57 protein-coding genes and 6 tRNA genes (2 of these 63 only partly in view) are annotated in these 55,301 nt (G+C 59.5%); 26 read left to right on the top strand and 37 right to left on the bottom strand.

The window, feature by feature from the left end:
- The 12 genes from BLX89_RS02525 to pcsA all read right to left on the bottom strand — a co-directional run.
- On the bottom strand, positions 1-1,269 hold the 5' portion of the coding sequence (locus BLX89_RS02525) for a hemolysin family protein (RefSeq protein ID WP_075289047.1). It extends 21 nt beyond the left edge of the window; 1,269 of the gene's 1,290 nt are visible here — the first part of the coding sequence; it begins with the start codon at positions 1,267-1,269; the stop codon falls past the left edge of the window.
- A gap of 169 nt (positions 1,270-1,438) precedes the next feature.
- The gene (locus tag BLX89_RS02520; protein WP_075289046.1) at positions 1,439-2,176 is read right to left on the bottom strand and encodes a FadR/GntR family transcriptional regulator; all 738 of its coding nucleotides are present in this window, start codon (positions 2,174-2,176) and stop codon (positions 1,439-1,441) included.
- Positions 2,177-2,201: 25 nt separating this feature from the next.
- Positions 2,202-3,170, bottom strand: a complete 969-nt coding sequence (gene yjfF, locus BLX89_RS02515) for a galactofuranose ABC transporter, permease protein YjfF (protein WP_075289045.1) — start codon at positions 3,168-3,170, stop codon at positions 2,202-2,204.
- Positions 3,167-4,192: an ABC transporter permease gene (locus BLX89_RS02510; RefSeq protein ID WP_075289044.1), complete on the bottom strand. Its 1,026-nt coding sequence runs from the start codon at positions 4,190-4,192 to the stop codon at positions 3,167-3,169. Before BLX89_RS02510 ends, yjfF begins: the two co-directional genes overlap by 4 nt.
- Positions 4,189-5,712: a galactofuranose ABC transporter, ATP-binding protein YtfR gene (gene ytfR / locus BLX89_RS02505; protein ID WP_075289043.1), complete on the bottom strand. Its 1,524-nt coding sequence runs from the start codon at positions 5,710-5,712 to the stop codon at positions 4,189-4,191. The genes BLX89_RS02510 and ytfR overlap by 4 nt, the downstream gene beginning before the upstream one ends.
- A gap of 223 nt (positions 5,713-5,935) precedes the next feature.
- Positions 5,936-6,898 (bottom strand): galactofuranose ABC transporter, galactofuranose-binding protein YtfQ, encoded by a 963-nt coding sequence (gene ytfQ / locus BLX89_RS02500; protein ID WP_075289042.1) that lies wholly within the window; start codon positions 6,896-6,898, stop codon positions 5,936-5,938.
- 182 nt (positions 6,899-7,080) lie between these two features.
- On the bottom strand, positions 7,081-8,151 hold the full coding sequence (locus BLX89_RS02495) for a BMP family ABC transporter substrate-binding protein (protein WP_075289041.1): 1,071 nt from the start codon (positions 8,149-8,151) through the stop codon (positions 7,081-7,083).
- Between the two features lie 38 nt (positions 8,152-8,189).
- Complete coding sequence (locus BLX89_RS02490; protein ID WP_075289040.1) at positions 8,190-9,110, bottom strand: ABC transporter permease; 921 nt, start codon at positions 9,108-9,110, stop codon at positions 8,190-8,192.
- Entirely contained in the window at positions 9,110-10,201 is a 1,092-nt protein-coding gene (locus tag BLX89_RS02485; RefSeq protein WP_075289039.1) for an ABC transporter permease, read from the bottom strand. Before BLX89_RS02485 ends, BLX89_RS02490 begins: the two co-directional genes overlap by 1 nt.
- On the bottom strand, positions 10,191-11,762 hold the full coding sequence (locus BLX89_RS02480; RefSeq protein WP_075289038.1) for an ABC transporter ATP-binding protein: 1,572 nt from the start codon (positions 11,760-11,762) through the stop codon (positions 10,191-10,193). Before BLX89_RS02480 ends, BLX89_RS02485 begins: the two co-directional genes overlap by 11 nt.
- A 47-nt stretch (positions 11,763-11,809) precedes the next feature.
- Positions 11,810-12,784 (bottom strand): quinone oxidoreductase family protein, encoded by a 975-nt coding sequence (locus BLX89_RS02475; RefSeq protein WP_075289037.1) that lies wholly within the window; start codon positions 12,782-12,784, stop codon positions 11,810-11,812.
- An 11-nt stretch (positions 12,785-12,795) separates the two neighbouring features.
- Positions 12,796-13,521, bottom strand: coding sequence for a phosphatidylcholine synthase (pcsA, locus tag BLX89_RS02470; protein WP_075289036.1), 726 nt, complete (start codon positions 13,519-13,521; stop codon positions 12,796-12,798).
- 257 nt (positions 13,522-13,778) lie between these two features.
- Here pcsA and BLX89_RS02465 point away from each other — a divergent pair, with 257 nt between their 5' ends.
- Complete coding sequence (locus BLX89_RS02465) at positions 13,779-14,990, top strand: UbiH/UbiF family hydroxylase (RefSeq protein ID WP_075289035.1); 1,212 nt, start codon at positions 13,779-13,781, stop codon at positions 14,988-14,990.
- On the opposite strand, the gene BLX89_RS02460 is transcribed toward BLX89_RS02465, so the two are convergent.
- Together BLX89_RS02460 and BLX89_RS02455 are read right to left on the bottom strand one after the other, a co-directional pair.
- Positions 14,958-15,944 (bottom strand): AEC family transporter, encoded by a 987-nt coding sequence (locus BLX89_RS02460; RefSeq protein WP_075289034.1) that lies wholly within the window; start codon positions 15,942-15,944, stop codon positions 14,958-14,960. The two genes, BLX89_RS02465 and BLX89_RS02460, sit on opposite strands and share 33 nt — an antisense overlap.
- Positions 15,945-15,972: 28 nt before the next feature.
- On the bottom strand, positions 15,973-16,722 hold the full coding sequence (locus BLX89_RS02455; protein ID WP_075289033.1) for a cytochrome c biogenesis CcdA family protein: 750 nt from the start codon (positions 16,720-16,722) through the stop codon (positions 15,973-15,975).
- 256 nt (positions 16,723-16,978) lie between these two features.
- Here BLX89_RS02455 and BLX89_RS02450 point away from each other — a divergent pair.
- A tRNA-Lys gene (locus BLX89_RS02450) sits at positions 16,979-17,054 on the top strand.
- Between the two features lie 348 nt (positions 17,055-17,402).
- Here the strand turns inward: BLX89_RS02450 and BLX89_RS02440 are convergent.
- Positions 17,403-17,630 (bottom strand): helix-turn-helix domain-containing protein, encoded by a 228-nt coding sequence (locus BLX89_RS02440; RefSeq protein ID WP_075289031.1) that lies wholly within the window; start codon positions 17,628-17,630, stop codon positions 17,403-17,405.
- Between the two features lie 148 nt (positions 17,631-17,778).
- On the opposite strand from BLX89_RS02440, the gene BLX89_RS24860 reads away from it, so the two are divergent.
- Positions 17,779-18,387 (top strand): hypothetical protein, encoded by a 609-nt coding sequence (locus BLX89_RS24860; RefSeq protein WP_143523429.1) that lies wholly within the window; start codon positions 17,779-17,781, stop codon positions 18,385-18,387.
- A gap of 678 nt (positions 18,388-19,065) precedes the next feature.
- Here BLX89_RS24860 and BLX89_RS02430 read toward each other — a convergent pair.
- Both BLX89_RS02430 and BLX89_RS02425 read right to left on the bottom strand, forming a co-directional pair.
- Positions 19,066-19,467, bottom strand: coding sequence for a hypothetical protein (locus tag BLX89_RS02430; protein ID WP_075289029.1), 402 nt, complete (start codon positions 19,465-19,467; stop codon positions 19,066-19,068).
- A gap of 164 nt (positions 19,468-19,631) precedes the next feature.
- Positions 19,632-20,030: a hypothetical protein gene (locus tag BLX89_RS02425; RefSeq protein ID WP_143523427.1), complete on the bottom strand. Its 399-nt coding sequence runs from the start codon at positions 20,028-20,030 to the stop codon at positions 19,632-19,634.
- Between the two features lie 122 nt (positions 20,031-20,152).
- Here BLX89_RS02425 and BLX89_RS02420 point away from each other — a divergent pair, with 122 nt between their 5' ends.
- Entirely contained in the window at positions 20,153-20,623 is a 471-nt protein-coding gene (locus BLX89_RS02420; protein ID WP_075289027.1) for an NAD(P)/FAD-dependent oxidoreductase, read from the top strand.
- Between the two features lie 333 nt (positions 20,624-20,956).
- Here BLX89_RS02420 and BLX89_RS02415 read toward each other — a convergent pair whose 3' ends face one another.
- Positions 20,957-21,973: a GlxA family transcriptional regulator gene (locus BLX89_RS02415; RefSeq protein WP_075289247.1), complete on the bottom strand. Its 1,017-nt coding sequence runs from the start codon at positions 21,971-21,973 to the stop codon at positions 20,957-20,959.
- Positions 21,974-22,142: 169 nt separating this feature from the next.
- A complete protein-coding gene (locus tag BLX89_RS02410) occupies positions 22,143-22,682 on the bottom strand; it encodes an MgtC/SapB family protein (RefSeq protein WP_075289026.1) in 540 nt (179 codons plus the stop codon).
- A gap of 244 nt (positions 22,683-22,926) precedes the next feature.
- Here BLX89_RS02410 and BLX89_RS24565 point away from each other — a divergent pair, with 244 nt between their 5' ends.
- Complete coding sequence (locus tag BLX89_RS24565; RefSeq protein ID WP_158025929.1) at positions 22,927-23,073, top strand: hypothetical protein; 147 nt, start codon at positions 22,927-22,929, stop codon at positions 23,071-23,073.
- Between the two features lie 129 nt (positions 23,074-23,202).
- Positions 23,203-23,279: transfer RNA gene (locus BLX89_RS02405), tRNA-Pro, on the top strand.
- 85 nt (positions 23,280-23,364) lie between these two features.
- On the opposite strand, the gene BLX89_RS02400 is transcribed toward BLX89_RS02405, so the two are convergent.
- Complete coding sequence (locus BLX89_RS02400; RefSeq protein ID WP_075289246.1) at positions 23,365-23,670, bottom strand: hypothetical protein; 306 nt, start codon at positions 23,668-23,670, stop codon at positions 23,365-23,367.
- A 298-nt stretch (positions 23,671-23,968) separates the two neighbouring features.
- On the opposite strand from BLX89_RS02400, the gene BLX89_RS02395 reads away from it, so the two are divergent.
- Together BLX89_RS02395 and BLX89_RS02390 are read left to right on the top strand one after the other, a co-directional pair.
- On the top strand, positions 23,969-24,274 hold the full coding sequence (locus BLX89_RS02395) for an ETC complex I subunit (protein ID WP_075289025.1): 306 nt from the start codon (positions 23,969-23,971) through the stop codon (positions 24,272-24,274).
- A 36-nt stretch (positions 24,275-24,310) separates the two neighbouring features.
- A tRNA-Arg gene (locus tag BLX89_RS02390) sits at positions 24,311-24,387 on the top strand.
- 38 nt (positions 24,388-24,425) lie between these two features.
- Here the strand turns inward: BLX89_RS02390 and BLX89_RS02385 are convergent.
- Positions 24,426-24,935 (bottom strand): DUF6428 family protein, encoded by a 510-nt coding sequence (locus BLX89_RS02385; protein ID WP_075289024.1) that lies wholly within the window; start codon positions 24,933-24,935, stop codon positions 24,426-24,428.
- Between the two features lie 42 nt (positions 24,936-24,977).
- Between BLX89_RS02385 and BLX89_RS02380 the strand changes: the two genes are divergently transcribed.
- Together BLX89_RS02380 and arsK are read left to right on the top strand one after the other, a co-directional pair.
- Positions 24,978-25,346, top strand: a complete 369-nt coding sequence (locus tag BLX89_RS02380; protein WP_075289023.1) for an ArsR/SmtB family transcription factor — start codon at positions 24,978-24,980, stop codon at positions 25,344-25,346.
- A complete protein-coding gene (arsK, locus tag BLX89_RS02375) occupies positions 25,330-26,541 on the top strand; it encodes an arsenite efflux MFS transporter ArsK (protein WP_143523426.1) in 1,212 nt (403 codons plus the stop codon). Before BLX89_RS02380 ends, arsK begins: the two co-directional genes overlap by 17 nt.
- Before the next feature lie 4 nt (positions 26,542-26,545).
- Here arsK and arsH read toward each other — a convergent pair whose 3' ends face one another.
- The 5 genes from arsH to BLX89_RS02350 form a co-directional block, all read right to left on the bottom strand.
- The gene (arsH, locus tag BLX89_RS02370; RefSeq protein WP_075289022.1) at positions 26,546-27,274 is read right to left on the bottom strand and encodes an arsenical resistance protein ArsH; all 729 of its coding nucleotides are present in this window, start codon (positions 27,272-27,274) and stop codon (positions 26,546-26,548) included.
- On the bottom strand, positions 27,249-27,674 hold the full coding sequence (arsC, locus tag BLX89_RS02365; protein ID WP_198935111.1) for an arsenate reductase (glutaredoxin): 426 nt from the start codon (positions 27,672-27,674) through the stop codon (positions 27,249-27,251). Before arsC ends, arsH begins: the two co-directional genes overlap by 26 nt.
- A gap of 2 nt (positions 27,675-27,676) precedes the next feature.
- Positions 27,677-28,375: an aquaporin gene (locus BLX89_RS02360; RefSeq protein ID WP_075289021.1), complete on the bottom strand. Its 699-nt coding sequence runs from the start codon at positions 28,373-28,375 to the stop codon at positions 27,677-27,679.
- A 1-nt stretch (position 28,376) separates the two neighbouring features.
- A complete protein-coding gene (locus BLX89_RS02355; protein ID WP_075289020.1) occupies positions 28,377-28,886 on the bottom strand; it encodes an arsenate reductase ArsC in 510 nt (169 codons plus the stop codon).
- A 94-nt stretch (positions 28,887-28,980) separates the two neighbouring features.
- Positions 28,981-29,340 (bottom strand): ArsR/SmtB family transcription factor, encoded by a 360-nt coding sequence (locus BLX89_RS02350; RefSeq protein ID WP_075289019.1) that lies wholly within the window; start codon positions 29,338-29,340, stop codon positions 28,981-28,983.
- A gap of 208 nt (positions 29,341-29,548) precedes the next feature.
- Between BLX89_RS02350 and BLX89_RS02345 the strand changes: the two genes are divergently transcribed.
- Positions 29,549-29,887, top strand: a complete 339-nt coding sequence (locus BLX89_RS02345; RefSeq protein ID WP_075289018.1) for a YnfA family protein — start codon at positions 29,549-29,551, stop codon at positions 29,885-29,887.
- A 4-nt stretch (positions 29,888-29,891) separates the two neighbouring features.
- Here BLX89_RS02345 and BLX89_RS02340 read toward each other — a convergent pair whose 3' ends face one another.
- Together BLX89_RS02340 and BLX89_RS02335 are read right to left on the bottom strand one after the other, a co-directional pair.
- The gene (locus BLX89_RS02340; RefSeq protein ID WP_075289017.1) at positions 29,892-30,368 is read right to left on the bottom strand and encodes a DUF192 domain-containing protein; all 477 of its coding nucleotides are present in this window, start codon (positions 30,366-30,368) and stop codon (positions 29,892-29,894) included.
- On the bottom strand, positions 30,368-30,946 hold the full coding sequence (locus tag BLX89_RS02335; RefSeq protein ID WP_075289016.1) for a cold-shock protein: 579 nt from the start codon (positions 30,944-30,946) through the stop codon (positions 30,368-30,370). Before BLX89_RS02335 ends, BLX89_RS02340 begins: the two co-directional genes overlap by 1 nt.
- A gap of 195 nt (positions 30,947-31,141) precedes the next feature.
- On the opposite strand from BLX89_RS02335, the gene BLX89_RS02330 reads away from it, so the two are divergent.
- From BLX89_RS02330 to BLX89_RS02310, 5 genes are all read left to right on the top strand, one after another.
- Entirely contained in the window at positions 31,142-31,582 is a 441-nt protein-coding gene (locus BLX89_RS02330; protein WP_075289015.1) for a VOC family protein, read from the top strand.
- 116 nt (positions 31,583-31,698) lie between these two features.
- A complete protein-coding gene (locus BLX89_RS02325) occupies positions 31,699-32,946 on the top strand; it encodes a D-Ala-D-Ala carboxypeptidase family metallohydrolase (RefSeq protein WP_083637300.1) in 1,248 nt (415 codons plus the stop codon).
- Between the two features lie 133 nt (positions 32,947-33,079).
- Positions 33,080-33,154: transfer RNA gene (locus BLX89_RS02320), tRNA-Glu, on the top strand.
- Positions 33,155-33,332: 178 nt separating this feature from the next.
- Positions 33,333-33,407: transfer RNA gene (locus tag BLX89_RS02315), tRNA-Glu, on the top strand.
- A gap of 183 nt (positions 33,408-33,590) precedes the next feature.
- Positions 33,591-33,665 (top strand) — tRNA-Glu (locus BLX89_RS02310).
- Positions 33,666-33,732: 67 nt separating this feature from the next.
- Here BLX89_RS02310 and recJ read toward each other — a convergent pair.
- The 4 genes from recJ to BLX89_RS02290 form a co-directional block, all read right to left on the bottom strand.
- Positions 33,733-35,535: a single-stranded-DNA-specific exonuclease RecJ gene (gene recJ / locus BLX89_RS02305; RefSeq protein ID WP_075289014.1), complete on the bottom strand. Its 1,803-nt coding sequence runs from the start codon at positions 35,533-35,535 to the stop codon at positions 33,733-33,735.
- Positions 35,536-35,650: 115 nt separating this feature from the next.
- Complete coding sequence (locus BLX89_RS02300; RefSeq protein WP_075289013.1) at positions 35,651-36,973, bottom strand: homoserine dehydrogenase; 1,323 nt, start codon at positions 36,971-36,973, stop codon at positions 35,651-35,653.
- 76 nt (positions 36,974-37,049) lie between these two features.
- On the bottom strand, positions 37,050-38,270 hold the full coding sequence (locus tag BLX89_RS02295; protein ID WP_075289012.1) for an LL-diaminopimelate aminotransferase: 1,221 nt from the start codon (positions 38,268-38,270) through the stop codon (positions 37,050-37,052).
- A 122-nt stretch (positions 38,271-38,392) separates the two neighbouring features.
- On the bottom strand, positions 38,393-38,752 hold the full coding sequence (locus BLX89_RS02290) for a hypothetical protein (protein ID WP_143523424.1): 360 nt from the start codon (positions 38,750-38,752) through the stop codon (positions 38,393-38,395).
- Between the two features lie 134 nt (positions 38,753-38,886).
- Between BLX89_RS02290 and phaC the strand changes: the two genes are divergently transcribed.
- From phaC to radC, 4 genes are read left to right on the top strand one after another with little or no spacing between them, the layout of a single operon-like run.
- Positions 38,887-40,740, top strand: a complete 1,854-nt coding sequence (phaC, locus tag BLX89_RS02285) for a poly(3-hydroxyalkanoate) polymerase subunit PhaC (protein ID WP_075289010.1) — start codon at positions 38,887-38,889, stop codon at positions 40,738-40,740.
- A gap of 20 nt (positions 40,741-40,760) precedes the next feature.
- Positions 40,761-41,483, top strand: coding sequence for a DNA/RNA nuclease SfsA (gene sfsA, locus BLX89_RS02280; RefSeq protein WP_075289009.1), 723 nt, complete (start codon positions 40,761-40,763; stop codon positions 41,481-41,483).
- A 32-nt stretch (positions 41,484-41,515) separates the two neighbouring features.
- Positions 41,516-42,355, top strand: coding sequence for a type I methionyl aminopeptidase (gene map, locus BLX89_RS02275; RefSeq protein ID WP_075289008.1), 840 nt, complete (start codon positions 41,516-41,518; stop codon positions 42,353-42,355).
- Positions 42,352-43,131, top strand: coding sequence for a RadC family protein (gene radC / locus BLX89_RS02270; RefSeq protein WP_075289007.1), 780 nt, complete (start codon positions 42,352-42,354; stop codon positions 43,129-43,131). The genes map and radC overlap by 4 nt, the downstream gene beginning before the upstream one ends.
- Before the next feature lie 2 nt (positions 43,132-43,133).
- On the opposite strand, the gene BLX89_RS02265 is transcribed toward radC, so the two are convergent.
- Positions 43,134-44,198: a magnesium and cobalt transport protein CorA gene (locus BLX89_RS02265; RefSeq protein ID WP_083637299.1), complete on the bottom strand. Its 1,065-nt coding sequence runs from the start codon at positions 44,196-44,198 to the stop codon at positions 43,134-43,136.
- A 189-nt stretch (positions 44,199-44,387) separates the two neighbouring features.
- On the opposite strand from BLX89_RS02265, the gene sthA reads away from it, so the two are divergent.
- Positions 44,388-45,794, top strand: a complete 1,407-nt coding sequence (gene sthA, locus BLX89_RS02260; RefSeq protein WP_075289006.1) for a Si-specific NAD(P)(+) transhydrogenase — start codon at positions 44,388-44,390, stop codon at positions 45,792-45,794.
- 3 nt (positions 45,795-45,797) lie between these two features.
- On the opposite strand, the gene BLX89_RS02255 is transcribed toward sthA, so the two are convergent.
- A complete protein-coding gene (locus tag BLX89_RS02255) occupies positions 45,798-46,346 on the bottom strand; it encodes a TetR/AcrR family transcriptional regulator (protein ID WP_075289005.1) in 549 nt (182 codons plus the stop codon).
- A gap of 147 nt (positions 46,347-46,493) precedes the next feature.
- Between BLX89_RS02255 and BLX89_RS02250 the strand changes: the two genes are divergently transcribed.
- Positions 46,494-47,666, top strand: coding sequence for an MFS transporter (locus BLX89_RS02250; RefSeq protein ID WP_075289004.1), 1,173 nt, complete (start codon positions 46,494-46,496; stop codon positions 47,664-47,666).
- A gap of 76 nt (positions 47,667-47,742) precedes the next feature.
- Here the strand turns inward: BLX89_RS02250 and BLX89_RS02245 are convergent, their stop codons facing one another.
- Positions 47,743-49,620, bottom strand: a complete 1,878-nt coding sequence (locus BLX89_RS02245; RefSeq protein WP_075289003.1) for a L,D-transpeptidase family protein — start codon at positions 49,618-49,620, stop codon at positions 47,743-47,745.
- 487 nt (positions 49,621-50,107) lie between these two features.
- Between BLX89_RS02245 and fumC the strand changes: the two genes are divergently transcribed.
- The 3 genes from fumC to BLX89_RS02230 all read left to right on the top strand — a co-directional run bounded on the left by fumC (position 50,108) and on the right by BLX89_RS02230 (position 53,565).
- The gene (gene fumC / locus BLX89_RS02240; RefSeq protein ID WP_143523422.1) at positions 50,108-51,520 is read left to right on the top strand and encodes a class II fumarate hydratase; all 1,413 of its coding nucleotides are present in this window, start codon (positions 50,108-50,110) and stop codon (positions 51,518-51,520) included.
- 167 nt (positions 51,521-51,687) lie between these two features.
- Positions 51,688-52,752, top strand: a complete 1,065-nt coding sequence (locus BLX89_RS02235; protein ID WP_075289001.1) for a GGDEF domain-containing protein — start codon at positions 51,688-51,690, stop codon at positions 52,750-52,752.
- Positions 52,753-52,923: 171 nt separating this feature from the next.
- On the top strand, positions 52,924-53,565 hold the full coding sequence (locus tag BLX89_RS02230) for a L,D-transpeptidase (RefSeq protein ID WP_075289000.1): 642 nt from the start codon (positions 52,924-52,926) through the stop codon (positions 53,563-53,565).
- A 71-nt stretch (positions 53,566-53,636) separates the two neighbouring features.
- On the opposite strand, the gene BLX89_RS02225 is transcribed toward BLX89_RS02230, so the two are convergent.
- Positions 53,637-54,245 carry a pyridoxamine 5'-phosphate oxidase family protein gene (locus tag BLX89_RS02225; RefSeq protein WP_075289241.1) on the bottom strand — a complete coding sequence of 203 codons (609 nt, stop codon included), beginning with the start codon at positions 54,243-54,245 and terminating at the stop codon, positions 53,637-53,639.
- Between the two features lie 99 nt (positions 54,246-54,344).
- A complete protein-coding gene (locus BLX89_RS02220) occupies positions 54,345-54,719 on the bottom strand; it encodes a gamma-butyrobetaine hydroxylase family protein (protein ID WP_075289240.1) in 375 nt (124 codons plus the stop codon).
- Between the two features lie 370 nt (positions 54,720-55,089).
- Between BLX89_RS02220 and moaA the strand changes: the two genes are divergently transcribed.
- Positions 55,090-55,301, top strand: the beginning of a protein-coding gene (gene moaA, locus BLX89_RS02215; protein WP_245292745.1) for a GTP 3',8-cyclase MoaA. Its footprint extends 778 nt past the window's final position; only the first 212 of its 990 coding nucleotides appear in the window; the start codon lies at positions 55,090-55,092; its stop codon lies off the right edge, out of view.

Here is a 55,301-nt window from a genome sequence, read left to right as displayed (position 1 = left end):
TGAAACGAGGATTTTGTCTATCCTCCGGCCGTCCATGTCGATGACCTCGAAGCGATAGCCGTGCGCCTCGGTGACGTCGCCTTCTTCCGGCGTCTTGCGCAGTTCCTGAACCAGAAAACCAGCGATCGTCTCGAAGCTGCCATCCGCATCGATCTCATCGAGACCGATCGTCAGGTTGATCTCGTCAATCGGCGTGCGGCCGTCCACGAGATAAGAACCGTCGTCACGCTGACGGATCAGAGCATGCTCGATGTCGTCATAATTCGACGGCAGGATACCGACGATCGCCTCAAGAATGTCGGCGATGGTGATGATGCCTTCGATACTGCCGTACTCGTCGACGATCATGGCCATGTTGATGCGGGAACTCTTGAACGCTTCCAGTGCCTTCAGGCAGGAAGCCGTCTCCGGCAGCGTGTGGATGTCCCTTACGAAGTCACGCACATTGAAGGCATTGCCGCGAACCTGCGCGTTCAGCACCTCCTTGATGAGAATTGCCCCCAACACCTCGCCGGTCGCCGTCTCCATGACGGGATAGCGCGAATGGGCAGATTGCGCGACCTTGGCGCGAATGGCGTCCAGGCTGTCGTCGATCTCGATAAAGCTCACTTCGGTCCGGTGCGTCATGATCGATTTTACGTTTCGATCGCCCAGCCGGATGATCCTGCGCAGCATTTCGTGTTCAGACTTCTCGATGGCGCCGCTTTCGACACCTTCGGCCATGATCGCCTGAACTTCCTCCTCCGTCACCCGATCGCTGTCGTCGCTGGCGCCAAAAATCTTCAGGACGATGGCCGCCGAGGATTCGAACAGATAGACGACGGGGGCCGCGAGCTTCGACAGGAAGGACATCGGGCCGGACACGAACATCGCCACGCCCTCGGAATTTTTCAGCGCGAGTTGCTTTGGAATGAGCTCGCCGATCACGACCGAGAGATAGGTGATCAAGGTCACGACCGCGGCAACCGCAACCGTGCTGCCATAAGGATTGATCCAGGCGATCTCGTTCAACACAGGAGCAAGCTTGTCTGCGATGGTCGCACCGCCATAGGCGCCGGCAAGCGTGCCGACGAGGGTGATGCCGACCTGTACCGTGGAAAGAAACTTACCTGGATCCTCGGCGAGCTTCAGCGCCCTCTCCGCGCGGACATTTCCCTGCCGGGCCATTTGCCGGAGAAGCGGCCGGCTTGCCGATACGATTGCCATTTCAGACAGCGCAAAAAATGCATTGATTAACAAAAGAATGAAAATGACAATTAGTTCGGACATAGCCCTCGATCACCGTTGAAACCAAGCGCACCCCTCAAGGTCGCGCCGTGCGATGTCTCACCAGATAGGCGGATCGAGTAAAAACGGCAAGCCGGGCAATGGCAATTTACAGTTTCCAGATGCAGGCAATCGACGCCAAACATCTTTTGGTGGGGACAAGGCACCTGGCTCACGCCTTTCCGTCGTTTTCCCGGAAGGCTTCCCGCACCCGCTCGCGACCGACGCGAATGACCAACTCCATGGCCCCGCGGGCGCCATGTTCGTCACGGCGGCTGATCTGCTCGACGATGCGGATGTGGTTGCGCGAAATTTCGCCTATACCGCTTTTGTCTTCAACAGGTGAGCTGAGCTTGAAGACGCCCACCAGTGCCGCCTCGATAAGGCCGCCAACCGTGCGCATGAAGGGATTGCCGGACGCCTCCAGGACGGCGATGTGGAATTTCAGATCCGCCACTGCAAGCGTTTCGGCGCTGTGGCTTTCGTCGCCCATCGCCACAGCAAGCCGCATCATGTTGCTGATCTCGGTTTCCGAGGCGTTGCGCGCGGCAAGCGCAGCAGCATGAGGTTCGAAGGCGAGCCGTATTTCGCTGAGGTGATATAGAAACTCCTCACCGACGCCGCCGTTGAAATGCCAGGTCAGGATGTCGTTATCGAAGAGGTTCCACTGGCTCTTGTCGGTCACGCGGGTACCGATGCGGGCGCGCGGAACGATCAACCCCTTGGCAGCCAGTGTCTTCATGGCCTCGCGCAGAACCGTGCGGGAAACCTTGAAGCGAAGCGCCAGTTCAGAGTCTCCCGGCAAAATCGATCCAACCGGGAACTGGCCAGAAACAATGGCTTTCCCAAGTTCCTCGACCACCTGGGCGTGACTGGTGCGGGCGTTGGCGCCCGTGATCACCGTCTCCATCAAACCTTTACGCAATTACTCCCCCTCAGGCATAGCTTCTGCCTCGCCGCGACACGAACAGGATTCCCTTCTGCATCAGGATGAAGGCGAACAGCAAAGCGCCGATCAATATCTTCGTCCACCAGCTCGACAGAGAGCCGTCGAAGGTGATGTAGGTTTGAATAAGCCCCTGAATGAGAACGCCGATCAGTGTTCCTCCCACAAATCCGGCTCCCCCCGTCAGCAGCGTGCCTCCAATCACGACCGCAGCAATGGCATCCAGCTCGACCCCGACGGTCGCAAGCGAATATCCCGCTGACGTGTAAAGGGAATAAACGATTCCGGAAAGCCCCGCGAGGAAACCGGACAGCGCGTAGATCAGGATCGTTGTGCGCGCGACCGGAACACCCATCAGCGCCGCCGTCTGCGGCCCGCCACCGAGCGCATAGACATTTGTGCCGAAGCGGGTGCGCTGAGCGATGATGATGCCGACTGCGAAAACCAGCAGCATCAGGCCTCCGATCAGCGTTATCCGCCCACCACCGGGAAGCTTGTAATAGAAGCTCTTGAGCGTGCCGTAGAATTCATGTCGCACCGGGATCGAGTCGATCGACAGGACGAACGCCATGCCGCGCGCGAGAAACATGCCGGCCAGGGTAACGATGAAGGCGGGCATTTCGAGGTAGTGGATGATCGCGCCCATGATGGCGCCGAAGGCTGTCGTGATCAGCAGCGCCAGGACAAAGGCCAGCAAGGGATGAATGCTGGTGGTCTCCAGCATGACGGCAAGGAAAATGCCCGTGAAGGCGATGACCGAACCGATCGACAGGTCAATGCCGCCGGAGAGGATCACGAAGGTCATGCCAACCGCAGCGATACCGAGAAAGGCATTGTCCGTCAAAAGATTGCCGATCACGCGGGTCGACAGCATGTTCGGATACTGTAACGCGCACATCGCATAGGAGACGATGAAGATCAGGATCGTGGCGATGAGAGGAAGATACTTCTGGTTCATTGCGCCGTTTGCTCCACGTCACGCTTGCGCGCGGATTTAACAGTCAGGAAGGTCATGACGCCCTGCACTTTCGGTGACTGGATCACGAGAATGATGACGATGATCGCAGCCTTGATGATGAGGTTGAACTCCGGCGGGAAGCCCGAAAGCAGGATGCCGGTGTTGATCGCCTGAATGATCATGGCGCCGATCAGCGATGCGATGATGCTGAAGCGCCCGCCGAGAAGCGAGGTTCCACCGACCACGACCGCCAGAATGGCATCGAGCTCGAGCCAGAGACCGGCATTGTTGGCATCTGCCCCCTTGATATCGGCCGCCACGATGATACCGGCGATCGCAGCACAGAGGCCCGAAAGCATATAGGCAGCCATCAGCAGAACCGGCGTCCGAATACCTGAGAGCGTGCTTGCACGCCGGTTGATCCCGACCGCTTCGATCAAAAGCCCGAGCGCGGTTAGTCGCAGGAGAACGGCGACGGCTATGCCAAACAGCAGCCACGTCACCACCGGCATCGGCAGAGCGATAAACGAGCCGCTGCCGATGAAGATAAGGCCGGGATCGTTGAAGGTGAGGATCGCCCCTTCGGTGATCAGCTGCGCGATCCCCCGCCCTGCCACCATAAGGACAAGAGTAGCGACAATCGGCTGGATATTGAGAACGGAAACGAGAAACCCGTTCCAGACCCCGCAGATCAGGCCGACACCCAACGTCAGTATCAACGTCAACACAAGCGGATCGCCACGCACGCTGGATGACGCTGCAACGGCTCCGCAGATCGCCATCACGGCCCCGACCGAGAGATCGATACCTTTGGTGGCGATGACAACGGTCATGCCGACGGCAAGCAGCGCGACGGGTGCTCCCCGGTTCAAAACGTCGATCAGGCTTCCATAGAGCCGCCCGTTCTGGAATTCGATCGAGTAGAAACCCGGGAAAACCAGTCGGCAGAGGATGAGAATGATGATCAGGGCGATCAGCTGCGGCGCCAGCCGCCACGCAAGCCGTTGTGCGCTTTCGATCATTGGACTGCCTTTTCGCTGCCGCTGGCGGCAATTGCATTGACGATGTTCTGGGTGGTGATGGCGCCGCCGGTCAGCTCGGCAACATGCTCGCGGTCTCGCAGGACAAGAATGCGCGAACTGTAAGCCACAAGTTCCTCAAGCTCGGAGGAAATGACCAGCAGCGACATGCCCTGGGCGCACAAATCTTCGATCAGCCGGATGATTTCGGCATGGGCACCGACGTCGATGCCGCGTGTCGGTTCGTCGAGGATCAGGAATTGCGGATTGGTTGCCAACCAACGGGCCAGGATGGCCTTTTGCTGATTGCCGCCTGAAAGCAGCTTGATCGGTTTCTCCCGATCGGTCGTGCGAATGTCGAGTGCCTTGATATAGCGGTCGGCAAGCGCAATCTGCTCCGATCTCGAGAGCGGGCGAGCCCAGCCACGTCGCGCCTGAAGCGCAAGTGCGATGTTTTCGCGGATCGAAAGATCGCCGATGATCCCCTCAATCTTGCGATCCTCGGGGCAGAACCCGAAACCTTCATTGATGGCAGCACGCGGCGAATTCAGACTGACGGTCTTACCCGCCACGGTTGCCGTACCGCTATCGGGCTTGTCGACGCCGAAAAGCAGTTGCGCCGTCTCCGTGCGGCCCGACCCGAGCAGACCGGCAATGCCGACCACCTCCCCCTTACGAACCGAAAGATCGAAGGGCTTGATCTTGCCGGCCTTTCCATAGCCGTTAAACTCAAATCGAACATTGCCAGAATCCGGTTGGTGAGCCCGCAATTCCTTTTCCGCGTCCGCAAGCTCATGACCGAGCATCATCGTCACCAAATCCTTGCGCGGCAGAGACGCAGTTTCGCGCGTGCCAATGAATTGACCGTTGCGCAGCACCGTAATCCTGTCCGAAAGGGCGTAAACCTGCTCCAGAAAATGTGTGATGAAAACGACGCCCAAGCCCTTGGCCTTCAGCCCGCGGACGATGCGAAACAGCATCTCCACTTCCTGGGCATCAAGGCTGGCCGTTGGCTCGTCCAGGATGAGAACCTTGCCGGAGAGATCGACCGCGCGGGCAATGGCAACAACCTGCTGAACGGCGACGGAATAGCTGTCGAGCGAGCGTGAGACATTGATGTCCATGCCGTAGTTGGCAAGCAACGCCCTCGCCTGCCGGTTCATCTCGCGGGTGTTCACAAGACCGAAACGGCGCGGCTGGCGACCGAGAAACAGGTTTTCGGCAACGCTGAGGTTACCGAGGAGATTGACCTCCTGATAGACCGTCCCGATCCCGAGCGACTGGGCATCTAGCGGATCGCGCGGATCGATTTCGACACCGTCGAGGCGAAGAGACCCCTCATCGCGTCGGTAGGCACCGGTCATGCATTTGATAAGGGTGGATTTGCCAGCGCCGTTCTCGCCGAGGAGCGCGTGGACCTCGCCGCGGCGGAGCGAGAAATTGACGTGATCCAGTGCGATCGCGCCCGGAAATCGTTTGACTATGGCCGTGGCAGAGAGAATTTCGTCATTGCTTTGCATCATTCCGGCTTCCGCTGGCTGACCGCTCTGATTCAGCGATGGCACAGGTCGCCCCGGCAGCTCGCGGCACGCCGGAGAACAGGCACTAGGTTAATGATTGCTTACCATCTCAGATATCCGGCGGCATTGCCAGAGATCGACCACAGTAAACCATCAGGCCGAACGTGACGTTCGGCCCGACTGCCTGCGGTTGGAGCGCCGGCAAGCCAGCGCTCCATTGCAAACATCAGTAGCCGAGGCCCTTCTTGGCTTCGTAGACCTTCTGCGGATCGTCAGCCTGGGTGTACAGCTTGGACTCCGTCTGGATCCACTTCGGCGGCTCCGTCTTGTCCTTCAGATAAGCTTCGAGCGCATCTAGTGCCGGGCCAGCCATGTCAGGGGTCAGCTCGACTGTCGCATTGGCTTCGCCGGCAGCCATGGCCTGGAAGATATCCGGAACGGCGTCGATCGAGACGACGAGAATATCTGTACCCGGCTTCAGGCCAGCTTCCTTGATCGCCTGGATCGCACCAACGGCCATATCGTCGTTGTGAGCGTAGAGGGCGCAGATGTTCTTGCCGCCGTCTTCAGCCTTGAGGAAGCTTTCCATGACTTCCTTGCCCTTGGTGCGGGTAAAGTCACCGGTCTGGCTGCGGATGATCTTCAGGTTGTCGTGACCTTTCAGAGCTTCTTCAAAACCCTTTTTGCGGTCGATAGCCGGCGAAGAACCGGTGGTGCCCTGCAACTCGACGACGTTGCACGGCTTTCCGGCGACGGTATCGACCAGCCACTTGCCGGCGACGTTGCCTTCATGGACCAGGTCGGAGGTCACGGCCGTCAGGTAGAGGTCTTTCGACGAATCGACGGTACGGTCGAGCAGAATGACCGGGATTTCGGCATCCTTGGCTTCCGTCAGGACTTCATCCCAGCCGGTGGCGACAACCGGAGCAATCAGGATCGCGTCAACGCCCTGGGCGATGAACGAACGGATCGCCTTGATCTGGTTTTCCTGTTTCTGCTGAGCATCGGCGAACTTGAGGTCGATACCGCGCTTTTCGGCCTGCTGCTTGGTCAGAGTGGTTTCAGCGGCGCGCCAGCCGGACTCCGAACCGATCTGCGAAAAACCGATCGTAAGGTCGGCGGCAGAAGCGGAACCGAACATGCAGGCAGCAAGGATCGTGGCACTCGCAAGTGCAGTCTTGAATTTCATGATTTCCTCCCAAAGAAAGCTGCTCCTCAGCAGCACCGGTAAAAAATCATACTATATGATTTATGTAAACGGCTATTTGTGGCCGCCGCGAAATTTTTCTCACGTCACTACCGCAGCAAGCAGGACGAAAAAAGGGGCAGCCGTAAGCCGCCCCTTTCATATTTAGAATCAGTCAGATGCCGTTACTGCGGCAGCTTATCGTCAACGCCTTCGACGTAGAAGTTCATGCCGAGAAGCGTGCCGTCATCCGCAGATGCGCCAGCGGCCAGCCATTCGCTGCCGTCCTGCTTCTTGAGCGGGCCGGTAAACGGCTTCAGCTCGCCGGACTTGATCTTGGCTTCTGTTTCCTCGGCCATCTTCTTCACGTCGTCCGGCATGTTGGTGTAGGGCGCCATCGTCAGGATGCCATCCTTGAGGCCGTCCCAGCTCGATGTGGTTTCCCACTTGCCGTCGAGGAAAGCCTGGGTGCGCTTAATGTAGTAGGAGCCCCAGGTGTCGACGATCGCCGTCAGCTGAGTTTCCGGTCCAGCTTTGATCATGTCGGAGGCCTGACCGAAGGCCTTGATGCCACGCTCTGCAGCAACCTGCATCGGCGCCGTCGTGTCGGTGTGCTGCGTGATCACATCAACGCCCTGGTCGATCAGTGCCTTAGCGGCATCGGCTTCCTTGCCGGGGTCAAACCAGGTGTTGGCCCATACGACCTTGATCTTGAACTCCGGATTGACCGAACGCGCACCAATCAGGAACGAGTTGATGCCCATGACGACTTCCGGAATCGGGAAGGACGCGATGTAGCCGGCTTCGCCCTTCTGCGAGATCTTCGCAGCGATCTGGCCCTGAATGTAGCGGCCTTCGTAGAAGCGGCTGTTGTAGGTTGCGACGTTCGGCGCGCTCTTGTAGCCGGTCGCATGCTCGAACTTCACGTCCGGGAACTTTTCGGCGATCTTGATGGTCGCGTCCATGAAACCAAAGGACGTCGTGAAAATCACACCGCAACCTGAACGGGCGAGACGCTCGATTGCGCGCTCGGCATCCGGACCTTCCGGAACGTTTTCGAGGAACTGGGTTTCGATCTTGTCGCCAAGGGCCTTTTCCAGTTCCTGGCGACCGATGTCGTGAGCCTGCGTCCAGCCGCCGTCGGTCTTGGAGCCGACATAGACGAAGCAGATCTTGGCCTTGTCCTGGGCGCTGGCGGCAGCGGTGAAGCCGAGGACGGCTGCAGACGTTGCAAGAGCGAAAAGAAGCTTTTTCATTTTTACCCCTATGGTTTGGTTTTAAGAATTTTGTTGTTTTACCGATCTGGCACGAAGGATTTGCCAAGCGACGCCGGCGTGTTGATCAGCGTCGTGCGGCGGTTGTGCGAGATGATAATCAGTACCGCAACTGTCGCGAGATAGGGAAGAGCGGAAAGGAACTGTGACGGAATTCCGATGCCGAACGCCTGTGCATGCAGCTGGCTGATGGAGACCGCGCCGAAAAGATAACCGCCGACGACAACGCGCCACGGCCGCCACGAGGCGAACACCACAAGCGCCAGCGCGATCCATCCGCGACCGGCGGACATGTTTTCCACCCATTGCGGCGTATAGACGAGCGACAGCTGGGCGCCGGCAAGACCGGCGCAGGCACCGCCGAACATCACGGCCAGATAGCGCGTGCGGATAACGTTGATGCCGAGCGCGTGGGCCGACGAATGACTGTCCCCCACCGAACGCAGCATCAGGCCCTTGCGGGTCTTGAACAGGAACCAGTTCACTCCGATCACCAGCGCGATCGACAGATAAAAGATCATATCCTGCTTGAAGAGCAACGGCCCGAGCCAGGGAATATCCGACAGAAGCGGAAAGACGATCTGCGGCAGTTTCTCGCCGGATTGGCCGACATAGGCTTCTCCGATCATGCCGGAAACCCCAAGACCGAGGATCGTTAGGGCAAGACCTGTCGCCACCTGGTTTGCAACCAGAGTCAGGGTCAGGAAACCGAACAGCAGCGAAAACAGCGCGCCGGAAAGGATACCGGCGAGAATGCCGATATAAGGAGAGCCTGTGAGCTGCGTCGCCACGAAGGCGCAGGCTGCCCCCATGATCATCATGCCCTCGACACCCAGATTGAGCACGCCGGACCGCTCGGTCACGAGTTCGCCAAGAGCGGCGATCACGAGCGGGGTCGCGGCGGTGATGACAGTGAGAAGAATGGCTTCGACGATACCCATCAGTGCGTATCCTTCACGGTATCATTGAGGTCAGCCCAGACCATTCTGATCTTGAAGTGGAGCAGCGTGTCGCAGGAGAGCACAAAGAACAGCAGCAGCCCCTGGAAAACGCGTGTCACCTTGTCGGAAACCCCGAGCGACAGCTGCGCTGCCTCGCCGCCTAGATAGGTGAGCGCAAGAACAAGACCCGAAGCGACGATACCGAGCGGGTTCAGACGGCCGAGAAAGGCAACGATGATCGCGGTAAAACCGTAACCGGGCGAGATGACAGGACGCAGTTGCTGGATCGCACCGCTCACTTCCGAGATGCCGGCGAGACCCGCGAGCGCGCCGGAAAGCAGCATCGAAAACCAGATCATCTTGCGCGACGAGAAACCGGCAAACCGGCCTGCCCGCTCCGATTGGCCAAGAACGGTGATCTCGAAGCCCTTGAGCGTAAAGCGCATCATCAGCCAGACAAGGATCGCCGCGATGATGGCGAAGGCAAAACCCCAATGGGCGCGACCGGAGGCCAGCATTTCGGGCAGGATGGCTTCGGCGCCGAAGGTGCGCGTCTCGGGAAAATTCATACCGCCCGGATTGCGCCAGGGGCCGCGCACCAGCCAGTCTAGGAAAAGCTGTGCGACATAGACCAGCATCAGGCTGGTCAGGATTTCGTTTGTATTCATGTGGGCCTTGAGAAAGGCCGGAATGCCCGCAAACAGCGCGCCGCCCAGCATGCCCATGACCAGCATCAGTGGCAGCACCAAAGGCGACTGCCACTCGTAAAAGACGACCGGAATGATCGAACCCGCGATCGCGCCCATGATGAACTGGCCTTCGGCGCCGATATTCCAGTTGTTGGAGCGGTAGCAGACCGAAAGGCCGACAGCGATTAGGATCAGCGGTCCCGCCTTGATCGCCAGTTCATGCAGCGACCAGACCTCCATCAGCGGCTCGATGAAAAAGCTGTAAAGCGCATAGCCCGGGTCCTTGCCGAGCATTGCAAACATGATGGCCCCGGCAATCAGCGTCAGGATCAGCGCTATGAACGGAGAGAAGATGGAGAACAGCACCGAGACCTTCGGGCGCTTTTCAAGCTCAATGCGCATCAAGGCTCTCCGCCTGCTTGCCGACATGCATGCCGCCCATCAGCAACCCTATTTTCTCACGAGACAATTCCTTTGCCGGATAGGCATCGGAAAGACGTCCCTCGTTGATGACGGCGATTTCGGTGGCGACCTCGAAGATTTCGTCCAGATCCTGGCTGATCACCAGTACCGCTGAACCGGATTTCGCGAGATCGACGAGTGCCTGACGGATGCGGCTCGCAGCCCCCGCGTCCACGCCCCAGGTCGGCTGGTTGACGACGAGCACGGAAGGCTGCCGATCAAGCTCGCGACCAACGATAAATTTTTGCAGATTGCCGCCCGACAGCGACCCGGCAGCCGGGTCCTCACCGCTCTTACGCACATCCATGACTTCACAAATGCGTTTGGTTGCGCGTTTGACCGCATCCTGCCGGATAATGCCGAGCCTGCCCCCACCGATAAACGCCTTGCGGTCGGATTCGCTGCGGGCCAAAACGAGATTGTCCGAAAGTGGAAGGGCTGATACCGCTGCATGGCCATGGCGCTCTTCCGGCACGAAGCCGCTGCCTATCAACCGCCGGGCGTTGATGCCAAGGGTGCCGACAGGCTTCTGGCGCAATTGAATGGCACTCGCGTCGGCAACCGGATATTCGCCGGAAAGCGCGTCGAAAAGTTCGCTCTGCCCGTTGCCGGCAACACCTGCAATCGCCAGCACCTCGCCGCCGCGAACCTTCAGGCAGACATGCTTGAGCGACACGGCAAAGGGGGTTCTCGCCGCAGCCGAAAGATTGCGCGCTTCCAGCAGCACATCGCCGCGAACCCCGGTTCCTTCAGCAGACACATGCGCAACGTCGCTGCCGACCATCATGCGTGCCAGCGAGGCCGGTGTCTCCTGCCGCGGATCGCAGGCACCCGTCACCTTGCCGTGCCGCAGTACCGTGGCGCGGTCGCAGATGCGCTGCACTTCCTCAAGCCGGTGACTGATATAGAGAACCGAGCGCCCTTCGGATTTCAGCTTGGCGAGCGTCTCGAAAAGACGGTCCGCTTCCTGCGGCGTCAGAACCGATGTCGGTTCGTCGAGAATGATCAATTGCGGGTTCTGCAGCAGAGCGCGCACGATCTCGATGCGTTGGCGTTCTCCGACAGAAAGGTCGGCGACATGCGCTTTCGGATCGAGCGGCAAGCCATAACTACGAGACAGCGACGCCGCCTCATCCGAAATCTTCGCAAGCGAAACGCCCGGATCCATGGACAAAGCAATATTTTCGGCGACGGTCAGGGCTTCAAACAGCGAAAAATGCTGGAAAACCATTCCGATACCGAGTTTTCTTGCGGCATTGGGACTTGCGATACGCACAGGCTGGCCTTGCCAGAGGATACGCCCGCTGGTCGGTGCAAGCACGCCGAACAGCATCTTCACCAGTGTCGATTTACCGGCGCCGTTCTCTCCAAGCAATGCGTGGATTTCACCGGTCCTGATGGCGAGATCGATATGATCGCAGGCTGCGAAGGTGCCGAATACCTTTGTCAGCTTGTCGACGGCCAACAACGATCCGTCGACGGTTTCTTGCTCTCCCGCCACGCGCCCCTCATTTCTTGCTTATGCTGCTCCCGTGCCTTTGCGGCTTATCAGGGTATCAGCAAGGTCGTTCCACTCGTTTTTCTGGCTTCCAGATCCGTATGAGCCTGCGCGGCATCCGCCAGTGCATAGGTCTGGTTGATATTGATACGGACTTTGTTGCTGCGCACAATATCAAAAAGAGAATTTGCACATGCCTCCAGAGCCGGCCGGGTCGCAACGTAGGCAAAGAGCGTCGGTCGCGTTGCAAACAGCGAGCCTTTTTGCGCCAGCACCCCGATGCTAAAACTATCGACGGGGCCGGAGGAGTTTCCGAAGGAGACCCAAAGCCCGCGCGGGCGGATGCAATCCAGCGACGCGGGATAGGTATCCTTGCCGACCGAATCATAAACGACATCGACGCCCTTGCCGCCGGTGATCTCCCTGACGCGGCTGACGAAATCCTCGGTGCGATAGTTGATGACGTGATCGTAGCCATGGGCGAGCGCAAGATCGACCTTGTCTTGCGAACCGGCGGTTCCGATCACCGTTGCGCCAAGCGCCTTGGCCCACTGGCCGGCGATCAGGCCGACACCACCAGCGGCCGCATGAAAGAGCAATGTCGTTTCGGGTCCGACCTTGAACGTCTGATTCAGCAGGTACTGCGCCGTCATGCCCTTCAGCATCATCGCTGCCGCCGTTTCCAGCGGGATTTCATCCGGCACTTTCACGAGTTGGGATGCGTCGACGTTGCGCTCGCTGCTGTAAGCCCCGTCGGCGGACGCATAGGCAACACGATCGCCTATCGCCATATCGTTCACGCCATCGCCGACGGCGGTCACAATGCCGGCACCTTCCTTGCCCGGAATGAACGGCATGGCCGCAGACTTATAGAGGCCGGTGCGGAAATAGACGTCGATGAAATTCACGCCGATCGCGACCTGGCGAATCTGGACTTCGCCCGGCCCCGGGGCCGATGGCGTTACGCCTTCAAGCTTCAGGACATCCGGCCCGCCAAGAGCCCGAACGACAATAGCCTGAGCCATACCCTATCTCCTCAATTCCGTCCGAGGCTTGGAACAAGCTGGAGGATAAATCCAATCACATACAAATAGATACCCGATCCGACAACACCGGCAACCACCCAGCCGGGCGTATCGAAATGCAGAAGCAGCGCATACCCGCCCAGCACGGCCCAGACGGCAAAGACCGCCAGATTGAGCGGGCGCAGGCGCTGTACCCGCACCGGATGCAGAAAATTGATCGGCAGGAACGTCAGAAAGACCGAAACGAAGACGACGATGGATGCCGCCATTTCGCTGGCATCGATCACAAACAGGGTAAAAACAACCATGTTCCAGACGACAGGAAAACCGGAGAAGAAATATTCATCCGTCTTCATGCCCATGTCGGCATAATAAATGGCACTGGAAACCACGATCGCGCCGGCGGCAACAAAGGACCAGGGCTCGCCGATCATGCCGCTCTGATAGAGCGCAAAGGCCGGGAGCAAAACATAGGTCACGTAGTCGATGACATTATCGAGCGTATCGCCCGACCAGTTCGGCAGCACTTCCTTGACCCGCACCTTGCGGGCAATCGGGCCATCGATACCGTCAACCGCAAGCGCGAGCCCCAACCACCAAAACATATCGACAAAGCGATGCTCTGCAGCAGCGACCACGCCGAGGAAGGCCAGGAACGATCCGGAAGCGGTTAGGATATGGACGGAAAACGCACGAATTTCAGCGTAGGGCACGCGCTTGTAATTGAAAAACTTCATCGGCGGCGGCTACCTGTCCTTTTGTGCTTCTCCCGCAGATGCCAGATACAGGCTTCCCAACCTTGATCCGGCATTGCCGCCTTTTTCGGCGGTATCGGCTTAATATGCACCCTTTGCGCCGGGTCGCCAGTGAAAATCAACACTTGGCCGGCAATCCGCTGTGGACGCGAGGCGAGGGTTGCGTCACTGCGGCCCATTTATTTCGCCTCAATCCGCCGTTAAAAGCGGAATGAAGACGTCATCGAGGAGGCTTGGCCATGGAACATGTCGATATCGCAGTCGTGGGCGCCGGTCTCGCCGGCTCGCTCTCGGCAATCGCGCTGGCCGATTCGGGCCGTAGCGTTGCCCTCGTCTCGCCGGCCTCGGGCCACAGCGATGGCCGCACCACCGCGCTGATGGAACATTCCATCGGCTTCGTGCGGGATATCGGTCTCTGGGAAGCCCTGAAACCCAACACCGCCCCGCTCGCGACCATGCGCATCGTCGATGGGACGGATCGTCTTCTGCGTGCCCCTGTCGTTACCTTTCACGCCAGCGAGATCGGTCTTTCCGCGTTCGGCTACAACATTCCAAACGCCGCCTTCCTGACGCTGCTTGACGACGAAATTCGCAAGCGCGCCAACATCCGCCGCATGGAAACAACCCTTGAAGGCCTGTCCTTCAACGAAGACAAGGCAATCCTCGCACTTGGCGATGGCACTGCTTTTTCTGGCGATCTTGTCGTCGGCGCCGATGGCCGGCGCTCGAAAGTTCGAGATGCCGCGGGCATCGAAGTCCGCAGCTGGTCCTATCCGCAAACGGCCATCGTCCTGAATTTCTCCCACAGCCTGCCCCACCAGAATATCTCAACGGAGTTCCACACAGCCAGCGGGCCATTCACTCAAGTTCCACTGCCGGGCATGCGCTCCAGCCTCGTCTGGGTCCAGAAGCCGGCGGACGCGGAAAATACACTTGCCCTTTCGCCGGACGATCTTTCCCGGGCCGTCGAAGACCGGATGCAGTCCATGCTGGGCAAGGTTACGGTTGAAGGACGCGCGCAATCTTTCCCGCTTTCCGGCATGACCGCCCACGCCTTCGGCAAGGGCCGCGTCGTGTTGCTGGGGGAAGCCGCACATGCCTTTCCGCCGATAGGGGCACAGGGGCTCAACCTCAGCCTTCGCGACGCCATGACACTCATCGCCTTGCTCGGCGAGACCAAGGGGCATCCCCTGCCCGCGGATTTCGGCAATCGCTACGATCAGAAGCGCCGCCCCGACATCCTGAGCCGCACGGCAAGCGTCGATCTGCTCAATCGCTCGCTGCTCTCCGATTTTCTGCCGACGCAGCTTTTGCGCGCCGCGGGATTGCAGGTGCTTGCCAGCACCGGGCCGTTGCGCAGCATCGTGATGCGGGAGGGCCTGCATCCAGGCAGCGCATTGCGCGCCTTCGGTAATGGTTTACGGGAACGGATCAGCCGGCAGCGTGCCTGAGGCGATGAGGTAAAGCAGCACGGTTACCGTCGCGACAGATAAAACCGTGGTGACGAGAATCGTCGCGGATGCCCGTTCCTGCCAGACGCCATATTGCTGGGCGATGACGAAGACGTTTGTGGCTGTCGGTAGTGACGCCAGAAGCACGGCCGTTTGCACCCAGACCGGGTCAAAATTGCCGACGAAGCCAAGGGTCAGGTACATCAGCACCGGATGAAGGATAAGCTTTGCCGGCACGATGTAACCGAGCTCCACCGGAACCCGTTTCAGCGGCCGCAGCGCAAGCGTGACGCCCATGGCAAAGAGCGCGCAGGGCGCTGCCGCCTGCGCGAGATAGTCGATCAATCGCTGGATCGCCGCCGGCGGCTGGAAGGATAGCGCCGCCGCAAGCACACCCACCACCGTCGATATGATAAACGGATGCAGCAGGATTTTCCGGCCAACGGACAAGGCCAGCTCCCCGGCGCTGCCGCGCCCGTCTCCGGCAACGGCCATCAGGGCCGGCGCCATCATGAAATGCAGCGCGTTTTCGAAGCAGAAAATCAGGGCCACCGGCACGGCCGCCTTCTCTCCAAAGGCAATCAGCGCAAGGCCTGGCCCCATATAGCCGATGTTGCCATAGGCTGCGGCAAGCGCCTGGATGGTTGATTCGGCAATACCGTTGCGGCGCAGGAAAAGCCCGGCCGCAAAGATCAGCGCAAAGACCGTGTAGGTGCTCGCCATGGATGTTATCGCGAAGTCGAATCGGGTCAGCTCCTCGATCGGCGTCTTCGAAAGCAATTTGAAGAACAGAGCCGGCAGGGCGAGATAGATGATGAAGATGTTGAGCCAAGCCATGCCATCCGTGCCGCCGGACTGACTGGCCACGGCCTGCCTGCGGGCGAACTTCGCCGTCAGGTAGCCGAGGAAAATCAAGCCGAAAAAGGGAAGAACAAGTCCTGAAATTTCGGCCATGGCGTCATCTGCTCCGCCAGACCGACGCTCAGCCGATCTGCATCAGAATGGGGAAGGTTTCCTGAAACCAGATAGCAATCGAGCTGACAAGGCCAAACACGAAGGCAAGACCGGTCAAAACGAGCAGCACACCCATGATTTTCTCGACAAGACCCAGATGCCGGCGAAAGCGCGACAAAAAGCCCATGAAGGCGCCGGAAAAAGCGGCGGCGATCCAGAAGGGTATCGCCAGACCCAGCGAATAGACCGCAAGCAGCATCGCGCCATCGCCAACGGTTTCGCGTGCTGCGGCAACCCCAAGGATCGCGCCCAACACCGGTCCGATACAGGGCGTCCAGCCGAAAGCGAAGGCAAGTCCCATGATATAGGCGCCCGAAAGCGTGGCCGGCTTACCGCCGCTTTGAAAACGCGCTTCACGGGACAAAAGCCCTATGCGGAAAGCGCCGAGGAAGTGCAGCCCCATGATGATGATCACGATGCCGCCGATCTTGGAAAGCAGGTCCATATGCTGGCGAAGCAGAAGCCCGATGGACGAGGCCCCGGCTCCAAGTGCGACAAAAACCGTGGCGAAACCGAGCGTGAACAGGAAAGCGGCGCCAAAAACGGCGCGGCGCGTGGATGCGGTCGCAACACCGCCTTGCCCACCGCGAAACTGATCGACAGACACCCCAGCCATATAGCAGAGATAGGGGGGAACGAGCGGCAGGACACAGGGAGAAAGAAACGACAGGGCGCCGGCCAGAATGGCGGTCCACAGGGAAATATCGGCAATCGACACCAGTCAAACTCCGGCAGGCTCAGAACGAAGGCACCCAGGCCCAAGAGGTATCGCGAACCGCTTCGCCTGCGGACATGCAAGGCTAACGCGACGCCCGCTCACTTATCCGGATCGCGGTACCAAAACCAATCACCTTTTGGCGATCCCGAATGCGAATGCTGGATTTTCTGAGGCGTGCTGTTTTTTGGGTTGACCAAAACGAAGCGCATGTGCATATCTCCGCCCACTTCCGCCGGGCAGTAGAGGCCGGGCACGGGAGAGCGTAGCTCAGTCGGTAGAGCAACTGACTTTTAATCAGTAGGTCCAGGGTTCGAATCCCTGCGCTCTCACCAAAAACCTTCAATATTTACAACGCTGTAACGAAGGTAAATGGTGTAAAGCATTACCCAAGATTACCGAGATTTACGGCACACAGCGGGCTTTTAAGGCACATGCTCGGCACATGGCACATGGCTAGTGGTCGGCTTAGAGGTCAATCTCCAAGATGTAATGACTCGCGATAACGTGCAGACTCACTGAGAAAATGGTCGCGAGTGCCGCTAAGAACACCTCGCCGCCTGTAATCCCGCCTCTGTTTACAGACGTAAAGAACGGGGTGCCGGCTCCAACCGCGAAGACAGCGACCGCGATGCTGTTAAGATAGTTCGCCCGGAGTTTGATCTTTTCTTTTCGGCCGTCTGTCACTTTAGCCTCACTCCACCATCGATGAACTCGACACCGGCAGCCTCGAGGGCGGCCCGAACAGCCAAGACGTTGTTCGGCAATCCAGCGGCAACGCCGTCGCTGCCCTCCATGCGCTTTAGCGTTGGGACCGAGATGCGCGACGCATCAGCAAGCTCCTTCTGCCCTATTCCCAGGAGTGTGCGAGCGGCGGCGATCTGACGGCCGGATAGCGCAGAGTGATCCATCGGTATCAAAATTATCCAAATGCAGCGCAGCCGACTACGCTGCTGCGATGATTATCATCAAAGTTCTGCCAGATACGCCGCGCGGATACTCGCTTGACGACCTTCTGGCAGACATCGCGAAGGTGCGGCCAATGCTGGAGGCCGCCGCATGAACGCCCTGTCCCACTCAAAGTTCGCCATTCCGCTGGCCGATCTCATCCAAGCCGACATCGACTATTACGAAAAGTTTTTCCAAGCGGACGATCGGTTCGAAGACCTGTCTCGGTTCACCGGTCCACCGACACACGACGCGATCATGTCGTATCGCTGCACTACGCTTCGTGAGATTTGCGACAAGCTGCAGTGGATGACAGGCGATGGCGCCACGCTTCTCGGCGTAGGCCGGGGCAAGCCCCATCTCTACACCCACATCCCGCGCGGATGCATCTCCGATTGCCATGTCCAGAACGAGTGCCAACTTGCCGAGCCGGCGACGCAGGAATGCGATAAACATCACACCGTCCACCTGTCGAAGTGCCTCCGGTCCATGTTCTGCAGCAGCGGATATCTCGCCGGCGGGTTTTGGCTTTTTGATGCCGCCCACCCACTGTGGACCTGGAACAAGGCCATCAGCGCACCTCGTTGCCCGGACAGGCAGTCTTTCGAACGGAACCGAACCGTCGACACCAAAATCTTTCAGCACTTCACGTGCCTCTGCGACACCGAAGCGACCCGCCTTGTCTTTCTCGTCCGGCTCCACCCGTGGCAGAGGGACTGACCGCTTGATTATGGCCGGCACGTCCGAAATTGGTCTCTGGAGTGATATCGCAGCCAGCGGCGATTTTGCCCCTTTCAATGCGAGGTATGACCAGATCATCGCCTCCGATCGCTGGGGCTTCGCGCTACCCTTCTGACCGGCAGGCCTCTCGACCGGCTGCAGTGGTTTTCCCTTCGCCGTCTGACCCCACACCCGCAGCTTCCCGTCGCGGAATGTCAGATTACCGATTTGGAACTCCGTGCGCGCCGCGGATTTTACGACCGTTATCTCAGCATCCGCCGGCAAGTAGGTGTTCACGTTGCGCCCCGTGTGATGCCAGCGCTCCCTGCCTGTCACCGTCCATCCCACAGCGCGGAGCAGCTCAGCTTCGCTTGGCCGAATTTCTGTCTTAAGATCGGGTTCGTCCTCATTGGCCCCCGAAAGCGGTGGCGGCTCGCTTCCAGGAAAATTTAGATTGCGCCAATGCCTGAGGGCAAACGCGCGGGCCTCGTCTCCGCGATGCGCCAGGCGCTCGAGCGTCGGCCATGCCAGAACCTCGGATGCGGGTTTGTTGTCGTTGGCAGCCTTCGGGATGCTTTTGGGTTTTGCCTTGGGCTGTTTTGCCATCGGCGCAGACGCAGCAGCCAGAAGCGCCGAAAGTTGGGAAAGGTCATGATTATCCGGTTTCATCGGGCCTCCTTATTTCGTGAATTTTGGCTTGGGGTCGGGGATCGCGCGAATCGCTTCGCTAGCCATCGTCGGGACGCCGCCTTTTGCCTCGAATAGCAAAGCAGCTTTTTCGCGCGCTAAGTGGAACGCACCAACTCTAGCCTCTTCGGCAACGGTACGGGTGACGCAGAGTCCCAGAGCGTATTCAGCGTCGCGTCGAAGCTTCTCACATTCCACTTCCAGTTCGGCGATACGCAATTGCAGCGTTCCGATGTTCCGGTGCGCATCGGCCAAGTGGCGCTTGTAGTGGTCCGCCTTCGCCACCGGATTGCGCGGTGCAGTGCTGTCGGCTGCGGTCGTGAGTATTGCCTCCTTGGCAATTGCGGCCTCCCGTCGTGCAGATTGTTCGGCGGTTCGAATTCGATTGCTCATTATTCCTCCTTCAATTCGGGGATGGCGTTCCCAGACGCCTTCCCCTTCTTTAGAAGGGTAAATGCTGGTAACCTGGGAATACGTTTATTTTCAACGGGTTAGCCATTCCCAAGAATCTTGGGAACGCTGGGAACGGGAATGCGAAAACGTTTCTTTTCAACGACTTAACGTTCCCATTCCCATAGGAACGGCCATTCCCAATAATGCGTGGGAACGGTCCCGGGAACGCTATCGAGGCGTTCCGGATGCGAAATTGCCGAGGCCGATAGCGAACTGTCCACAGGCACATCCAGCCATTTGGCTGTCTTTTCTCCCCTCGCCGCGGCCCTGACTATCTCGCCTCTATCGAGTGCCTCTCCGGCCAAAGCATCCAGGCGTCCTTTTGCAATTCCGCGCAGTTTAACCGGAAGCCGCTCCCGCATCTCGAAAAGACCGCTCGCACCCGTCTTGGTGAAGGGAGCACCAGCGGCGGCTGCAGCTTCGACGGCAATAACAAGTGCAGTTCTCAGATCATCCTGCGCCGGTGCCGTTGGGCCAAGGCCACTGGTTCTATCAATGAGCAAGCCACTGTCACTGCGGGCATACGTGCTGAGAATCCTGCGGGCCGCACCGTTGGCCTTGACAACGCCGCCGAGGACAATCTTGTTCGGCTGAGCCCCTGCCCCCATCCCTGCGCGACAGTATCATGCCATCACAGTCGGCGGTTTACGAACTCTCCTGGGGCGTGATCTATTACCGCATGGACGATGCCGGTCGCCTCATCATGGGCGGTCGCGGCCCGCAGCGTGATGCGGCCGGCCAGAGCGACTACCGCCATCTCGTTCGCCATGCCCTGAAACTCTGGCCGCAATTGAAAACCGTTTCCTGGCCCTGGCATTGGTACGGCCAGGTCGCCGTGACACAGGACCACCTGCCCCATCTCACAGAGCCGGAACAAGGTCTGCACCTGATGGTCGGCTACAACGGCCGGGGAATAGCGATGGCCACCGTGGCGGGACGGGAGATTGCCATCCGCATCGCCTCCAACCGATCGGCGGCGATTGCGCTGCCGGTCCAGGATGACCTGCAGCCCTTTCCATTTCATCGGTTCTGGCGGATCGGTGCCGAAATGACGATTTTGCGGCACAGGATCGCAGACCGCCTGAGAGGTCGCTGACGGCTCTTCAAATTGACAAGAGGGCTGTTTTCATCCGGCCACGATCGGAGTAGTGCTTCATCAGGCAGGAGATCGAGAAGCGCCAATGGGCTATGAAAGCGGTGTCATATATTTGTGGTGCATGTCGGCGGTTGTCGCAGCCTTTCTCCTTATCGGCTTTGTCTACGCGTGCTGGCCGACCAGATCGGAGGGAAGGATCGACAACCTACGCGAAGACAGTGATCGTGCGGGAGTGCCGCGAAAACGGCGGCGCATTCGTCACGACGGTCCGGCGATAAAATAGTGTACTTTGGCTGGCAGAGACCACACTCTCCAGCTGTCGGTCCGTCATCTTCACCATGCCGCGCGTCCATCACGCGGGACACGCATCTTGGCCTGCCGCATTTTCAACGGGCTATGGCCATATTCGCTACGGAAACTTCTGGAGAACGCCGACAGGCTGTCAAAGCCCGAGCGCAGCGCGATCTCGCTGACGGGCAGATCGGTGTCCGCGACCAGGCGCTGCGCCGCCTGCAGCCTCAGCCGCAGATAGTAGCGTCCCGGCGTGGTCTCGAGCCCTCGCAAGAACAGCATATCGAGTTTTCGCCGGGAAAATCCCAACTTTCGGCAAAGCGCTTCCAGCACCAAGGGGCGCTCCATCGTGCGCTCCATCAGACGGATCGCCTCCGACAGTTCCGGCGCCTGCCGCTGCATGCGGCCGAGGGAAACCGCAGGCTGGGCATCCGTTGCCGCGTGGGTTTCATCGTAAACGAAGATGCTGGCGACATCGAGTGCGACGGCTGCCCCAAAATGCTGGCGGGTCAAGTGCAGCATCATATCGAATGTCGGCGACGCGCCACCGGAGGTCCAGAACTTTCCTTCCGCGACGAAACGGTCGCTGCGGACCTTGACGTCGGGGAAACCGGCCGCGAAATCCTCCAACTCTTCCCAATGGGCCGTCGCCGGCCGACCATCGACCAGCCCTGAGCGCGCAAGCAACCAACATCCCGATTCGATACCGGCCACGCAGGCAAACCGGCGGGACGCCGATTGCAGCCGTGCGGTAAAGCCCCGGCCGGCGTGGCGATCGAGGTTGAACCCGCCGATGACGACAAGCAAATCCCCGCTCTCCTGCCCGGTAAATCCGCCGTCCACCGGAATATCTATGCCGGCCGTCAGGCGGGAAGAATTGCCTTTTGGTGATTTGATCGTCCAGTCAAAAAGAGGGCGTGCTGCAGTCCGGTTCGCGGCCCGCATGGGGTCGAGCACACAGGCGAGCGACATCAACGATGATTCCGGCAAGAGCACCACGAGAACCTTCAGGGCAGGCTGGGTGCCAGATGATCCGATACGGGGTGTGGAGATCGACATGCGGGAAATGTCAAATTTTCTGCGGTCAATGTCAAATGCCATGCACTACTTCAGGCATGATCCCGTTGTCAAAGCCCCCGCTCCCGCCTTTCAGGCATTGTCGCGGGGTTCCCCCAGTCCGACCATCTACCGGCCGGGCCGTGCGGTTCTAGACCGGCGGCCCGTTTTTTTATCGATCGAGAGGCGGATTTTCGGGTTGATCGCGGCGCAAGCTATTCTCGTTCTCCGGTAAGGCATGCCGACGGTACACCTTTTCAATCCTCGCGACGGAGAACAGCACAACGACGCCTGCAGTCACGGCAAAGGCTGCAATGAGCCAGTGGCCAAAACCAAGTGCCAGACCGATCGCGCCCGCGAGCCACATGCCGGCCCCGGTGGTCAGGCCACGAACCTCGCCTTTCGATAGGACAATCGTTCCAGCGGCGAGAAAGGCGACGCCGGCAGTTACGGCTTCGACGACACGCAAAGGATCGATCGTTACCTGATCATCCGATAGCCCCGGCATATGAACGCTCTCTATGGATATGACCGCAAACAAGGATGCCGCCATACTTATCAGCATATGCGTGCGCAAGCCCGCGGCCTTGTCGCGCGCTTCCCGTTCGAAGCCGATCACGGCTCCGAAGAACAGCGCCCCGCAAAAACGTGCAATCATGACGGGATAAGATATCTGCGTCTCAGGAAAGATGTCAGCAAGAATGGCGTCCATGGCGCCATAACGGCGGCGAGAGCGGTTCGTTCCATAAATGCATGCGAACGGCGGAACGAATGGGCGGCGTGAGCGTTTGAAGCGCGTTCATTGCTTGCATTTGTTACGGCGTGAGGCGGACTGTCTGCAACGTTTCAGATGAACCCGGATGGACAAACACAGACACCCCTATTGCGCCGCACATTCGCACCAGATCGTCATCCAACGCCCGCGCTTGGGCCGGAACTTATCGCAGGAGGCAGGTATGCAGGGTATAAGAACCAAACCACCTCAGACAGGGCGAGACGCTCTGACGCCAGACTACCGGCAATTCATGATCCGGGAGCTTTTCATCTGGCTTGTCGGCGTCCCCGTTCCCGTGGCTGCCATCATCGGTCTGTTCGTATTGTGAAACCGGTGGTTTGGTCTAGATAGACGTGATCGTATTTCAGCGCTTGGCTTCGCCATAGAAATTTTTCGTTCGCGTCGCTTTATAGGTTGCGACACGGATATGAAGCGTGTATCTCCCGCCTCGAAGGTACGGAGTGTAGCGCAGTCTGGTAGCGCATCTGGTTTGGGACCAGAGGGTCGGGAGTTCGAATCTCTCCACTCCGACCATCAAAAATCTCCACACCCTGACAAAGACTTTCGCGCCGCGATTGCCGCAGCACGAATATTCTTGCCGTTTGGAAGTTACCTCAGTTCAGCGGCTGAAGTTGAAATTCCGCGGGTCTGCCGGGTTTGTGACGCAGGCGTAGTTCAGCAGGCACAGCTTTCCATTCGCATCCTTGAGGCGCGCCGTCACATGCATGTCGCCGAGGTTGCAGCGCGCGGGAGGGTAGCGAAAGCTCTGGCCGCCGATCCCGGACCGCACAAACACCTTCTTTTCCTGTCGGATAATCTGCTCCAGTTCGCCACAACTATGGTCGCGAGCCTTGATGTTCAGCGCATCTGCAGCTGAGGCTGCTGCGGGTAGCGACATGGTCAGGGCAAAAATCATTTTTTTCATCATCATTACGGCATTTAACCAGCCCCGGTCAGACTGTTCAAATAAAATCTGCGCGATCTGATCGCGAGCCGTGGGCATGGATTTGCCAATCTGGAGTTGCGCATACCGATCATGCCGAAAGGGCTGGCGAGACGCATCAGTGCAGGGTTAGAACAGAGCCTTGCGACGCCCGTAAATGAAAGAATCCGTCGATTTCAGTCACGAAATCCATTTCGTTTTAACCCATTCTGCGTTAAGGGTATCACAGCGACCGGGTCAGCGATCCGGCGAGAGAGTGAATCTGGAAAGAGTTTGGAATATGTCCGCCAAAATCTATCGACCGGCGAAAACCGCCATGCAATCCGGCCAGGCGAAGACGCATCTTTGGGTGTTGGAGTTCGATCAGGAAACACCGCGCACCATCGATCCGATGATGGGTTATACGACGTCGCGCGACACTCGCCAGCAGGTCAAGCTTACGTTCGAATCGGCTGAACTGGCCGTGGCCTATGCCGAGCGGAACGGGCTAGAGTATCGCGTTATCGCTCCTAAGGAACCGACACGGAAAAACGTCTCCTACAGCGACAATTTCCGCTTCAGCAGAACACAGCCCTGGACCCACTAAGGTTCGGGAACAGCGAGGCACTCCGCCTTCGCGAACGGCCCCTTAGCTCAGTTGGATAGAGCACCTGCCTTCTAAGCAGGTTGTCGCAGGTTCGAATCCTGCAGGGGTCGCCAAAAATCTAAGAAAATCAATACTTTACAGAGCCGTGAGGTCAGGCGCAGCATGCTTGCGATTGTACCGGTGCGCAACACGCAGTCGCGGGCTTCGATTGTTCGACCAGCCATCGGTCGCGTGGCTTGCAGCTCGCCGGGCGAGGTTCCAGCGGGACAGTCAAAGTGCTGCCGGTGACAGTCGGCATACCGGCGCAGAAAAGCTGCATGGGCTGCAATCCGTCGCTGACTTCGAAGGTGAGTTTCGCCGTTCCGTCCAGCCTGACGTGTTCCGAGACCTTGCGGACGATAGCGGCAAACTTCCCTGCCGACATGTGGGTCCGGTCACCGCCCTCGATATCCCATAGCTGGACGAAGATTTCCGACCAGGCTTCCGGGTTCGCGCCACAGTCCAATGCGGAAAACTGGCCCGCCTTTACTTCCGTTACATGATAGCCCGACCGGATCAGGCTACCATTGTACGTGAATACTAGGGGTAATCCCGGATTGTCGGCGATCGCCTGGAGCATATCGCTCAGGGTGATGTCCGCGGCCTTGTGCAAATTGCTCATCTGCGCTACTCCTATTTTCAATTATTCAAGGAATATTGAAATATGGATGAACGTCAAGCGCTCTCGGCGTTTTCTGCGCTTTCCCAGGAAACACGCCTCTCCATTGTCAGGATGCTTGTGGTCGCCGGACCCGAAGGCGTGCCTGCCGGAACCATCGCGGAACGCATGAACCTGTCTGCATCAAATGTCTCGTTCCACCTCAAGGAGCTGGATCGGGCCGGCCTGATATCGCAACGACGTCAGTCCCGCTCCATCGTCTACACCGCAGGCTACGATGCCCTTGCCGAGCTTGTGACGTTCCTCATGGAAGATTGCTGCGCGGGCCATCCGACGATTCGAAACTCCGTCGATCAACAGGATGCGTGCTGCCCGACTTCAGAATTGATCGAACAGGATGATATTCGTGCGTGAGGGAAGGATCCATGCCGGGGTCGTGTCTGCTCTCGGAATTACCCAGATCATCGGATACGGAACGCTCTATTACTCGTTCTCGATTCTGGCACCGCAGATCGCGGCAGATCTCGGTATCGGCCTTGAACAGGTGTTCGCTGTCTTTTCGGTTTCGCTCTTCGTTGGCGGGCTCTCAGCCCCGGTCATTGGCAAGCAAATGGACAAGATCGGCGCCGCAACCGTGCTTTCGATCGGTTCTGTCCTGTCGGCCTTTACCTTGTTGTTGTGCGCATGGTCGCCTTCGCTCGCGGTATTTGCGGCCGCAATCATCCTGCTCGAGGTATCGTCGGGAATGGTTCAGTATCAGGCTGCGTTCGCGGCGCTGGTCGAAAACGATCCCAGGACCGCCTCGCGAAGCATCACTTATCTCACCCTTGTCGCAGGCTTCGCCTCGACCATCTTCTGGCCCATATCCGCATCACTGACGGGGTTCCTGTCCTGGCGCGAGATCTATCTGGTCTATGCCGCCTTGAACCTGCTCGTCTGCATGCCCCTGCATCTCTGGATCAGGGCCAAAGGCAAGGCTTCCCATGCGACGGGCAAGCAAGATCGCGAGCACGTCGCTGGCGTCGTACCGCCCCATAGGCGACGGAGCGTCCTGATCCTTGTGTCGGTGGCGTTTGCCATCCTGGGCTTTACCCTTTCCTCCGTTCTGGCACACATGGTTCCGATGCTCGGCGCGCTGGGCCTGGACACCGGGGCTGTTATCATCGGCTCCTTGTTCGGTCCGGCCCAGGTCATGAGCCGCCTCATCAATATGATCTTCGGAACGCGGCTTTCGCCTCCGGTGCTGGCGGCGATTTCCGCGGCGCTGATGATCGTCGGCACCGCGATCCTCGGCGTTACCGGTGCGTCCGTCGTTGGTGCCGTCACGTTCGCAATCTGCCTCGGCCTGGGTTCCGGTATCAACTCCATCGCCCAGGGTAGTTTGCCGCTCTATCTGTTCGGCAGCGATGGCTACGGCTCGCTGACCGGCAAAATGGCCTCTGCCCGCCTTGCGGCAGGAGCCGCCGCTCCCTTTGCCTTCGCGTTTGCCATGCAGCGTCTTGGTACCGAGATATCCTTGCTTGCCACCGCAGCTCTGGGGGGCCTCGGGTTTGCCGCCTTTGTCAGTGTGGCGCTGGAAACGCGGCGGAAAGCCACCTTTTCCGCCTGAGCAGTCAGATGGATTTCAGCTCAACTCGCCGTTCGAGCTTTGCAGCATCTTCCTTGCGCTCGCTGTAGCGGTCCGTCAGATAGGCCGAGGCGTCCCGCGTCAGCAGCGTGAACTTGACCAGTTCCTCGCAGACATCCACCACGCGATCATAATAGGACGACGGTTTCATGCGGCCTTCGGCATCGAACTCCTGGAATGCCTTGGCGACCGAGGATTGGTTTGGAATGGTGATCATCCGCATCCAGCGCCCGAGAATGCGCAACTGATTGACCGCGTTGAACGACTGGCTTCCTCCCGAGACTTCCATGACAGCTAGTGTCTTGCCTTGGGTTGGGCGCACCGAGCCGACCGAGAGCGGTATCCAATCGATCTGCGCTTTCATGATCCCCGTCATCGCACCGTGGCGCTCCGGGCTGACCCAGACCTGCCCTTCAGACCATGCGGACAGATCCCGAAGTTCCTGAACCTTGGGGTGGCTGACGGGAGCTTCATCCGGCAGCGGCAAACCTCTCGGATCGAATAGTCTCACCTCGCAACCGAAATGCTCCAGCAGACGAGCGGCCTCACAGGCCAGGAGCCGGCTGTAGGATACCTCGCGCAGCGACCCGTACAGGATCAGAATTCGCGGCTTATGGGTGGAATATGCCGGACGAAGAGCTTCGAGATCGGGCTGCCGGAAATGTTCGGTCGACGCTGCCGGAAATGCTTCAGCCAATGCGCTGACCTCTCTCATCCAGAACCTGCTCGCCGTCTTCCTTTGTGAATGATCCCTTGAACGCATCGGCAGGCAGGATTTCAAGAACGACTTCCGAGGGTCGCGAAAGCCGCGTGCCCAAAGGCGTGACCACGAATGGCCGATTGATCAGGATAGGGTCTTTCAGCATCGCCTCCAGCAACTGGTCGTCCGTAAGTGCAAGGTTACCGAGCCCGAGTTCAGCATAGGGCGTGCCTTTTTCACGAATGGCCTCGCGAACCGAAAGCCCGGCATCGGCGATCATCCGCGAAAGCTGTTCGCGTGTCGGCGGCGTCTTGAGATATTCGATAACGACCGGTTCGACCCCAGCGTGGCGGATCAGTTCCAGCGTGTTGCGGGACGTGCCGCAATCCGGGTTGTGATAGATGGTGACATCCATGGTCAGTCTGCTCCTTGGGCCCGTGTCGGACCGGATTGATTGATAGGTTGCGTGAACAGCCATCGCGCAAGCGCGGCAGCGACGAACGCTCCGAAAATCTGGGCGATTACGAAATACGGCACATCCACTGGGCGAATGCCGGAAAAACTGTCCGTGAGGCTTCGGGCGATCGTGACCGCCGGATTGGCAAAGGAGGTCGATGCGGTGAACCAATAGGCGGCGGCGATGTAAAAGCCGACCAGGGCGGGGATGGCGTCGACCTTGAAACGCAGGCCACCCAGAATGGTCAGCAGCAACCCGAAGGTTGCCACCGCCTCCGCCAGCCACTGGGCCGACCCGGACCTCACCGTTGCGGATGCCTGCAGGAGCGGAAGCTCAAACATTGCATGCGCAAGTATCGTCCCCACGATTCCACCGGCGATCTGGGCCGAGACGTATGGGATGACGGCGAAGGCCGCCAATTCGCGCCTTGCCGCAAACACTATGGTTACGACGGGATTGAAATGCGCACCGGAAAGAGGACCAAGGATCGTGATCAGGACAAACAGGATTGCGCCTGTCGGAATGGTGTTGCCCAGAAGCGAGACCGCCACGTCATCGCTCAAACGATCCGCCATGATCCCCGAACCGACGACGGTGGCAACGAGGATTGCGGTTCCAAGCCCTTCCGCAAGCAGGCGCCGGGCAAGATCGGTCGTCACCTCAGCGGGCTTTCTGCGTGTCGCGACCGATGGCGTGCAACTGGGCCTGCAGCGTCAGCTTGTCGAGGCTCGTCATCGGTAGGCTGGTGAAAATGGACAGGCGGTTGGTCAGCATCCGGTAAGTGTCGTCGAACGCAAGATGCCGTTCGGCCTCGGTGCCCTCGACGGCTGCCGGATCGGGTACACCCCAATGGGCAGTCATCGGCTGGCCTGGCCACACCGGGCAGGCTTCGTTTGCGGCGTTGTCGCAAACGGTGAAGACGAAATCCATCTGCGGAGCCCCTTCGACCGCAAACTCTTCCCAGTTTTTCGAGCGGGCGAATGCGGTGTCGTGGTTCATGGTTTTCAGCAGTTGGATCGTATAGGGATGCACCTCGCCTTTCGGCTGCGATCCTGCGGAATAGGCCTTGAATTTGCCTTGGCCGATTCTATTCAGGATGGCTTCCGCGATGATAGAACGGGCGGAATTGCCGGTGCACAGGAAGAGCACGTTGTAAGTCTTGTCGGTCATGGTCGAATCCGTGGTTCGTTTTTTAAAGATTGGCCAGCTTCATGATCTTCGAGGCAGGGCATAGGCCTGAAGCCTGCCCCGTCGAAACTTAAGGTCAATTGCATGACGCCCGCTCCGCCGGCGCGCAGCACGGCGCAAGCTCGGCGATCAAGGGAGCGCACAGCTCAGCCGAACCGCCGCAGCAGTCCTTGAGCAGAAAAAGTGTCAGGTCACGCAGGTTATCCAGATTGGCGCGATAGATGATCGAACGGCTTTGCCTCTCGCTGGTGACGAGACCGGCCCTCGAAAGGGTCGCAAGATGCGCCGACATGGTATTTTGAGGGATGTCGAGCAACCGCGCCAACTCACCGGCCGGAACGCCCTCCGGTTCGTTTCTGACAAGAAGCCGGAACGTTTCGAGTCGGGTTGTTTGCGCCAGGGCTGCAAGCGCGGTGACTGCGGTCATATTTTCCATATATCCAGAATAATGGATATGTATCTGGCGTCAAGTGGTCTTCTCGAACACGAAATCAGAAAAACCTGATGGACCGGCGATCGGTGGATGGCATGTGTCGTTTGCCGCTGTCGTAACAGGATAAAACATCATATTTTTCAGGCTCGTAAAATCATGACCGCACGAGTCGGTGGCCATCCAAGAGGATGCGGCAATTTTGGGAGATGGTATGCCAGCTTATGTGTCCACGGCGATGATCTTTACCGCAGCAGCAATATGCGAGATCGCGGGCTGCTTTGCATTCTGGGCGTGGCTTAAGCTGGGAAAATCCGTCGCATGGCTGGTGCCGGGCGTCCTGTCGCTGATCGCCTTTGCCTATCTTCTGACCCTCGTGCCCAGCGAGGCAGCCGGGCGCGCCTATGCTGCTTATGGCGGCATCTATATAACGGCGTCGCTGGCTTGGCTCTGGCTTGTCGAAGGTCAGCAACCTGACCGATGGGACCTGTCCGGATCGGCGCTGGCGCTTATGGCGGCAGCGATCATCCTGTTTGCACCACGCGGAGCCTGAGAGGCTACTTTCCGCCGATCCGGTCTGCGATGACCCGATCGCCTACCGCAAGCCCGAGGCGTTTCACCGTGCCCGCGTTGAGTTCCACCACGAAGTCAATGGCTTCGCGGGAATCAATAATCGCTTCTGAAAGCGGGACTGCGTTCTCATGAATGGTGACAATCCGGCCATCCGCGCGGACAAACAGCATATCGAGCGGAAGATACGTGTTCTTCATCCACATCATGACACGCCGGGTCGTGCCGAAATCGAACAGCATGCCGTGATCTGCCGCCATTTCGCGGCGGTTCATGAGGCCCTGCGCCCGCTGATCGCTGTCGAGCGCCAGCTCAACCGTAAAAGCATGCGTCTTGCCATCAGCGGTCACGATGCTCAGAGGAGCCCGCTCGAAAGTGACGTCCGCTGCGGCACTCGCAGAGATGCAAGCGTACAAAAAAAGCGCCACGAGGGCGCTTGCACAGGCCTTTGCAAGCCGCAGCATCAGTGCGACCGGCCCGTCGGAACCGGCACGTCCGGATGGATTTCAGCCGCCATGAGGCCCTTGTCGCCATCGCCGAAGCGAACGAGGACAGTCTGGCCTGGACGAAGTTCCGTAAGCCCGAAACGACGCAAGGTTTCCATGTGGATGAAAATATCTTCCGTGCCGTCGCCGCGTGTCAGGAAGCCGAAACCCTTAGTGCGGTTGAACCACTTGACGATGACACGTTCCAGCCCGCTGGTCGGCGTCACCTGCACATGGGTTTTAACCGGCGGCATCTGCGATGGATGCACAGCGGTCGACTGATCCATGGAGAGGATACGGAAAGCCTGGTAGCCGCGATCACGTTTCTGGATCAGGGCAACGACGCGCGCACCTTCGAGAACTGTCTGGTAGCCATCGCGACGCAGGCAGGTCACATGAACCAGTACATCCTGCATGCCGTTGTCGGGGATGATGAAGCCGAAGCCCTTGGCGACATCGAACCATTTTATGACGCCGGTAATCTCGAGCAAGTCAAGCGCATCGCCGCCAAAATCATCGCCCGGCATGATGCCCTTAGGTGCAATTCTGTCCGCCATCTACCTGCCAGCCCCTCGATTACGCTTCACATCAATACGGTTAACTGATTCTTGAGAGCAAGATAACATCGACCCGGCTCCTCTGCGCAAGGGATTCGATGAATTTTGCCTTCAATCCACCGTAGTTGTCGAGGCTTGCCTCTGGCTGTCCGTCCGCTACATATAGCCACCTTGCGCCAAAACAAGGATATAACAATGCGTTATCTGCATACGATGGTTCGCGTCAAAGATCTCGATGCCGCCCTGCATTTCTACTGCACGATCTTCGGCCTGAGCGAGATCCGCCGCTACGAAAACGAGAAGGGCCGTTTCACGCTGGTCTTCCTTGCGGCCCCGGGTGATCTCGACCACGCAAAGGACGTTCTGTCGCCCTGCCTGGAGCTGACCTATAACTGGGATACGGAAGACTATACCGGCGGCCGCAACTTCGGTCACCTCGCTTATGAAGTCGATGATATCTACGCGACCTGCCAGCGTCTGATGGACAACGGCGTTACCATCAACCGTCCGCCGCGGGACGGCCACATGGCATTCGTTCGCTCGCCGGAAGGCATCTCGATCGAAATCCTGCAAAAGGGCGAGAACCTCACGCCGAAGGAGCCTTGGGCGTCCATGGGCAATACCGGCGTCTGGTAAGCCCCACGCAATCCGGCCGGGCGATATCTTCAGGTAACGCCCGGCTTCGCCCTCAGACCATCTGATCGCCCTTTTCCGCGAAGCCGGCCAATGCCAGGAAAACAGGAAGATTCGCGGTGTTTCAGGGTCAGGTTTCGAATGCACGCTTGCGCCGTCTCGGCTGCAGCGCTGCTTTTCTAGCATCGCTCATGCTGCTGAGCAGCTGCGTGTCCACCGGCCTTTCCAAATCCAGTCCGGAAGCGGCAGGCGAAAATGACGCTGCCGATGAGGTCGAGGTTCCTGTCGTGCCGGATGCAGACGGCAAGGTTGCGGCCGGTTCGCAGATTTACCGCGATCCTCAAGCCCACGCCGTAAACGGTACCCAGCAGGATGTCGGCTATCCTACGCAAACGGCTATGATGCCGGAGGATCAGGCGGGCGAGCCCGGCTCGATTGTCCTGCAAAGCACGGGCCTCAAGGCCACGTCGAGCAGCATCTTTGCCACACGCCCTGCCCGCGCCCTCGTTCCGGGCCCGCAAGCAGAATCGCACGGTGCGGGGGCCTCGTCCAACAGTCTGTTCAATGCCGGGCAGATGGCACAGGACCCCGGCGTCGCGCCGCAAGATAGCGCGCTGCCTCTTAAACCTTTGCCCGAAGGCCAGGGCACAGCGGCCGACGAAGCCACACCGCTGCCCCAAGATGAGCTAGGTGCAGCATCGAAAATCCCCAATCCGATTGCAAAAGCGGAAGTGGCCGCTGCCGAACAGCCGGACAAGCCTTCGGGAACGCCGGACAAGACTGCGGCCGTGGAGGCCCTTTCGCTTGCCGGCCTTTTCAGCGCAAAACGCAAGGCGCGCAATACCGCAACCCAAACCGATTTGCCCAATGATCAAGTTGCCGCGCTTGGTTATGCCGCCTTGCCGAAAAACCGCGCCATCTCGATGTTTGCGACCGTTGAAGACGAGGATCCGAACCACGACGATGAAAGCTCGGCGATCCAGAAGGCGGCCCTTCCGGGTCTCGCGCGGCTGGCACCGAATGGCCTGTGGCTACAAACGAGCCGGGTCGAAACAGGCTGCTTCAAACCGGAATTGATGGGCATTCTGAAGTCCGTCGAAAAGCGCTACAATCAGAAGGTCATCGTCACCTCCGGTCATCGCGATGTCGCCTACAATGCCGCTGTCGGCGGCGCCCGGATGTCGCGACACATCACCTGCGAGGCGGCCGACATCCAGGTGCCCGGCGTCAGCAAGTGGGAACTCGCATCCTATCTGCGCGCCCTTCCCGGACGCGGCGGCGTCGGTACCTATTGTCATACCCAATCCGTACATATCGACGTCGGCAAACGACGCGACTGGAACTGGGGCTGCACCAGAAAGGTCTGATAAGCCTTTGTTTTTCCCTGCTTTTAAATCCCGGAAAGACCAGCCGTAAGCTGTTTTGATTTTTTACAGAAAAATGAAAATTGCCGCTTGCGGTTATGAAAACGCCTGACTATAAGACGCCCACACAGCGCGTGCGCCCTTCGTCTATCGGTTAGGACACCAGATTTTCATTCTGGGAAGAGGGGTTCGACTCCCCTAGGGCGTGCCACTGTCCCCTCTCCAGAAATCAGATTTTTGACGCGCTTTGATGCCTCAGAGCGCTTTTGGGCGTTCGTGCATAATCTCTTTGCTTCGTCCCTGAGTTTTCCTCGAAAAAGCGCGAGAAACAGCAAATTGCCGCTTGCGGCTTTGAGGCCTCCTGACTATAAGGCGCCCATACAGCGCGTGCGCCCTTCGTCTATCGGTTAGGACACCAGATTTTCATTCTGGGAAGAGGGGTTCGACTCCCCTAGGGCGTGCCACTGTCTACCCCCAAAAAGCCAAGTTCTGTCTCCCTTGTACAAGAGTAATGGCCCGATTCCTCTTTTTGCAGCCATCTTTGGGACAGGGATAAAGCCGGCACGTTTTCCCGAAAAAATTCATGCAAATCCGCATTTTATCGCTTGCGGCTTTGTGATTGCCTGCCTATAAGACGCCCACCGCACGCGCCCTTCGTCTATCGGTTAGGACACCAGATTTTCATTCTGGGAAGAGGGGTTCGACTCCCCTAGGGCGTGCCACTCACCTTAGCTAAACCGAAGCTTTTTCCCGAGACAGTGCGCAAGGCGCTTCATTCCATGGTTCGGCTCAAAATGCCTTTGCCGCATCCAGAATGCGCAATTGCACGCGCCTGTTTCCCTGCCAGTGATCGGCAGAGATCGTGCCGGCGACGTGGAGCGTCACGCCCCTAGACGACAGCAGCAGATCGCCGAGAGGCGTCTCCTGCGCCCGAAACGCGATGCCTTCGAGACGTGAACCGTCCTGTCCTTCCAGCGTCACACGGATATGGTTCACGCCCACCGGTCGCGCATCGCGGACGCGGTGCGCCGGAAGCGCAAAGATCGGCTGGGGATGGCCCGCACCATAGGGGCCGGCATGCTCCAGTTGATCGATCAGTTCCAGCGTTGCCCCGGACGCCCCCAACGCTCCGTCGATCTTCAACGTTTCCGATGAGACAAGCTCGCCGACGGCCGCCGCCGCTTTTTCTTCGAAGAAATGCCGCAGGCGGCCAAGATTTGATCTCTCCACGGTAAGGCCGGCGGCCATCGCGTGACCGCCGCCCTTCACGAGTATGCCAGCATCGACCGCACTTCGGACCATGCGTCCGAGATCGAACCCGGAGATCGAGCGGCCGGACCCCGTACCCTTGCCGTTGGGATCGAACGCGATGGCGAAGGCTGGTCGTCGGAAACGGTCCTTCAGCCGGGAGGCGAGCAATCCGACAACACCAGGATGCCAGTTTTCCCGCGCCGTGACGATCACGCTGGCCCCCTCGCCTGTACCATATTCCGCCAGCGCTTCCGCCTCGGCCTCGGCCAGCATGGCCACTTCCATGGCCTGCCGCTCGCGATTGAGGATATCGAGTTGGGTCGCGATTTCTTCCGCTTTGGCGCCATCCTCCAGCGTCAGCAGGCGGCTGCCGAGCGCGGCATCGCCGATTCGGCCGCCGGCATTGATTCTGGGGCCGACCAGAAAGCCGAAATGATAGGCCGTTACCGGCCCGCTGATCGCCGCCTTGCGCAAGAGCGCCGAGAGACCCGGATTGTTCATATGGCGCGCTGCGATCAGTCCCTTGACCACATAGGCCCGGTTTAGGCCCTTGAGCGGAACGACGTCGCAGATGGTCGCCAGCGCAACGAGATCGAGCAGGGCCAGCGGATCGAAGTCGCCGACGCGGCGATCACCGCTCTGGCGCAACCGCCTGAGCGTGTTGACGACGACGAGAAACACGACACCTGCGGCACAGAGATGCCCCTGCCCTGAAAGATCGTCTTCCCGGTTCGGGTTCACCAGCGCATGACAGGGCGGCAGCTCCGTCCCGACTTGGTGATGGTCGATGACAACCACATCGATACCCCGGTCACGCGCAACAGCCAGCGACTCATGGCTGACGGAGCCGCAATCCACCGTGACGATCAGCGTCGCGCCATTGTCGATCAGCTGATTGATCGCCGTCGGGTTCGGGCCATAGCCCTCGAAAATCCGGTCAGGGATGTAAATCGTCGCGTCGATGCCGAAATGGCGGAGAAAGCGGTAGAGAACCGCGGAGGATGCGGCGCCATCGACATCGTAGTCGCCAAAGATCGCGACCTTCTCGCCGCGTTCGATTGCCCTTAAAAGCCGTTCACTCGCCTTGGCGCAGTCCGTCAGCGTGTCCGGATCAGGCATCAGCGACCGGATCGTCGGATCGAGGAAGGTGACGGCATTTTCCTGGGTGACACCCCGTCCTGCCAGCACGCGCGCCAAGAGATCGGAAAAGCCGTGAACCTGACTGATGGCGAGCGCGCGGTTCTGCCCGGCCTGATCGAGCCTGGAAATCCAGCGCTGCCCACTGACCGACTCTTCCACATTCAGAAATGCGCGCGGGACCGGATCTGGCAGTTCGTCCATCTGTTCACCTTTGAAACCGCCCTGTTCGTAGCGGGTTTATCGTAATTCGACAAACCGCAAACGAAAGCGGCCCCGCCGGGACGCTACCGGGCGGGGCCGCTTCTCACGCAATCTATCAGCCAGCCTTCGGGCGCTCGATACGGATGACCTGCGGCTCGCCGACGAGGTAGCCTTCGCTCTTGATTGCGGCAACGGCCTTGCGCACCGAATCCTCGGTCGTCGCGTGGGTGACGAGAATGATCGTCTGCGGCTCGTCGGCTTCGATCGGATGTTTCGAATGCTGCACGATCGATTCGAGAGAAATGCGGTTCTCGGCCATATGACCGGCGATGCTTGCGAAAACGCCGGTGCGATCGGCGACCTTGAGGCGGATGAAGTACCCGCCTTCGTGGCTCTGGATCTGAGCCTGCCTGTACGGCAGCAAAGCCGTCACCGGACGGCCAAAGGCCGGGACATGCTGCGCGCCGGGACGGCTCTTGGCGATGTCGGCGATATCGCCCAGCACCGCGGATGCTGTCGCATTGCCACCGGCACCGGGGCCGACCATCAGCAGTTCGCCGAGAATGTCGGATTCGATCGCGACGGCGTTGGTCACGCCGTCGACCTGGGCAATCACCGAATCGAGCGGCACCATGGTCGGATGGACGCGCTGCTCGATGCCGCTGTCGGTGCGCTGGGCAACGCCGAGCAGCTTGATGCGGTAACCGAGATCGGCGGCGGCATGGATGTCGTCGATCGAGATGTTGGTGATGCCTTCGAGATAGATGTCATCGGCGGCGATCGCCGTGCCGAAGGCAAGGCTGGTCAGGATCGAAAGCTTGTGGGCCGTGTCGTTGCCTTCGATATCGAAGGCCGGATCGGCTTCGGCGTAGCCCAGACGCTGGGCCTCCTTGAGGCAGGCCTCGAACGACAGGCCCTCCTTCTCCATCTTGGTCAGGATGTAGTTGCAGGTGCCGTTCATGATGCCGTAGACGCGCGACACGGTGTTGCCGGTCAGCGATTCCCGCAGGGCCTTGATGATCGGGATGCCGCCGGCGACGGCGGCTTCATAGTTCAAGAGCGCGCCGTGCGATTCGGCGATTTCAGCAAGTTCTACGCCATGAGCCGCCAGCAACGCCTTGTTGGCGGTCACGACATGCACGCCGCGCGACAATGCCGCCTTGACCGCGGAAAAGGCCGGATCGCCGGCGCCGCCCATCAGTTCCACGAAAACATCGATGTCGGCTTCGGATGCAAGCGCCACGGCATCGTCGAACCAGCGATAATCGGCAATATCGACGCCGCGATTGCGAGTGCGGTCCCGAGCGTTGACAGCCGTAATCTCAATGGCGCGTCCGCACGTCGTGGCCAGGGCGTCGTGACGTTCCTGGAGAATACGAACGAGCGAGGCACCAACCGTACCCAAGCCCGCAATGCCGATTTTAAGGGCATCTGCCATTGCAACTTCCTAACATAGAGAGAACGCCCCGTCCGCGCGGACGGGGCATGGGGTTCAAAGACGGTTCTACCGTCCTTTAACGACGGGCGTTCAACGAGATGACATTGTGAAGCGTATCGTCAGCCGTCGAAAGGAACTTCTTGAGATTGCGGGCAGCCTGACGAATCCGGTGCTCGTTCTCGACGAGAGCGATGCGCACGTAGTCATCGCCGAGTTCACCGAAGCCGATACCCGGAGCAACCGCGATATCCGCCTTCTCGACGAGCAGCTTGGAGAACTCCAGCGAGCCGAGATGACGGAATTTTTCCGGAATTTTCGCCCAGGCAAACATGGTGGCAGCCGGTGGCGGCACTTCGAAGCCAGCCTTGCCGAAACTTTCGACCAGAACGTCGCGACGGCGGCGGTAGATGCTGCGCACTTCCGCGATATCCGATCCGTCGCCGTTCAGTGCATGCGTTGCCGCCACCTGGATCGGCGTGAAGGCGCCGTAATCGAGGTAGGATTTCACTCGCGTCAGAGCCGCGATCAGCCGCTCGTTCCCTACCGCGAAGCCCATGCGCCAGCCGGGCATCGAGAAGGTCTTCGACATCGAGGTAAATTCGACGGTGTTGTCCATGGCGCCCGGCACTTCAAGGACCGATGGCGGCGGATTGTTGTCGTCGAAATAGATTTCAGAATAGGCGAGGTCCGACAGGATGACGATGTCGTGCTTCTTCGCGAAGGCAACGACTTCCTTGTAGAAATCGAGCGTCGCGACATGGGCGGTCGGGTTCGACGGATAGTTGATGATCAGCGCGATCGGCTTCGGGATCGAGTGGCGGATCGCCCGCTCGAGCGGCGGGAAGAAGGTGTCGTCGGGCTCGACCGAGATCGAGCGGATGACGCCGCCGGTCATCAGGAAGCCGAAGGCATGGATCGGATAGGTCGGGTTGGGGCAGAGAACCACGTCGCCCGGTGCCGTGATCGCCTGCGCCATGTTGGCGAAGCCTTCCTTCGAACCCAGCGTCGCAACGACCTGCGTATCGGGATTGAGCTTCACGCCGAAACGGCGGGCGTAATAGGCAGCCTGGGCGCGGCGAAGGCCGGGAATGCCCTTGGAGGACGAATAGCGATGGGTGCGCGGGTCGCGAACCACTTCGCACAACTTGTCGACGATCGCCTGCGGTGTCGGAAGGTCGGGATTGCCCATGCCGAGGTCGATGATATCAGCCCCGCCCGCTCGTGCGCTCGCCTTCAAACGGTTGACCTGTTCGAAAACGTAAGGCGGCAGACGCCGGACTTTGTGAAACTCTTCCATCTCTAAACCTCGTCTTGCGCGTCCCGCGAGCAGCGAATCAAGGGCACAGGGGATCGCGCGCGGTGCAATCGGCCCACGCGGCCATACAAGGCTTTGCGTCCAAACTCGGCGAAACGCAAGTGCTAATTCTGTATCTCTTTGAGGGTATCCCTGCCGTGGTTGGCAGCAAGCGCCTGCAACTCTGCCAAACGGCGCTGGTATTCTGCCTCGGTGATCTGGCCGGAGTTGCGCGCACCCGAAAGGGCGGTCAATCGAGCCGAGAGGCTCGCGGCTTGATCATTGCTCATTTGTGCCGTTGCAGCCGGCCTCTTGCCCTCAATGACAGGATAGACATCGGCGGCGATCGGACGGGCCATGGTCGAGGTATAGGATGACGAGCGATTATCGAGCTTTGTCGGGGAGCATGCGGCAAGAACAGCCGTGGATGCGGCCAGCACCGCAAGCGTCCCAAATCGTGCCGCCACCTTGAGCGAATGTCTCATATCGTCCCCGTCCGTTTGGTCCTGCAACGCTCCTGTGCGAAAATCGCTCAGGATTGCCGCGCGCTGGCACTTGTAATCATTTTCGGGCAGAATGTAAAAAGACAAAACAAACAAACATCTGTGGAGGAATCCGGGTGGCGGAAGGCAAAGGCAGTGCAGGCCAAGCCGAAGGCAAGAGTGAAGGGTTTCCGGGCTTCGACCCGAAATCCGTCGAGCCTTACATCGTCAAGGACCCGGAAGCGCTCGCCATCAACATGGCCCGCACGGTGGAGCAACTGGGTAAGGCCGCCTCCGCCTGGCTTGCTCCGCGCGAGAAAGGTGCCAAGGCCGACTTCATCGCCGATCCCGTCGTCGACATGGTGAAAACCCTGTCGAAAGTTTCGGAATACTGGCTTTCCGATCCCAAGCGTACGCTGGAAGCACAAACCCAGTTGATGGGCAGCTTCTTCTCGATGTGGACCCGCACGCTGCAGAAGATGACCGGCGATCCGGACGCCCCTGCCGAAGAGCCCGCTCGCCCCGACAAGCGTTTCAGCGATCCGGACTGGATCAGTAATCCATTCTTCGACTTCCTGCGCCAGGCCTATTTTGTAACCTCGGACTGGGCGGACCGCATGGTCAGCGATGCCGAAGGGCTTGATGCTCACACACGGCACAAGGCCGCCTTTTACGTTCGCCAGATATCGAGCGCGCTGTCGCCGGCCAATTTCATCACAACCAATCCGCAGCTCTACCGCGAAACAGTCGCTTCCAGCGGCGCCAATCTCGTCAAGGGCATGAAGATGCTGGCCGAGGACATCATGGCCGGTCAGGGCGACCTGAAACTGCGGCAGACCGACTCAAGCAAGTTTGCGATCGGCGAAAATATCGCCATGAGCCCCGGCAAGGTCATCGCCCAGAACGACGTCTGCCAGATACTTCAATACGACGCCACGACGGATATGGTGCTGAAGCGACCTTTGCTGATCTGCCCGCCTTGGATCAACAAGTTCTACGTGCTGGACCTCAATCCGGAAAAATCCTTCATCCGCTGGGCGGTCGAGCAAGGCCACACGGTCTTCGTCATCTCCTGGGTCAACCCGGATGAGCGCCACGCCACCAAGGACTGGGAATCCTACGCCCGTGAAGGCGTCGGTTTCGCGCTCGACACGATCAGGAAGGCCACCGGCGAAGTCGATGTGAACGCCATCGGTTATTGCGTCGGCGGCACGCTGCTGGCCGCGACCCTCGCCCTGCACGCTCAGGAAGGCGATACCCGCATTCGTTCGGCCACCCTGTTCACGACGCAGGTCGATTTCACCCATGCGGGCGATCTCAAGGTCTTTGTCGACGAGGATCAGATCGCTCAACTCGAGGAGCGCATGAAGCAAACGGGCTATCTCGATGGCTCGAAGATGGCGACAGCCTTCAACATGCTTCGGGCCTCAGACCTGATCTGGCCCTACTTCGTCAACAACTACCTGAAGGGCCAGGAGCCGCCGCCGTTCGACCTGCTTTACTGGAACTCCGATTCCACCCGTATGCCGGCGGCCAACCATTCCTTCTACCTGCGCAACTGTTACCTGGAAAATAAGCTGACCAAAGGCGAGATGGTGGTGGCGGACAAGCGCCTGTCGCTCGCGGACGTCAAAATTCCGATCTACAATCTTGCCGCCAAGGAAGACCATATCGCCCCGGCGAAATCCGTCTTCGTTGGCAGCCAGTTCTTCGGCGGCGATGTTACCTATGTCATGTCCGGTTCCGGCCATATCGCCGGCGTCGTCAATCCGCCGGCCAAGGGAAAGTATCAATACTGGACCGGAGGCAAAGTCGCCGGCGAGTTCGAGGACTGGGTGAAGAATGCGAAGGAAACGCCTGGTTCCTGGTGGCCGCATTGGCATGCCTGGATCGAAAGCCTCGACAATGAGCGGGTGCCTGCACGCCGCACGGGAGGCTCGCTGAACTCGATCGAGGATGCGCCGGGGTCTTACGTGCGCGTGCGCGCCTGATCACGCATCCCGGCATCGACATGCATTTTGAACCTCCCCTCGTCCCGGCGGTGCTCGTCCAGCGCTATAAGCGGTTCCTGTTCGATGCCGTGCTCGAAGATGGCCGCGCCATCACCGGCTTCTGCCCCAACACGGGCTCCATGCGTGGCCTGACGACGCCGGGATCGCGAATCTGGCTTTCCGTACATGACAGCCCGACGCGCAAATATCGGTACATGCTGGAACTGGTGGAGGTGGCGGGCGCTCCGGTCGGCATCAATACCGGCCTGCCGAACAGGCTCACCGAGGAAGCGATCCGCGCCGGGCTGATCGGCGATCTCGCAGATTATCCGTTCCTTCAACGCGAGCAGAGATACGGCAGGAACTCGCGGATCGATTTCCTGCTTTCCGATCCTGCGGACGGTCGCCTGTGCTATGTGGAGGTCAAGAACGTGCATTTCAGCCGGGAGGCTGGCCTTGCCGAATTTCCGGACAGCCCGACCACACGCGGCGCAAAGCACCTGGAGGAACTCGGCGATATGGTCGAGCAAGGCCATCGCGGCGTGATGGTCTATCTGGTACAGAGGGCCGATTGCAGCCGTCTGCGCATCTGTGACGATCTCGATCCGAACTATGCGCGCCCCTACATTCGGGCGCGGCAGCGTGGCGTCGAGGCCTTCGCCGTAAAGTGCCGGGTTTCAGCCACGCAAATCGCTGCAGACAGCCTGATCGCCATGGACGAAACGCCCCCGGCCGGTTTATGACATCAGGGAAAGACAACTGAAAGCTTTAGAAAATGGTTACCTACATCGAGGCGGATTCCGCGCCTTACAAGAACACCGGCGTTATCCGCCTCTACACACCCGAGGATTTCGCCGGCATCAAGCGCGCCTGTCAGCTGACGGCCCGCTGCCTCGATGAACTTGCAAGCCGCGTGCAGCCGGGCGTCACGACCGACGAGATCGACCGCTTCGTGTTCGATTTCGGCATGGACCACGGCGCGCTGCCCGCCACGCTGAATTACCGCGGTTATACCAAATCGTCCTGTACCTCGATCAACCATGTTGTCTGTCACGGTATTCCGAACGACAAGCCGCTGCGGGAAGGCGATGTGGTCAATATCGATGTTACATATATCCTCGACGGCTGGCATGGTGATTCAAGTCGCATGTATCCCGTCGGCGAAATCAAGCGCGCTGCGGAACGCCTGCTTGAAGTCACCTACGAATGCCTGCTGCGCGGCATTGCGGCGGTAAAGCCCGGCGCCGGCACCGGGGCGATCGGCGAAGCGATCCAGACCTATGCCGAAGCCGAGCGCTGCTCGGTGGTGCGCGATTTCTGCGGCCACGGCGTCGGTCGTCTGTTCCACGATGCCCCCAATATCCTGCACTACGGCCGCGCCAATGAAGGCCCGGAAATGCGCGAAGGCATGATCTTTACCATCGAGCCGATGATCAATCTCGGGCGCCCGCATGTGAAGGTCTTGGCCGACGGCTGGACAGCCGTGACGCGCGACCGTTCGCTATCCGCCCAGTACGAACATTGCATTGGCGTCACCGCCACCGGCTGCGAGGTTTTCACCCTTTCTCCCGGCGGTCTTGATCGTCCCGGCCTCCCACCGTTGAGCGCTGCATGAAAAAGTCTCCCGTCCCTCCCGGAAAAAGCAGATCGCAATCACCGGAACAGACGGGCTTTTTCGGGGAGCAAATCGCGCCGGCTCTCGCCGCCTCGTCCGGCGAAACGGCCCATTACCATGGCCATCGGGAGCGTTTGCGCAACCGCTTCCGGGACAATGGCGACAATTCGCTGGCGGATTATGAGATTCTGGAACTGCTGCTGTTCCGGCTCATCCCCCGCCGGGACACCAAGCCGATTGCCAAGGCGCTGCTTGAGCGTTTCGGAACGCTCGCCGGAGTTTTGGGTGCACCGCCGGTGCTGCTGCAGGAGGTGAAGGGCATCGGCGAGGCGGTAGCGCTCGACCTGAAACTGATTGCAGCCGTGGCGCACCGCACGCTCAAAAGCGAACTTCGCGGCAAGCAGGTCCTGGCCTCATGGTCGTCGGTCATCGAATACTGCCATGCTGCGATGGCGCACGAAACCCGGGAGCAATTCCGCATCCTGTTCCTCGACAAGCGCAACGCGCTGATCGTCGACGAGGTGCAGCAGACGGGCACGGTCGACCACACGCCGGTTTATCCGCGCGAAGTCGTCAAGCGCGCGCTCGAACTATCAGCGACGGCCCTGATCCTTGTGCACAATCACCCCTCCGGAGACCCGACCCCATCGCGCGCCGATATCGAGATGACCAAGACGATCATCGATACCGCAAAGCCGCTGGGGATCACTGTACACGATCACATCATCATCGGCCGCGACGGCCATGTCAGCCTTAAGGGCCTGCGCTTGATCTGAGTTCAGATCCAGCGCGCCTTCTTGAAGAAGCGATACAAGCCCAGACATATCGTGAAGATAACGGCCAGAACCACGAAATAGCCGTAGCGCATCTGCAACTCCGGCATCTCGGCAAAGTTCATGCCGTAGATGCCCGCGATGGCCGTCGGCACAGCAAGGATAGCAGCCCAGGACGCAAGCTTGCGGGTGATCTCCGTCTGTTCCGATTGGCCGATCATCAGGCTCGCCTCGAAGGTGAAGGCCAGCACTTCCCGCAGGCTGTCGATATCCTCCTGGACCCGGCGTACATGGTCCGTCACATCGCGAAACAGCGCGTGCAGCATCGCGTCCATGCCGGGCAGATCGAGGTGCTCGTGGCTGCGACACACATCGACCAGCGGCACCACGGCATTGCGGAGCCTCAAAAGACTGCGCCGCAGCAGATAAAGCCGCTCGACGTCTTTCTTGTCGAGCCGGTCGCGCAGCACGCGTTCTTCAAGTTCCTCGACCTCTTCCTGGATCGTCTCGATAACGGGCATGTAGTTGTCGACGATAAAATCGAGGATCGAATAGAGGATATAGTTTTCGCCGTGCGCCAAAGCCGTCGGGGACGCCTCGCAGCGCTGCCGCACCAGATTGTAGGATGTGGATGGTCCGTGGCGCACCGAGACGACATAACCGCGCCCGACAAACAGATGGGTTTCGCCAAAGACGATCTCACTGTCCATCATATGCGCGGTGCGCGCCACGACGAACATGGCCTCGCCATAGATTTCGAGCTTGGGGCGCTGATGGGCGTGATTGGCATCCTCGATCGCCAGTGGATGCAAGTCAAATTCCCGCTTTACCTCGTCGAGAAGCAGGCTGTCGGGCTCGTGCAGGCCGATCCATATGACCGTGTTTTCCTTGTCACGCCAGAGGTGGGCATCACTGATCGGGATATCGCAGATGCGCTTGCCGTTCTGGTAGACAGCGGCCGCAATGACGCCCGACCGTGCCTCCGGCCCTCGCAACCGGGCGGCATCAATACCGGCGTCGTTCGAACCGTATGGAGCGACAAAACCTTCCTTGCCCTCTTGCCGAACCATGAGAGCCTCCCCTTCCAGCGCCGCTCACGCCCGGCACATTTATTCATCATACCGCATGTTGCCGGAAACCGGCATTCGTAACCCCATCAACGACACATAAAGCTTTATTAAATTGTAAGGTTGACGATATAGACGACTATATCGCCTACCGCAGTGCACAACGATTCTCCTCACCATCGGATACGCCTCATGAACCAGTATGATCTCGTGGTTGTCGGCAGCGGACCAGCAGGCCGTCGCGCTGCCATTCAGGCTGCAAAACTCGGCAAGAAGGTCCTCGTCATCGAGCAGGGAAAACGGGTCGGCGGCGTCTCCGTCCACACCGGCACGATCCCGTCCAAGACCCTGCGTGAAACGGCGCTCAATCTTTCCGGCTGGCGCGAACGCGGCTTTTACGGGCGCGCCTACCGCGTCAAGCAGGAGATTTCCGCCGAGGACCTACGCCGCCGCCTGATCATCACGCTCGATCATGAAGTCGAGGTTCTGGAACACCAGTTCGCCCGCAACCGCGTCCAGCATATGCGCGGCAAGGCGAGCTTCGTGGACAAGACGACCCTTCAGGTCGTGAAGGATGACGGCGAAGTCCTTCACGTCCAGGGCACCAGCATCCTGCTTGCCGTCGGCACGAAGCCCTTCCGTCCAGATTATATTCCCTTCGATGGCAAGGCGATCATCGACAGCGACGAGCTTCTCGATATCGAGGAACTGCCGCGCTCCATGGTGGTCATCGGCGCCGGCGTCATCGGCATCGAGTACGCAACCATCTTCTCGGCTCTCGATACGCAGGTCACGCTGATCGACCCCAAGGCGACCATGCTCGATTTTATCGACAAGGAGATTGTCGAAGACTTCACCTATCAGCTGCGCGACCGCAACATGAAGCTTCACCTTGGCCAGAAGGCCGACAAGGTCGAGCGCCTGCCTAACGGCCAATGCGAAATCAAGCTGGACAGCGGCCGCGTCATCCATTGCGAGATGGTGCTGTTCGCGGCCGGCCGCATGGGGGCAACCGACACGCTCAACCTCGAAGCAGCTGGCCTAGAAGCCGACAATCGCGGTCGTCTGAAGGTCAATCCCGAAACATTTCAGACTTCGGTTCCCAACATCTACGCCGCCGGCGACGTCGTCGGTTTTCCGAGCCTTGCTTCCACCTCCATGGAACAAGGCCGTGTCGCCGCCCGCGTCGCCGTTGGCGCGATTGCCAAGGAACCGCCGAAATTCTTCCCCTACGGCATCTATGCCGTTCCGGAAATCTCGACCTGCGGCTTGACTGAAGAAGAGGTCAAGGAGCGCGGCATCGGTTACGAATGCGGCATCGCCCGTTTCCGAGAAACCTCGCGCGGCCACATCATGGGCCTCGATTCGGGCCTTCTGAAGCTGATCTTCTCGCTGAAGACCCGTCGCCTGCTCGGGGTGCATATCGTCGGCGAAGGCGCAACGGAACTCGTCCACATCGGTCAGGCTGTCCTCAACCTCAAGGGCACCGTCGAGTATTTCGTCGAAAATACCTTCAACTATCCGACGCTCGCCGAAGCCTACAAGATCGCTGGCCTCGATGCCTGGAACCGCATGGGCGAACCAGTGAACAAGGCGTAAATATCAGAGCCGGGCGAGCAGAGCCCGGCAATACTCCTCATCCGGCGCACGATCGCCAAACAGGATGTGGTAGACGATCGGCGCGATCACGACGTCGATCGCCTCGTTGATATCGAATGCGTCCTCGCCGCGTGCAGTCGCACGGATTCGAATCGTCTCCAGATGCTGCTTCGTATATTGGCAGCAGCGTCCCGCGGGGCCTGAAACATCGCTGGAAGCCGCAAGCACATCGAGCAACAGCGTTCGTCCCACCGGTGATGACATCTCTTCCGCGTATTGCAGCACGAAGGCCTCCAGATCGGAAGTAATCGCACCGGTATCATCAGGGTCGCTTATCGGCCGCAGCCTTTGCACGGCGACATCCGCCAGAAGCTCTGAAAGGTCACCCCAGCGCCGGTAGATGGTCGAGGGCGTGACCCCTGCCCGCTCCGCAATCAGCGGCACGGTCAGTTCTTCCCGCCCGACTTCTTTCGAAAGCGCGTTGACAGCAGCATGAACGGCGGCCTGTATGCGCGCACTCCGCCCACCCTGCCGCAGCATCTCCTTCACCATTCGTCACACCTCCGGCTCCATTGCCGGTTATCATCGCACCGGCGAAACCTCGTTTTTGCACATCACCAAGCTTAACGCAAAATTGTTGCATTAAGGAAAATTGCGACTATTCTACATTAACGCAATTTTTTAGCGTTAGGAACACCCATGCCCACATCTTCATCCTACCGCCGCATGACGGTTTTCGGCATCGTCGCGGCTGCGACGTTCTCCGCCTGCTCGAGCGCGCCGACGCCGCTTTATCATTTCTATCAGGAGACCTTCGGGCTCTCCTCCCTCACCGTCACGATCATCTTCGCCGCTTACGCCGTGAGCCTGCTCGCAGCTCTTCTGACGTTCGGCTCCATATCCGATCATATCGGCCGCAAGCCAGCGATCTTCGCGTCGCTTGCCGTCAACGCCGTTGCGATGCTGCTGTTCATGTTTGCCGAAGGCGGCGGACTTCTGATTGCTGCCCGCGTGGTTCAGGGGCTGGCCATGGGCATGGCCATCCCGACGCTTGGCGCGACCATTCTGGATACTGACAGTCAGCGCGGCCCGATGCTCAACAGCATTACGCCGTTTATCGGTCTGACCGCAGGCTCGCTGATGGCGGGCCTGCTGATGACCTACGCGCCGGATCCCGCGCATCTCGTCTTCGTTGCACTGCTCGTTGTGACGCTCGCCGAAATCCTGCTGCTGCTGGTGATGCCGGAAACCACGCAACGTCGCCCCGGCGCTCTCGCGTCGCTGCGCCCGCACATCGCAATCCCTCCCGCCGCGCGATCTGCCGTCATACGCACCAGCCCGGTCAACATCGCCGGCTGGGCGCTCGGCGGGTTTTACCTGTCGTTGATGCCGTCGCTGGTCATGGCCGCGACCGGCATTCGCTCGCCGCTGGTCGGCGCCTCGGTCGTGTCCGTCCTGATGCTGGTCGCCACCGCGACGGTGCTTCTCTCGAGAAACGCACCAGCCATCCGCGTCCTACCGATCGGAACTTTATCCTTGTTGATCGGCGTCGCGGTCACCCTCGTCGGCGTAAACCTCCAGCAGGTCGTTTTGCTCTTCGCCGGCACGATGATCGTCGGAATCGGGTTCGGCGGCAACTTTTCGGCGATCCTGCGCATCGTGTTGCCGCTCGCCCACAATAACGACCGCGCAGGCCTGCTCTCCGCCTTTTTCGTCCAGAGCTACCTTGCGTTTGCGCTTCCCGCCATCGGCGCCGGTCTTCTGGCGCGTGATATCGGCTTGGCGCAAACGGCCTATATCTTCGGCGCGGGCGTGATTGCGCTCGCCAGCATCTCCCTCGTCGCCGCCCGCCGGATCGGCGCGCAGGCCTGACGGCGGCGAAGCGACGACTAAAAAAGGCCGCACCCGATGGATGCGGCCTTGTTCGTAGTCGGCTTCTGCTTTTGTATCAGCCCTGCACTTCCCGTGCAGCGTGCGTGGCGTCGAAGGCGCGGCCCATGTACATATCGCGCTCGTAAACGTCGTCGAAATATTCGACTTTGCCGTCCTTGTTCGGCCATGCCGTGAAGTAGGCGACATAGACCGGAATACGCTCCGGCACCGAAACGCCCTTGTTCTTGCCCCCTGCGATCTGCTTGGCGACATCATCGACGGTAACGCCGAGCACGGCCGCAGCCATCCGGCGCGGGTCGGCCAGACGCACGCAACCATGGCTCAATGCACGCTGGTCGCGGGCAAAGAAGCTTTTGGAGGGCGTGTCGTGCATGTAGATCGCATGGGTGTTCGGGAACAGGATCTTCAGCTCGCCCAGAGCATTGTCGCTGCTCGGCGGCTGGCGGACCGAAACGCCGGACGTGGAGCCGTACCAGTTGACGTTATATGACGACACAGGCTGACCGCCGACCTCGACCTGATAGCCGAGGCGATCGAGATAACCCGGATCGGAGCGCAGCTTGGGCAGCATCTCGTTGATGATGATCGACTGCGGCACGCCCCAGTACGGATTGAACTCGACGGTCTGGATTTCGTCCTGGAAGAAATAGGTCTGGTTCGATTTCGAGCCAACCACGACCCGCATCGAGAACTGCTCCTTGCCCTCGTCATGGTAGTAAACCATGAAGGCAGGCTGGTTGATGAAGACGTAGCGGCTGCCGAGATCGGCCGGCAGCCAGCGCGCCTGCTCCATGGCAACCTTAACCTTGTGAATGCGGTTCGCCGTCGTATCGCCGCCAACGAGGATACGGATTGATGCCTTGCCGACGATGCCATCCGGCTTCAGGCCATTTTCTTTCTGGAAGCCCTCGACCAGAGCGACAAGCTCCGGCGTATAGTCCGGCGTACCCTGATAGGCAGAAAGTGTCGCCGCATGTTCCGTCTTCAGCGCGTCCGAGCCCTTCTGGCGGATGGCGGCAACCACATTGGCCAGTTCCGGGTTGCTGATACCGGGTTTCAGCAGCGTTCCGGGCGCGATCTCGATCCGCGGCTGCTCGTCGTCCTTCGCCTCAAGCGCCGCAAGCTCGTTCTGCAGCGCCACGAACTCCGCGCTGGCCGGTGTCTGCGACTTCAGGAAAGCCGCGACATCGTGGCTGCTGGCGATGACCTTGAGCTTGCCGGCAAGATTGACCGTCTTGCGCTTGAAGTCGTGATAGCCGGAAATCTTGTTGGGATCGATCCGGCCACGCACTGTATCCTGGATATAGGTGAGCGCCGCCGACGTCATGCGCACCTCGAAATCGACCATCGCCTTTTCGCGGGCTGCCGGGTCCGCGCTATCGAACGCGTCCGGCGGCAGTTGCACGGCATAGTCACGCGGGTCGAGGCCAACGGTAGCGGCATCGGCCAGCACGGCAAGTGCCGCCTTCGCGCTTTCATTGACGCTTGAACCATCCGTCCAGATGAACTTCCCGTTTGCGCTGTAATAGCCTTCGACCGCCTTTGCGACTTCGCCCGGCGCGTAGACCGTCACGTCAGCAAGATACTGTCGCGCGTCCGTACGCTCTGCACGCAGCATGGGCGGCAGGTCGCCGGATGTGACCGAGCCTGTCACCACCGGGTCGGTCGCCTTCGCCGTCTGGATACGACGCAACGGCTCGGCCTTATAGGTATAGTAGCGCGGGGAGCTTACCTTGGGCGCTGGCTTGGAGGCCTGCTTCTGGGAGGGCTGCTGCGACTGAACGCCCGGCAGCGGCTGCACGTCTTCCGCCACCGGCCGCTTTTTACGGAACAAATCCATCAGGGTATACGCCTGCGCGTGAGACGCTCCGAAGGACGTAAACGCACACCCGGTTAGGAGAGTGACGATCGCTGCGGTCTTCATCAATTTCATAGGTATATTCGTCCCTGTATAGCATTGCCGCCCGGGGCCAGCTTCGGCCGGCTCATGCACGAAGGCATCACCGCAATCGTGCTTAATTGCTTATAAGAAAGGATGGTGAATGAAAAGAAAACGCGCCTTCCGCTGCACCCAATAGAAACCTCACTTTCGCGTGAGTTTTTTGCATGGAATGAGAACGTCCGGGAGCCGCCAAAAATTTGAATTCTTGTAATATTTTTACAGCTCCTCGTGCACGACCGCGAAGCATGCAGCGCGTCGCCAAACAACGTGCGTGAAAATCCGCCAGCGAATGTGACGCAAACGCAACGCCAAGGAGTGCGCCGAGTCGCGTCCGGCGAGCCCAACTCGCGTCGCCTGGGATTTAAACGATTGTAGGATTGCGGGAGCGCGCCAAGCCCCTTTACAACCCCCCATCACCTGGGTCACAGAGAGCCCATCACCAAGGCCAGCGCGGCCGGCAGCTGATCAGCCCGGCCGCATGAGGAAAGCAGGGAAAACGATGACATCGACGCGCACCGAAACAGATACCTTCGGCCCGATTGAAGTGGCCAGCGACCGCTATTGGGGCGCCCAGGCGCAACGTTCGCTCGGCAACTTCAAGATCGGTTGGGAAAAACAGCCGCTTTCGATCGTCCGCGCCCTTGGCATCGTCAAGCAGGCCGCAGCCCGCGCCAATGTCGCTCTCGGGCGTCTCGACCCCAAGATCGGCGAAGCCATCGTTTCTGCGGCTCAAGAAGTCATCGACGGCAAGCTCAACGATCATTTCCCGCTCGTCGTGTGGCAGACCGGCTCCGGCACCCAGTCGAACATGAACGCCAACGAAGTGATCTCCAACCGCGCCATCGAGCTGATGGGCGGCGTGATGGGCTCCAAGAAGCCTGTGCACCCGAATGACCACGTCAACATGAGCCAGTCCTCCAACGACACCTATCCGACCGCCATGCACATCGCCTGCGCCGAGCGCGTCGTCCATGATCTGCTGCCGGCTCTGAAGCACCTGCACGCGGCGCTGGAAGCCAAGGTCAAGGCCTTCGACCACATCATCAAGATCGGCCGCACACACACGCAGGACGCGACGCCGCTGACGCTCGGCCAGGAATTTTCCGGTTACGCCGCTCAGGTGGCTTCCTCGATCAAGCGCATTGAGATGACGCTTCCAGGCCTTTGTGAACTCGCCCAGGGCGGCACGGCCGTCGGCACGGGCCTCAACGCCCCGATCGGCTTTGCCGAAAAGGTTGCGGAAGAAATTGCCGATATAACCGGCATGGACTTCAAGACCGCACCGAACAAGTTTGAAGCGCTTGCCGCTCACGATTCGATGGTCTTCTCCCACGGCGCCATCAACTCGGCCGCTGCCGCGCTCTTCAAGATCGCCAACGACATCCGTCTGCTCGGCTCCGGCCCACGCTCCGGTCTCGGCGAGCTGTCTCTGCCCGAAAACGAACCGGGCTCATCGATCATGCCGGGCAAGGTCAACCCGACCCAGTGCGAAGCCCTCACCCAGGTCTGCGTCCAGGTGTTCGGCAACAATGCGTCGCTCACCTTCGCCGGCAGCCAGGGCCATTTCGAACTCAACGTCTACAACCCGCTGATGGCCTACAACTTCCTGCAGTCCGTGCAGTTGCTGGCCGATGCAGCCGTTTCCTTCACCGACAATTGCGTCGTCGGCATCGAGGCGCGCGAAGACAACATCAAGGCCGCTCTCGACCGCTCGCTGATGCTGGTCACGGCTCTCGCGCCGAAGATCGGTTACGACAACGCAGCCAAGATCGCCAAGACCGCCCACAAGAACGGCACGACGCTGCGCGAAGAGGCTGTCGGTGGCGGCTATGTGACCGATGCCGAGTTCGACGAAGTCGTTCGCCCGGAAACGATGATCAGCCCGTCCTGATCTGTCGCGACAACCTTAACGCAAGGGGGCCGGGGCGCATCGCACCCGGCTCTTTTTGTTGCATTTTTCTCAATTCCTACGTGCGTGCGTCAGCAAACGTTAAGGCTTCCAAAATCTTTTACCCCTAGAACTGAGGATAGAACCAACAGCACTGAAGGAGTTGCCAGATGCAAGCGGCAACCGCGGGCAAGATCCAGATGCCGGACATCGCAGCGCAGGTCACCTACGCGATGCGGATCATGGGCGTTTCACCGATCCCCCGGAACTATGAGCTTTATTACGAAGCCTATATCGGCTCCAATCCCAAACTCACGAAGGAACTGGCGGCTCTTGGCAGCCGCGCCACCCAGGAAGAACTGGACGAGATCGGCGCCCGCTATTTCAGCCACCTTCACCCAGCCGGTATTGATCGCGTCCACAACCAGATGTCGCGCGATCTGACCGATCTCCTGACGCTGCTGCGCGAGGAGCAGTTCGCACTTGAGAACTACAATCGCGTGCTGGACGAAACGTACCGGAATATTTCGAGCAAGAGCAACACCAGTGCGGACCTGCTACGCCAGGCCGTCAGCATTCTTTCCGAAGCCACTGTCGATACGATGAGCCAGGGCAAGGAACGCGTCGAAAACGTCTCGATGAAATCCTTCGAGATGGAGGTTATCCGGCAGGAGCTTGACGAGTACAAGCGCATCGCCAACACGGATTCGCTGACGCGTCTTGCCAACCGCCGGGCCTTCGACGAAAAGCTTGCCGCGATCTACAACACCGAAGCCCATGGGTTCACCGGCCTGCTGATCGCCGATATCGACCATTTCAAGAAGATCAACGACAGCTTCGGCCATCCGGTCGGCGACAAGATCCTTGCAACGGTGGGCACCGTCATCCGCGCCAACCTTCGCCGGGACGCCTTCGTGGCACGCACCGGCGGTGAAGAGTTCGCCATCATCCTGCCCGACAGCAGTGCCGAAGAGAGCCTCCAGGTCGCTGAGCGCATCCGCGTCGCCCTTTCCACGACACCCTTCAAGAACTCGAAGACCGGCGCCAACTACGGCCCGATCACGCTCTCGATTGGCGTGTGCCAGGCTTCTGCCGCGGAAGATCCAATCGATCTCTACAACAAATCCGACGTCGCGCTTTACTGCGCCAAGAACAGCGGCCGCAACCGCAGCATCATGTTCGAGGATGGCATGAAGAAGGATGCCGGAAAAAGCTGGCTGATCTACCGCAAGTAAACCCGCTCTTCCCGCAAGGTCTATCCATGGGCTCTCTGGAAACGGAAGAGCCCATCGTCATTCAGCGCGTTCCGTTGGAAACAGCCGTTCGCTACGACACACGCTAGAAAGGCTCCACAACAGGGAGCGACGGAATGAACCGGCACGCTCCCATAACGGGAGATACGGGAAGTGAAGACCCTCGCAACCACGCTGATCGCCGCCGCAACACTCTTTGCCACCGGCGCTTTCGCCGCAAGCCCCAGCCAGAGCGGCGCGTATGAAGTCGCTTCCCTTCAGGCGAGCGCGGTCAAGACGGGCTGGCTGAAGGCGCTCTCTGAAAACAAGCCGAAGGCTACCGGCAAGAGCGTCAGCACTTCCCCCATCCCGCGCGAACTGGTGTCTTTCGTCGAAGATGCCGCCATCGGCACCATCATCGTCGACAACTCGGAGCGCCGCCTCTATCACATCGTCGCAAAAGGCGTCGCGATGAAATATGGCGTCAGCGTCGGTCGCAAGGGCTTCATCTGGACAGGCACCAACGCCGTCACGAGAAAAGCCAAATGGCCCACCTGGACCCCGCCCGCAGCGATGCGCGCACGCGAAGCCAGGAAGGGGCATTACCTCCCGGTTTCGATGAAGGGCGGTATCAAAAATCCACTCGGCGCCCGTGCCATGTATCTTGGCTCGACCATCTACCGCATCCACGGCACAAATCAGCCATCGTCGATTGGCAAGGCCATGTCGTCCGGCTGTATTCGCATGGCAAACGAGGATGTGGAGCACCTCTATGCCAATGTCATGATCGGCACCAAGGTCATCGTTCGCGACTGATCTTCGGGCACGCAAGGAGAGTGCCTCGCCTCCCGTGGGAACGACCGGTCTTCACTGAGCCAATAAGCGCTCTACCACATCGTCTTTGCGGCCCGCTCCGGCCATTCGCGGTCATAGGTCGCGCTGTCGAAATCCGCTTTCGCCGCCTTCAGCAGATCGCCGGGGGTGGGCAGCGTTTTGGGATCGACAAATCGGTCGGAGTTCCAGAGTTGCGAGCGGATCAAGGCCCGGGCACACTGGAAATACACTTCGCCGATTGTCACGATGATCACTGTTCGCGGGTGTTTTCCATCGACCTCGAACGCCTTGAGCAGCGCCGGATCAGCGCTAACGACGGCCGTTCCGTTGATGCGCATCGCGGTGTTTGAACCCGGTACGAGAAAGAGCAACGCCACGCGCGGATCGCGGACGATGTTGGCGAGCGAATCGACACGGTTGTTACCGCGCCAATCGGGCATCAGGACCGTCCGGTCGTCCGCGATCCTGACCACACGCTCGTCGTCACCGCGCGGCGAACAGTCTAGCCCCTCGGGACCTACGGTCGCCAGCGCACAGAAGGGAGACGCTTCGATCATCCGCGCATAGTCGCGTGTCAGCGTTTTCGTCACCTTGACGACAGAGGCTTCGCTGGTCTCTCCATAGAGTGCATTCAGTTCCTCGACGCTGCGAATGATCGTCACGCTTCCGTCCCCCCGCCTGTTCTCCATGTTGTTTCCGCTGTTTGGCCGCGCAAGATGACAGGCTGATGACGCGCCCGGACATGGCACCTGCAAAATCCCTCAGCGCGGACGCTCTGCCTTGTCACGGGTCATTCCTTTTTCCGCAAGCGCCTTTTCGTATTCGCCGAAGAGCTCTTCACCTTTTTCGCCGAGTTCGCGCAGATAGCTCCAGGTGAAAATGCCGGTGTCGTGCATATCGTCGAAACCGATGCGAACGGCATAGTTTCCGGTCGGCGTCATGCTGAGGATCGCCACATTGCGTTTGCCGGGAACCGTTACGCCCTGCCCCTGCCCATGCCCTTGAACTTCCGCCGAAGGGGAAAGAACGCGCAGCATCTCGGCGGAAAGGTCGAAGGACGCACCGTCGTTGAACGTCACTGTCAACCGATGCCGATCCTTGGAAACCCGCAGTTCGGTTGGCCATATCTCGCTCATCGCAGCCTCCTGATCGCCCGCCTGCATCCAACGCGAATCCCGCCCTTGGCAGACAGAAAGCAAATAGGCGGATTTTGAGGGCGACGCCAGCGGGCAAAAAAGCCACGAAGGTTCGATACACACTTTCAAATTTCCCGATATTGCCGGGAAGAAAACGATATCCTATGACAAACCGCTGAGTTTGTTGCTTTCGCGTAAGCATATCTCGGCAACTGCGTTGAGCGCGTACGGATCCGACCGGACGGATTCTGACGCCACCGCCTTGACGCCGCCGAGATGGGAACCAACATTGTCGGCAAAGGAGTAATTGGTGAACACCGTTACATTCGACAGATCACGCGCAACGCAACTTGGCAATGCCCAGCCATCGATGATCGACCCCTTCGGTCGGGCGGTCACCTATCTGCGTGTTTCCGTCACCGATCGCTGCGATTTCCGCTGCACCTACTGCATGGCGGAAAACATGACGTTTCTGCCGAAGAAGGATCTGCTGACGCTGGAAGAGCTCGACCGTCTCTGTCGCGCCTTCATTGCCAAGGGCGTTCGTAAGCTGAGGCTGACCGGTGGCGAGCCGCTGGTGCG

Source organism: Pararhizobium arenae (assembly GCF_001931685.1).
In the GTDB taxonomy this organism is placed as follows: domain Bacteria; phylum Pseudomonadota; class Alphaproteobacteria; order Rhizobiales; family Rhizobiaceae; genus Pararhizobium; species Pararhizobium arenae.
Note: the sequence above shows the minus strand (reverse complement) of the source record. Positions and strands in the feature narration are given on the sequence as shown.

Coding starts and splice junctions, on each gene's coding strand:
- BLX89_RS02520 (WP_075289046.1), bottom strand. CDS start 2,176: ATGGAGACGGTGATCACGGGCGCCAACGCCCGCACCAGTCACGCCCAG.
- yjfF (WP_075289045.1), bottom strand. CDS start 3,170: ATGAACCAGAAGTATCTTCCTCTCATCGCCACGATCCTGATCTTCATC.
- BLX89_RS02510 (WP_075289044.1), bottom strand. CDS start 4,192: ATGATCGAAAGCGCACAACGGCTTGCGTGGCGGCTGGCGCCGCAGCTG.
- ytfR (WP_075289043.1), bottom strand. CDS start 5,712: ATGATGCAAAGCAATGACGAAATTCTCTCTGCCACGGCCATAGTCAAA.
- ytfQ (WP_075289042.1), bottom strand. CDS start 6,898: ATGAAATTCAAGACTGCACTTGCGAGTGCCACGATCCTTGCTGCCTGC.
- BLX89_RS02495 (WP_075289041.1), bottom strand. CDS start 8,151: ATGAAAAAGCTTCTTTTCGCTCTTGCAACGTCTGCAGCCGTCCTCGGC.
- BLX89_RS02490 (WP_075289040.1), bottom strand. CDS start 9,110: ATGGGTATCGTCGAAGCCATTCTTCTCACTGTCATCACCGCCGCGACC.
- BLX89_RS02485 (WP_075289039.1), bottom strand. CDS start 10,201: ATGCGCATTGAGCTTGAAAAGCGCCCGAAGGTCTCGGTGCTGTTCTCC.
- BLX89_RS02475 (WP_075289037.1), bottom strand. CDS start 12,784: ATGGCTCAGGCTATTGTCGTTCGGGCTCTTGGCGGGCCGGATGTCCTG.
- pcsA (WP_075289036.1), bottom strand. CDS start 13,521: ATGAAGTTTTTCAATTACAAGCGCGTGCCCTACGCTGAAATTCGTGCG.
- BLX89_RS02465 (WP_075289035.1), top strand. CDS start 13,779: ATGGAACATGTCGATATCGCAGTCGTGGGCGCCGGTCTCGCCGGCTCG.
- BLX89_RS02460 (WP_075289034.1), bottom strand. CDS start 15,944: ATGGCCGAAATTTCAGGACTTGTTCTTCCCTTTTTCGGCTTGATTTTC.
- BLX89_RS02440 (WP_075289031.1), bottom strand. CDS start 17,630: ATGGATCACTCTGCGCTATCCGGCCGTCAGATCGCCGCCGCTCGCACA.
- BLX89_RS24860 (WP_143523429.1), top strand. CDS start 17,779: ATGAACGCCCTGTCCCACTCAAAGTTCGCCATTCCGCTGGCCGATCTC.
- BLX89_RS02430 (WP_075289029.1), bottom strand. CDS start 19,467: ATGAGCAATCGAATTCGAACCGCCGAACAATCTGCACGACGGGAGGCC.
- BLX89_RS02420 (WP_075289027.1), top strand. CDS start 20,153: ATGCCATCACAGTCGGCGGTTTACGAACTCTCCTGGGGCGTGATCTAT.
- BLX89_RS02415 (WP_075289247.1), bottom strand. CDS start 21,973: ATGTCGATCTCCACACCCCGTATCGGATCATCTGGCACCCAGCCTGCC.
- BLX89_RS02410 (WP_075289026.1), bottom strand. CDS start 22,682: ATGGACGCCATTCTTGCTGACATCTTTCCTGAGACGCAGATATCTTAT.
- BLX89_RS24565 (WP_158025929.1), top strand. CDS start 22,927: ATGCAGGGTATAAGAACCAAACCACCTCAGACAGGGCGAGACGCTCTG.
- BLX89_RS02400 (WP_075289246.1), bottom strand. CDS start 23,670: ATGAAAAAAATGATTTTTGCCCTGACCATGTCGCTACCCGCAGCAGCC.
- BLX89_RS02395 (WP_075289025.1), top strand. CDS start 23,969: ATGTCCGCCAAAATCTATCGACCGGCGAAAACCGCCATGCAATCCGGC.
- BLX89_RS02385 (WP_075289024.1), bottom strand. CDS start 24,935: ATGAGCAATTTGCACAAGGCCGCGGACATCACCCTGAGCGATATGCTC.
- BLX89_RS02380 (WP_075289023.1), top strand. CDS start 24,978: ATGGATGAACGTCAAGCGCTCTCGGCGTTTTCTGCGCTTTCCCAGGAA.
- arsK (WP_143523426.1), top strand. CDS start 25,330: ATGATATTCGTGCGTGAGGGAAGGATCCATGCCGGGGTCGTGTCTGCT.
- arsH (WP_075289022.1), bottom strand. CDS start 27,274: ATGAGAGAGGTCAGCGCATTGGCTGAAGCATTTCCGGCAGCGTCGACC.
- arsC (WP_198935111.1), bottom strand. CDS start 27,674: ATGGATGTCACCATCTATCACAACCCGGATTGCGGCACGTCCCGCAAC.
- BLX89_RS02355 (WP_075289020.1), bottom strand. CDS start 28,886: ATGACCGACAAGACTTACAACGTGCTCTTCCTGTGCACCGGCAATTCC.
- BLX89_RS02350 (WP_075289019.1), bottom strand. CDS start 29,340: ATGGAAAATATGACCGCAGTCACCGCGCTTGCAGCCCTGGCGCAAACA.
- BLX89_RS02345 (WP_075289018.1), top strand. CDS start 29,549: ATGCCAGCTTATGTGTCCACGGCGATGATCTTTACCGCAGCAGCAATA.
- BLX89_RS02340 (WP_075289017.1), bottom strand. CDS start 30,368: ATGCTGCGGCTTGCAAAGGCCTGTGCAAGCGCCCTCGTGGCGCTTTTT.
- BLX89_RS02335 (WP_075289016.1), bottom strand. CDS start 30,946: ATGGCGGACAGAATTGCACCTAAGGGCATCATGCCGGGCGATGATTTT.
- BLX89_RS02330 (WP_075289015.1), top strand. CDS start 31,142: ATGCGTTATCTGCATACGATGGTTCGCGTCAAAGATCTCGATGCCGCC.
- recJ (WP_075289014.1), bottom strand. CDS start 35,535: ATGGACGAACTGCCAGATCCGGTCCCGCGCGCATTTCTGAATGTGGAA.
- BLX89_RS02300 (WP_075289013.1), bottom strand. CDS start 36,973: ATGGCAGATGCCCTTAAAATCGGCATTGCGGGCTTGGGTACGGTTGGT.
- BLX89_RS02295 (WP_075289012.1), bottom strand. CDS start 38,270: ATGGAAGAGTTTCACAAAGTCCGGCGTCTGCCGCCTTACGTTTTCGAA.
- BLX89_RS02290 (WP_143523424.1), bottom strand. CDS start 38,752: ATGAGACATTCGCTCAAGGTGGCGGCACGATTTGGGACGCTTGCGGTG.
- sfsA (WP_075289009.1), top strand. CDS start 40,761: ATGCATTTTGAACCTCCCCTCGTCCCGGCGGTGCTCGTCCAGCGCTAT.
- map (WP_075289008.1), top strand. CDS start 41,516: ATGGTTACCTACATCGAGGCGGATTCCGCGCCTTACAAGAACACCGGC.
- radC (WP_075289007.1), top strand. CDS start 42,352: ATGAAAAAGTCTCCCGTCCCTCCCGGAAAAAGCAGATCGCAATCACCG.
- BLX89_RS02265 (WP_083637299.1), bottom strand. CDS start 44,198: ATGGTTCGGCAAGAGGGCAAGGAAGGTTTTGTCGCTCCATACGGTTCG.
- sthA (WP_075289006.1), top strand. CDS start 44,388: ATGAACCAGTATGATCTCGTGGTTGTCGGCAGCGGACCAGCAGGCCGT.
- BLX89_RS02255 (WP_075289005.1), bottom strand. CDS start 46,346: ATGGTGAAGGAGATGCTGCGGCAGGGTGGGCGGAGTGCGCGCATACAG.
- BLX89_RS02250 (WP_075289004.1), top strand. CDS start 46,494: ATGCCCACATCTTCATCCTACCGCCGCATGACGGTTTTCGGCATCGTC.
- BLX89_RS02245 (WP_075289003.1), bottom strand. CDS start 49,620: ATGAAATTGATGAAGACCGCAGCGATCGTCACTCTCCTAACCGGGTGT.
- fumC (WP_143523422.1), top strand. CDS start 50,108: ATGAGGAAAGCAGGGAAAACGATGACATCGACGCGCACCGAAACAGAT.
- BLX89_RS02235 (WP_075289001.1), top strand. CDS start 51,688: ATGCAAGCGGCAACCGCGGGCAAGATCCAGATGCCGGACATCGCAGCG.
- BLX89_RS02220 (WP_075289240.1), bottom strand. CDS start 54,719: ATGAGCGAGATATGGCCAACCGAACTGCGGGTTTCCAAGGATCGGCAT.